The sequence below is a fragment of the Pelagimonas varians genome (genome assembly GCF_003208435.1).
In the GTDB taxonomy this organism is placed as follows: domain Bacteria; phylum Pseudomonadota; class Alphaproteobacteria; order Rhodobacterales; family Rhodobacteraceae; genus Pelagimonas; species Pelagimonas varians.
This window is the reverse complement of sequence record NZ_QKMF01000026.1, coordinates 1-46,584: the sequence shown is the minus strand read 5'-3', so window position 1 is coordinate 46,584 and position 46,584 is coordinate 1. Positions and strand designations below refer to the sequence as shown.

The 46,584-nt window shown below is 55.1% G+C and carries 31 protein-coding genes, 1 tRNA gene and 4 pseudogenes; 17 read left to right on the top strand and 19 right to left on the bottom strand.

Features of this window, described 5'->3' with window-relative positions; all coding sequences use genetic code 11:
• Positions 1–309: pseudogene (locus tag C8N36_RS22185) on the bottom strand (transposase); the annotation flags it as partial.
• Positions 310–1,045: 736 nt separating this feature from the next.
• Between C8N36_RS22185 and selD the strand changes: the two are divergent.
• On the top strand, positions 1,046–3,205 hold the full coding sequence (gene selD, locus C8N36_RS22175; protein WP_097806895.1) for a selenide, water dikinase SelD: 2,160 nt from the start codon (positions 1,046–1,048) through the stop codon (positions 3,203–3,205).
• Here the strand turns inward: selD and mnmH are convergent.
• Positions 3,187–4,245, bottom strand: coding sequence for a tRNA 2-selenouridine(34) synthase MnmH (mnmH, locus tag C8N36_RS22170; RefSeq protein WP_097806894.1), 1,059 nt, complete (start codon positions 4,243–4,245; stop codon positions 3,187–3,189). The genes selD and mnmH overlap by 19 nt on opposite strands.
• A gap of 147 nt (positions 4,246–4,392) precedes the next feature.
• Here mnmH and C8N36_RS22165 point away from each other — a divergent pair.
• A tRNA-Phe gene (locus tag C8N36_RS22165) sits at positions 4,393–4,467 on the top strand.
• A gap of 311 nt (positions 4,468–4,778) precedes the next feature.
• Here the strand turns inward: C8N36_RS22165 and C8N36_RS22160 are convergent.
• Both C8N36_RS22160 and C8N36_RS22155 read right to left on the bottom strand, forming a co-directional pair.
• Positions 4,779–5,504 carry a hypothetical protein gene (locus C8N36_RS22160; RefSeq protein WP_097806893.1) on the bottom strand — a complete coding sequence of 242 codons (726 nt, stop codon included), beginning with the start codon at positions 5,502–5,504 and terminating at the stop codon, positions 4,779–4,781.
• Between the two features lie 41 nt (positions 5,505–5,545).
• Positions 5,546–6,709, bottom strand: a complete 1,164-nt coding sequence (locus C8N36_RS22155) for a restriction endonuclease (RefSeq protein WP_170125958.1) — start codon at positions 6,707–6,709, stop codon at positions 5,546–5,548.
• A 451-nt stretch (positions 6,710–7,160) separates the two neighbouring features.
• Between C8N36_RS22155 and C8N36_RS22150 the strand changes: the two genes are divergently transcribed.
• On the top strand, positions 7,161–8,306 hold the full coding sequence (locus tag C8N36_RS22150) for an IS30 family transposase (RefSeq protein ID WP_370739172.1): 1,146 nt from the start codon (positions 7,161–7,163) through the stop codon (positions 8,304–8,306).
• A 294-nt stretch (positions 8,307–8,600) separates the two neighbouring features.
• On the opposite strand, the gene hisN is transcribed toward C8N36_RS22150, so the two are convergent.
• On the bottom strand, positions 8,601–9,413 hold the full coding sequence (gene hisN / locus C8N36_RS22145; protein WP_211318274.1) for a histidinol-phosphatase: 813 nt from the start codon (positions 9,411–9,413) through the stop codon (positions 8,601–8,603).
• A gap of 206 nt (positions 9,414–9,619) precedes the next feature.
• Here hisN and C8N36_RS22140 point away from each other — a divergent pair, with 206 nt between their 5' ends.
• The 5 genes from C8N36_RS22140 (at position 9,620) to C8N36_RS22120 (ending at position 14,778) form a co-directional block, all read left to right on the top strand.
• Positions 9,620–10,627, top strand: coding sequence for an ABC transporter substrate-binding protein (locus C8N36_RS22140; RefSeq protein WP_097806890.1), 1,008 nt, complete (start codon positions 9,620–9,622; stop codon positions 10,625–10,627).
• Positions 10,628–10,712: 85 nt separating this feature from the next.
• Positions 10,713–11,747, top strand: coding sequence for an ABC transporter ATP-binding protein (locus C8N36_RS22135; RefSeq protein WP_097806889.1), 1,035 nt, complete (start codon positions 10,713–10,715; stop codon positions 11,745–11,747).
• Between the two features lie 74 nt (positions 11,748–11,821).
• On the top strand, positions 11,822–13,438 hold the full coding sequence (locus C8N36_RS22130; RefSeq protein ID WP_245911029.1) for an ABC transporter permease subunit: 1,617 nt from the start codon (positions 11,822–11,824) through the stop codon (positions 13,436–13,438).
• A complete protein-coding gene (locus tag C8N36_RS22125; protein ID WP_097806887.1) occupies positions 13,438–14,187 on the top strand; it encodes a DeoR/GlpR family DNA-binding transcription regulator in 750 nt (249 codons plus the stop codon). Before C8N36_RS22130 ends, C8N36_RS22125 begins: the two co-directional genes overlap by 1 nt.
• A gap of 438 nt (positions 14,188–14,625) precedes the next feature.
• Positions 14,626–14,778 (top strand): hypothetical protein, encoded by a 153-nt coding sequence (locus C8N36_RS22120; protein WP_170125957.1) that lies wholly within the window; start codon positions 14,626–14,628, stop codon positions 14,776–14,778.
• Positions 14,779–15,056: 278 nt separating this feature from the next.
• Here the strand turns inward: C8N36_RS22120 and C8N36_RS22115 are convergent.
• Both C8N36_RS22115 and C8N36_RS22110 read right to left on the bottom strand, forming a co-directional pair.
• Positions 15,057–16,252 (bottom strand): annotated as a pseudogene (locus C8N36_RS22115) (IS91 family transposase).
• An 11-nt stretch (positions 16,253–16,263) separates the two neighbouring features.
• Positions 16,264–17,151: a tyrosine-type recombinase/integrase gene (locus C8N36_RS22110; protein ID WP_097806885.1), complete on the bottom strand. Its 888-nt coding sequence runs from the start codon at positions 17,149–17,151 to the stop codon at positions 16,264–16,266.
• 408 nt (positions 17,152–17,559) lie between these two features.
• Between C8N36_RS22110 and C8N36_RS22100 the strand changes: the two genes are divergently transcribed.
• Both C8N36_RS22100 and C8N36_RS24015 read left to right on the top strand, forming a co-directional pair.
• A complete protein-coding gene (locus tag C8N36_RS22100) occupies positions 17,560–18,195 on the top strand; it encodes a sulfotransferase family protein (RefSeq protein ID WP_097806883.1) in 636 nt (211 codons plus the stop codon).
• Positions 18,196–19,294: 1,099 nt separating this feature from the next.
• The gene (locus C8N36_RS24015; protein ID WP_146227694.1) at positions 19,295–19,990 is read left to right on the top strand and encodes a hypothetical protein; all 696 of its coding nucleotides are present in this window, start codon (positions 19,295–19,297) and stop codon (positions 19,988–19,990) included.
• 668 nt (positions 19,991–20,658) lie between these two features.
• On the opposite strand, the gene C8N36_RS24010 is transcribed toward C8N36_RS24015, so the two are convergent.
• From C8N36_RS24010 to C8N36_RS22070, 5 genes are all read right to left on the bottom strand, one after another.
• On the bottom strand, positions 20,659–21,078 hold the full coding sequence (locus C8N36_RS24010; protein WP_141468243.1) for a helix-turn-helix domain-containing protein: 420 nt from the start codon (positions 21,076–21,078) through the stop codon (positions 20,659–20,661).
• Positions 21,079–21,507: 429 nt separating this feature from the next.
• Positions 21,508–21,642, bottom strand: coding sequence for a hypothetical protein (locus C8N36_RS24720; protein WP_255253634.1), 135 nt, complete (start codon positions 21,640–21,642; stop codon positions 21,508–21,510).
• 69 nt (positions 21,643–21,711) lie between these two features.
• Positions 21,712–22,065 (bottom strand): SH3 domain-containing protein, encoded by a 354-nt coding sequence (locus tag C8N36_RS22080; RefSeq protein WP_097806879.1) that lies wholly within the window; start codon positions 22,063–22,065, stop codon positions 21,712–21,714.
• A gap of 41 nt (positions 22,066–22,106) precedes the next feature.
• Entirely contained in the window at positions 22,107–22,661 is a 555-nt protein-coding gene (locus tag C8N36_RS22075) for a discoidin domain-containing protein (RefSeq protein WP_097806878.1), read from the bottom strand.
• A 522-nt stretch (positions 22,662–23,183) separates the two neighbouring features.
• Entirely contained in the window at positions 23,184–23,930 is a 747-nt protein-coding gene (locus C8N36_RS22070) for a hypothetical protein (RefSeq protein ID WP_097806877.1), read from the bottom strand.
• An 86-nt stretch (positions 23,931–24,016) separates the two neighbouring features.
• Between C8N36_RS22070 and C8N36_RS22065 the strand changes: the two genes are divergently transcribed.
• Both C8N36_RS22065 and C8N36_RS22055 read left to right on the top strand, forming a co-directional pair.
• On the top strand, positions 24,017–25,111 hold the full coding sequence (locus tag C8N36_RS22065; RefSeq protein WP_245911028.1) for a tyrosine-type recombinase/integrase: 1,095 nt from the start codon (positions 24,017–24,019) through the stop codon (positions 25,109–25,111).
• Positions 25,112–25,239: 128 nt separating this feature from the next.
• A complete protein-coding gene (locus C8N36_RS22055) occupies positions 25,240–26,613 on the top strand; it encodes an IS30 family transposase (protein WP_170125956.1) in 1,374 nt (457 codons plus the stop codon).
• Positions 26,614–26,645: 32 nt separating this feature from the next.
• Here the strand turns inward: C8N36_RS22055 and C8N36_RS22050 are convergent.
• The 7 genes and pseudogenes from C8N36_RS22050 to C8N36_RS22020 form a co-directional block, all read right to left on the bottom strand.
• A pseudogene (locus C8N36_RS22050) lies at positions 26,646–26,854 on the bottom strand (integrase core domain-containing protein); the annotation flags it as partial.
• Positions 26,855–28,006: 1,152 nt separating this feature from the next.
• Positions 28,007–28,957, bottom strand: a complete 951-nt coding sequence (locus C8N36_RS22040) for an SdiA-regulated domain-containing protein (RefSeq protein ID WP_170125955.1) — start codon at positions 28,955–28,957, stop codon at positions 28,007–28,009.
• Positions 28,920–29,759: a hypothetical protein gene (locus tag C8N36_RS24005; RefSeq protein WP_170125954.1), complete on the bottom strand. Its 840-nt coding sequence runs from the start codon at positions 29,757–29,759 to the stop codon at positions 28,920–28,922. Before C8N36_RS24005 ends, C8N36_RS22040 begins: the two co-directional genes overlap by 38 nt.
• 11 nt (positions 29,760–29,770) lie before the next feature.
• The gene (locus C8N36_RS22035) at positions 29,771–30,748 is read right to left on the bottom strand and encodes a metallophosphoesterase family protein (RefSeq protein ID WP_097806875.1); all 978 of its coding nucleotides are present in this window, start codon (positions 30,746–30,748) and stop codon (positions 29,771–29,773) included.
• Positions 30,738–32,177, bottom strand: coding sequence for a hypothetical protein (locus tag C8N36_RS22030; protein ID WP_097806874.1), 1,440 nt, complete (start codon positions 32,175–32,177; stop codon positions 30,738–30,740). Before C8N36_RS22030 ends, C8N36_RS22035 begins: the two co-directional genes overlap by 11 nt.
• An 18-nt stretch (positions 32,178–32,195) precedes the next feature.
• Positions 32,196–32,846 (bottom strand): protein-tyrosine phosphatase family protein, encoded by a 651-nt coding sequence (locus C8N36_RS22025; RefSeq protein ID WP_097806873.1) that lies wholly within the window; start codon positions 32,844–32,846, stop codon positions 32,196–32,198.
• A gap of 74 nt (positions 32,847–32,920) precedes the next feature.
• On the bottom strand, positions 32,921–33,685 hold the full coding sequence (locus C8N36_RS22020) for a heparan-alpha-glucosaminide N-acetyltransferase (protein WP_097806872.1): 765 nt from the start codon (positions 33,683–33,685) through the stop codon (positions 32,921–32,923).
• A 563-nt stretch (positions 33,686–34,248) separates the two neighbouring features.
• Here C8N36_RS22020 and C8N36_RS22015 point away from each other — a divergent pair.
• The 5 genes and pseudogenes from C8N36_RS22015 to C8N36_RS21990 all read left to right on the top strand — a co-directional run.
• A pseudogene (locus tag C8N36_RS22015) lies at positions 34,249–35,267 on the top strand (IS110 family RNA-guided transposase).
• Positions 35,268–36,325: 1,058 nt separating this feature from the next.
• Positions 36,326–37,855, top strand: coding sequence for an ATP-binding cassette domain-containing protein (locus tag C8N36_RS22005; protein ID WP_097806871.1), 1,530 nt, complete (start codon positions 36,326–36,328; stop codon positions 37,853–37,855).
• Complete coding sequence (locus tag C8N36_RS22000) at positions 37,855–39,792, top strand: ATP-binding cassette domain-containing protein (RefSeq protein ID WP_170125953.1); 1,938 nt, start codon at positions 37,855–37,857, stop codon at positions 39,790–39,792. Before C8N36_RS22005 ends, C8N36_RS22000 begins: the two co-directional genes overlap by 1 nt.
• Entirely contained in the window at positions 39,785–41,086 is a 1,302-nt protein-coding gene (locus C8N36_RS21995) for an HlyD family type I secretion periplasmic adaptor subunit (protein WP_170125952.1), read from the top strand. The genes C8N36_RS22000 and C8N36_RS21995 overlap by 8 nt, the downstream gene beginning before the upstream one ends.
• Positions 41,087–41,097: 11 nt before the next feature.
• Positions 41,098–46,584: VCBS domain-containing protein (locus C8N36_RS21990; RefSeq protein WP_146227692.1), on the top strand; the 5,487-nt coding region annotated here is incomplete at its 3' end.

Below are 46,584 nucleotides of genomic sequence, written 5' to 3'. Positions count from 1 at the left end.
AGTTGGTCCAGTGTTCTTCTACAAACCTAAATCTCATTGCTTTAGGCCCGCAAAGAACTGGGTGGCCTTTTTTAGGATCTCCCTCTCCTCCTTAAAAAGCCGGTTCTCCCGTCGAAGCCGGTCATTCTCTTGAGCGAGGCTCATGTCCTCTTTCGACACCACATCGGTGTCTCTGTGCGCTGTGGTCCATTTGTTCAGCGTTGACATGCCGACCCCCAGATCGTCAGCTACTTCCCTGCGCGTTAGCCCGCTTGTCAGTGCAATACGCACCGCATCATGGCGCAATTCGTCCGTCCGTTTCAGTCCCATAGCCCGTCTCCTTTGCTGCAGTAAATGCTATCAAAGGAGCGGCAACAAAACCGCGACAGGTCCAGATTGGTTCGCAGTGTTCAGGTTCGGAGCTTGATCTCACCAGTGAAAACCTCATCTCATTGGTCAACACGTTTCACCTGTTTCTTGCCAGTTTGGCTGACACAGACTCTATCGACAGTGAACTTGCACCGCCAAGGCACCACCAAATTTCAGGCATGGTGTCTGACGCCAAACATGTGGCCATTACAATGCTGTACAGCATGAAATTGTTCGATCTTCCGTATTTGAGTAATTTGGGCTACGCGCCAGATGCTCAGGCTGGCAATAAGCAGGCTGGCCCTGCCGGACAGATCAGACCAGCCACTATATCGCGGCCAAGAGAGTTCCGCCTGCTTTTGTGACCGAACAGAGCATAGGAAGCCCGGCAGTCGCCCCCGCAACTCTATGTCCTCAGATCAATTTCGTGCGCCAAAAGACCCTCGCTTCAATCTTGATCAAAGCGAATGCGAGCTTCTGACTGGATCGACCGCTTATTGTTCGCTCGAATCGAGTTTCATCACGTCCCTAGTCTCTCAGGGCTAACAAAAGGTGGCATCGCGCCGAAGAAAGCATTCAAAGTAGCACTGGATGCAATACCTATGTGAGGACGCATTCACCCCACAGCAAATTGACCAACTGCCTCATGGGCGTCGATTGTCCACCATGGTAAGTCAGCTTGCAAAGGAGCGCTGACATGCAAAACAACCCCTTGCCGCTTTCCCGAGATCTGGTTTTGATTGGCGGAGGACATGCGCATGCTTTGGTCTTGCGGAAATGGGGGATGAACCCGCTGCCCGGCGCTCGGATAACCGTGATTAACCCTGAACCCACGGCACCATATTCGGGCATGCTACCGGGTTTTTTGGCCGGTCATTACCCACGCGACGCCTTGAATATTGATTTGGTGCGTCTGGCTCGTTTCGCTGGCGCGCGCGTCATATTGGGTGCCGTATCAGAAATAGATCCAAAGACTAAAACTATCATTGTGTCAGGAGATCCCCCTATCAATTATGATGTGGCATCCATCGACATCGGCATAACCAGCGCAATGCCCACCCTGCCCGGCTTTTCCCAACATGCCGTCCCTGCCAAACCATTGGATCAATTCTCTCGCGCATGGAGCGAATTCAAGACTCAATCCGGATGTGCCGATGTCGCAGTTATTGGCGGCGGCGTCGCGGGTGCCGAAATCGCAATGGCTTTTGCCTATGCCTTGCGACTGGCTGGACGTGACGCGAACGTCAGCCTCATCGATCGCCATTCGGTTCTGTCCACAATGCCCCCCAAAAGCAAAAAGACATTACTTGAAGCCTTGAAGGCCCAGTCCGTTCAAATTTATGAACACGCCCACATCACCAAGGTGACCGGTGACGGTGTTGTCCTGAGCGATGGACAGACCATTGCCGCACAGTTTGTTTGTGGGGCGGCAGGTGCAAAACCGCATGATTGGATTGCCTCCACGACGCTAGAACAGCAGCAAGGCTTTATAAATGTTGACGAGCACCTTTTGACCTCAGACCCAAATGTGTTTGCGGTTGGCGATTGCGCCCATATGGTCAAATCGCCTCGGCCCAAAGCTGGGGTTTTTGCGGTTAGGCAGGCCGACATCCTTTATGAAAATTTGCGTGTCCGGTTGAGTGAAAAGGGGAACCTGCAGGCTTACAGGCCTCAAAAGGATTATCTGAAACTGATATCACTTGGTGAAAAGTCAGCTTTAGGGGATCGTTTTGGCGTGTCATTCCAAGGGCCTGCCATATGGAAATGGAAAAACCGGATTGACCAAACGTTTATGGACAAGTTCCGGATTTTGCCAAAAATGTCGCAACCGAAACTGCCCGAGGAACGCGCCGCAGGAGCTGCCGAAGTATTGGGCGGAAAACCGTTATGTGGCGGTTGCGGTTCCAAGATTGGCCGAAATGCTTTGCAAGCTGCTTTGGCGCAGATCAACACCCCTGCGCGGCCAGATATTCAGTATCTAGCTGGCGACGATTCAGCCCTACTGATAACAGGCGGTGTCAATCAAGTGATAAGCACCGATCATCTGCGTGCCATGATCAACGATCCAGTTGCGATGACGCGGATCGCGGCAAATCATGCACTGGGCGATATTTGGGCCATGGGTGCCAGCCCGCAGGCCGCAACTGCAACGGTCATTTTACCGCGTATGTCGGCCATGCTTGCCGAAAGAACTCTGACCGAAATCATGCTCGCTGCGCAAACATTTTTCTCAAATGCCGGGGCCGCCATCGTCGGAGGCCACAGTTCACAAGGGGGCGAATTGACGATTGGCTTTACCGTCACCGGTTTATGCGAAAACAGACCGATTACTCTTTGCGCGGCCAAGCCCGGTGACACACTCATTTTAACAAAACCAATTGGCAGCGGCGTGATTATGGCCGCGGAAATGACCGGGGACGCACGCGGCGAATGGGTTGCGGGCGCGCTTGGGCATATGAGCGCTCCGCAAGGCCAAGCAGCTAAAATTTTGGCCGAAGCCAATGCAATGACAGATGTCACCGGATTTGGATTGGCGGGTCATCTGATGAACATCTGTCAAAAGTCAGCCGTCGGTGCCCGCCTTCGAGTGTCAGACGTCCCCTTGCTGCCCGGCTCTTTAGAGCTTTCGCAGACAGGCACGCGCTCAAGTTTGTTCCCTGAAAACCGACTCGTTTTGCCTGGTCTTGCATCAGACCCGCGGAGCGACCTTCTCTTTGACCCCCAAACCGCAGGCGGCTTGTTGACCGCCGTTTCAGGAAATCCGGCCGAACACATGGCACAGCTTAAATCAGCCGGGTTCGAGGCTGCAATCATCGGCGAGATCACGGCTGATGTCGGTCAGATATCCATAGAGTGAATGCGCTCGGAAATTTTTCCTGCCAACTCATTCAATGCTGGTTGCATCAGGTTAGCCGCATGAAAACTGTGCGCAATTTTGGGTGCCGCGCTGCGCATCGATTTTTCATATGCTGGATCATAGTGATCCTGCGCAAGTGACTGGCACAAGGCCAGCTTACTGTTTTCGGCAATCAAGTCAGCCCAGTGATCGACCAAAGTATGCCCGCGATGAACGCGCAGGGGCTGCAGGCTTTTCAGCAAACCTTCTGTGTCAGCAAGGATGTCCTCATAGGCCTGCGCCAAATAACGGGCCCGGGCCGGCAACGGTGCGGTTATCTCAAGCCATGGCGCTTTCTTCATCGCGTCCCACAAACTTGGCGGCAGGTTGAGAACACCGATTTTGCTGCTTTCTGCCTCAACCAAGATAGGCCGGGCGCGATCCATCGCATTTAGGGCAAGGGCCAAACGGCTCTCAAACGCCTTTTGGCTAGGCTGCCCCTCTTTCATGGCACCCAGCAACGACCCGCGATGTTGCGCCAATCCTTCAAGATCCAAAACCTGAACACCCTGTAGGCGGACCAAATGCAGCAATTCTGTTTTGGCAGTCCCTGTGTATCCTCCCAATTGCACTATTCGGAATGGCAATGGATCATCATACAAGGTTTGGGTGATCAGCCGCCGATACGTCCGGTACCCCCCCTCAACCACTTCCGCCCGCCAGCCGATCTCGCGTAACATCCAGGTGAACGACCCTGACCGCTGCCCCCCTCGCCAACAATAAACCATAGGACGCCACGCGCCTCCGTGGTGGCTCAATGCGTGTTCTATATGATTGGCAGCATTCCGAAAAACCAACGCAGCGCCCAGTTTGCGCGCCGTAAACGGGCTCTGCAGTTTGTAGATCGTCCCAACCTTGGCCCGTTCGGCGTTATTCAGGACCGGCAGGTTGATAGCGCCGGGAATATGGTCATCGGCAAACTCAGACGGGCTACGGACATCGATGACCGTGTCAAAACCGTGATCCAAGCACATTTTTAGTGATGAAAGAACGAGTGTCATGAGACATCATCTAACTGCCAAATTGGTGTTCCGAAAGGAAAAAGCTGAAGGATCGCCCTCAAGTTCATTTTTCTTCAAAAAGGCTCTAGACACCACCCCAAGCCTCGTTTAGACCGCCCCTCACCCGAAGGACAGTCCTTCACCCATGCCCGGGTAGCTCAGGGGTAGAGCAGTGGATTGAAAATCCTCGTGTCGGTGGTTCGATTCCGCCCCCGGGCACCATTTAAAACAACAAATACAATAGCTTAAATAATCTACTGTTTTGTCGTCTACTTGATTAGCGCAGTTTCACCCTAGCGCAGTCCTAGCACAGCCTTAGAATTACCTGTTAGCACAGTACGTTGTGAGCGCCGCGCCGTGCACCTAGCACAGTTCTAGCACAGTACGGTAGCAACGCTCCTTGCCGTGCTTATGGTGCTCCAAATGTGATTTTTCGTGGGTAAGCTGTTGGGATTGTTGGTGGAAATCTGTGGTTTTTGTGTTTTTTGTGGTTTGACTATTTACCCGGTGCTGAGGGCCCTTACGGCCTTAGATTACCAATCGGGCGCATCGTAAATCTTCGAACGTTTGATTTCCCCAAGAAACCCAGTCTCCCTCTGGATCTCGGTTTTGTCTTTCCGCCACCTTGACCGATCTCGGTTCGGGTCGGCCATGATTTGGGTAATCATCGTTTGGGGATCGACGTCGTACCAGAACAGCCCTCTTTCATCCAACGCCCCAAACAAAGCACAATACATTAGTCGAACCTCGCGTTCATGGGAAAACGCTCGGCGCTTCCTGAGAAGAGAGTGAAACAGGAGCTGCATGCTCACATCCGCATTCTTGTTCTTGTCGTAATAAGCCCTGATCTCGCTTGTTAGTTCGTATTTGACACGACCAACCCGGCAAAGGTCTGAAGCGTTGTCTGGTTTGGCTTGGCATAAGGCGCTGAGTAGGAGACGTGGAGTAGACCTGATGCGCAAGAAACGCTGATCTTGGTCGTTGGCGTAGATTCCCCACATCGCTTCGGCGTATTTTTCTTTGGTCCAACACTGTGCCACCATCTTTTCTCGGGTGGTGTTGTCGTATCTGACACCGTCGACCTCATGTCCGCACCTCATGAGGAAGTTCTCGAAGTTATCCTTCCAATTGGAGAACCGGCTCATTGCGTTCCGGCGGTCGCGAAATAGCGAAAACACGTGCTCCTGCTTCATGATTCTGTAGACTGGTTGATCCAGCTCACACTTGGCGTCGAAATTAATGAATTGATGTTCCTGCATTCTCTGTCTCAATCACTTAACCGCTAAATCTTTGTCGTTCTTCAAGAAAAGCTGAAAGTCCAAGCCTCCGTATCGAGCCACTTTCGATCTTCCAAATCAGGAAGATCTGCCCCACTATCAATCTGTTCCAGGATGCCTTTGATCATAGTTGGAATGCCGTAGCGAAACTTTGCAACATCGGACATCTCGATCAAACTATTTACGTTGAGCTTTGGATATCTATCTCGCAAATCGGATTGGCGCTCGAAAATCACTTTAACATCGCTTTGATCTATTCCGGAAGTCACCCATTCACCGCTGACCGCCCTTGGTGGGTGTAATCTAAGGTTGCTGGTTTGGTTGAGCTTTGGCTTGTCAGTCAACAATAGTTCGAGCACTGCTCGAATTATCGCGGCCCCATCCCAAACCTTAATCATCAATTCAGAAAACGATTGATGCGTCAGCAAAATGTTTATCGCTGTTAACACCCTTTTTTCTGCCCGGCGCTGTTTTCGCAAATCATCCCGTAGATCGGAAATTTTCTCCCTCGTTTCCAGATCAGCAGGAATAATCGCCTGGAATCTTTGGATTTCAGTGAGTAACGCTTCCGTTTCATACTGTTGAATGACTAACCGCCCTTCAGGAAAATCCTCAAGATCGTGTGCAAGCTCACGTATTGCAACAAGAAGCTCGCGATCATCCACCTGCAGTTTTCCGCATTTAGTTGTCCAAGTGCCAAGCAGGGGAGAAATCGGGGTCTTGGCGAACTGCCCATAGTGCTTGCTGGCTACGCTTTCATGGAATTTTAACTTCCTGACCAAATCTGACCAGCTAAGAACATGAACCTCAAAGAGGCCCAATTTTTGATTTTCCTCTGAAATAGACCGGGCATGCTTTTGCAATGTAGCGTCTGATTGAGCCGTTGAAACGAGTATGAATTCCTTGAGTTTTGGCTCGAAAGATTTTGCCTTCTCTACTTCTTCATCTAGTTCCTTCGTACTTACCGTTACAACAGGCCAGGTCGACTTTCTTTTACATTGGACCCCAATGGGCCACACCGCGCCATGGCGACCATAAATATCGACACCGTTTTGGCTCTGACCTAAGCGACCATGCCGCACCAATGATTTGTCGGACCATTCGAACTGAAAAATGTCCGCGCACAACTCTTCAAAGTGCTCCCAGCTCTTTGGGGGAGGTACGTCAAAATGTATCAGATTGCTCATATTTGTGCTTTTCCAGTATCGCCGGTCAGCATACGCGGGTGGAAATACAGTGCAATGTGCTTGCAAGAAAAACATCAAACCTAGCTCAGATGCTGCGCCAATACCCTGCAATCGGGATCTGACCTATTGGCGAATACGGTCTTCGGTCGCTATCTCAATGAAGTCGCCACAACTGCGCAGGACCCCACGGTAAGAGGTCCACTTGGTGTCACCAACGGTTCAACAGATTGCCCAGCAGAACGATGCGTTTCGGCGGGGTGACTCAACCGTGTAAGAAAGTGGAGTGACCACCGCTGGCATCAAGGAGTTGTTGAAACGACAGGTTCTTTCAGGTGTTCTAAACGCTTTGCCTGCGAGGCTTTAACTGTAGCGGTAATCCCCCCATTTTTAGTGGGGATGGATTCAGCCGGTCATCGCAACACACAGTGTAGATCTTTACATTTGAAGGACTGTGTTGATGCGGAAACATTTACCGATGGATGAACAGAAGAAGTCAGTGATTTGGCAGGAGTGGGAACGCGGGACACCGATGGCGAGTATTGCGCGCGTTATCGAGAAGCCACCGGCGACGGTTTTCTCATATTTGCAATATCATGGAGGTATTCGACCTCGGTTTAGGCAAAGACGCGCCCAAGCTCTGAGATTAGAAGAGCGCGAAGAGATCTTGCGTGGAATAGCGCATGGTCATAGCATTCGGTTTATTGCTGGAATCTTATGCCGCAGCCCTTCAACGGTAAGTCGTGAGATCAACAAAAACGGCGGTAGGAGGCGATATCGTGCTACCGTCGCCGACAAATCAGCTTGGCAACGCGGAAGGCGACCAAAGCCATTTTTGCTCGGTCAGAACCCGATGCTGAAAGATCTTGTTGATGCCAGGCTTTGCGATGACTGGTCACCTGAACAAATCTCTGGATGGCTCAGGCTCACGTACCCTGACGACGAAGGAATGCGCGTGTCGCACGAGACAATCTACAAAAGCCTGTTTGTGCAAACACGAGGCCTGTTGCGCAAAGAACTTCGTAACCATCTTAGAAGCAAACGCAAATTTCGACATGCCAAAGGTCACAAGCCAGGGTCAGGAAGCCAAATCGTCGATGGAATACCCATTCGCGAAAGGCCCGCGAGCGTAGAAGATCGTGCTGTCCCAGGACACTGGGAAGGAGACCTCATTTGCGGTTCAAAAAACAGCTATATCGCCACAATTGTGGAGCGTCAGACCCGATTTACGATCCTCGTAAAGCTAAGTGGAAAGAAGACAGACCACGTCGTTCCTGCGTTGGCCCGCCAAATGAGCAACCTACCCGATCACCTCAAACAAAGCCTGACCTGGGACAGGGGTACTGAGTTAGCTGCACATCAAAAATTTACTGTAGCAACGGACATCGATGTCTATTTTTGCGATCCAAGCAGCCCATGGCAACGCGGTACGAATGAAAATACCAACGGTCTCCTACGACAATACTTCCCAAAGGGTTCCTGTCTTGCGGGTTACTCTCAGAAAGACTTGGATGACGTCGCACGGCATTTGAATGGACGCCCACGAAAAACCTTGGGCTTCCAGTCACCATCTAATAGATTAGAGCAAGTGTTGCGATGACCGGCTGAATCCATCACCACTAATTTTAGGGGGGATTACCGAACTATCGGCGCTGACGTCAGACACTTTCGGTTCTTCCTGCCTGACGCGGAACACTAGTTTGACGTCCCGCGCAATGTTCGAGTTAGGATTGGACTCGCCGTGAGTTGCGCGAATGACGGTGGCAAATTTTCTAGAGGGAATATTGTCGAGAAATAGAGGTCCTCAACTATCGGATATTTCTCCGCAGCGCTTTCTTTTGGAACATCCAGCACAATCGGACCTCCTAGTTTTGCCTGCGATTGCCTGTGCAGGTTAAGGCTTACCGATTGTATCGTTCCTGCGCAGTGCCGTCAGCGCCTCTGCGTGCAGCGGGGCGCTGGCGGCCGCGATGATTTTCCCCTCGGACTTCAATGTTAACGGCCGACCCTCCCAGTCTGTGATAACGCCGCCGGCGCCTTCGATCACCGGGACGAGGGCCATGTAGTCATAGGGTTGCAGGCTCATCTCTAACAGCAGATCAACATGACCTGAAGCAAGCAGGCCATAGCCATAGCAATCGCCGCCAAAACGCCTCAGAGCAGCCCGTTTCGACAGGGTCTCAAACTGTGCCAATCCCGCAGCGTCAAAGCTGTCCGGACTGGTGGTATACAGGATCGCATCGGCAAGCTGCGTCTTCGCGCTGGTCTGACAGGGGGTGCCGTTCAGTAAGGTTGGCTTGCCACGCTGACCGACCCAGCGTTCTGCAGTAGGTGGGATCGAAATCACTCCCAGGTCGGGCCTGCCCTCGGTAAGGCAAGCGATCAGCGTGCCAAAGGTTGGCATGCCAGACAGGAAGCTTTTGGTGCCGTCTATTGGATCAATGACCCACAGACTGGAGGCCTCCAGCCGCGTGGCTTCCTGTTCCTCGCCAAGGATCCCATGCGATGGGAAAGCCTCGGTGATCTGGCGCCGCATTTCTTCTTCGATCGCCCGGTCTGCCTGCGTGACCGGCGAATCGTCCGCTTTGGCCTCAATATCCAGCGGCTTGCGGAAAAAGGTCATGGCCATGACGTCAGTCGCGTCAGCTAGGCTGTTCGCAAACTGGGTAAGCCGGTCCATTTCAGGAAGGGTTGTGAGCATCTGCATAGAATTTCCTCAAATGCGGGTTCTGGCAGGCCGTGATCGCCCGCTTCGAGAATTAATCGTAGACAAATGCCACAAAAACGCAAGACTACACAAATAACCCCAGACTCGCAACAAGAGCGGGGCAATCAGAACGGGTCTATTCAAGGGCCCGCAGCCTTCCGGATATAGGTCCGGGCCAACAGATATGGACCAACAAGGAGATCACTATGAAAACCTGGATTCAGACCACCGCGCTGTCGATGGCCACCCTCGGCTTTGCCGCGCCTAGCCTTGCCGATGACCTGACTGTCTACACCGCATTGGAAGAAGAAGAGATTGCGGCCTATGTCGAGGCTGCCCAAGCCGCCATGCCAGACACCGAGATCAACGTCTTGCGCCTGTCAACTGGCAAGCTCGGAGCGCGGCTGCTGGCCGAGGCCGGGAATCCACAGGCCGACGTGATTTGGGGCTGGGCTGTCAGCGCCATGATGGACCCACAGATCCTTGACATGCTGGAGCCCTATGCCGCCGAGGGTGTTGGCGTGCTGCCTGACACATTCCGGGACGAAAGCGGCAAGTGGTTCGCGCCAATCGGGTACATGGGGGCCTTCTGCGTGAACACAGCAAGGCTTGAGGAAAAGGGCCTGCCAATGCCGACAAGCTGGTCGGACCTTGAAAATCCTGCTTTCAAAGGCGAAGTGGTGATGCCTGACCCGAACTCTTCGGGCACTGGTTATCTTCATGTGAACGCGGTTCTGCAAGGCATGGGCGAAGACGCCGGCTGGGCCAAGCTCGAAGCTGTTGATCCCAACATGGCGCAGTATACATCTTCCGGATCCAAGCCGTGCAAAGCAGCCCGCGTCGGCGAATATACCGTCGGAATCTCGCTGGCCTTCACCGCGATGCAATCAATTGAGGAAGGCTATCCTCTGGCGATGGTCTTTCCTGAAGGTGGAGTTGGCTATGAGCTTGAGGCCTCGGGCCTGATGGCAAGCTCGGATAACAAAGAGGCCGCTCAGGCTTTCCTTGATTGGACCATGTCAGACGAAGCTATCGGGTTGTACCAGACCTATAAGGCCCTGATCACCGTACCAGGTGTTGACGTTTCCAAAGCCGCAGAGGCCGCTGGCCTACCTTCTGACATCTCCACAATCCTGGCGGATGTGGACTTTGTGAAGGCTTCGACCCAGCAGACCGCGGTGAAAGCACTGTGGAAAGAAAAGTTCGGCCGCTGAGCCAAACAGCGGGGCGGCCAAGGTCGTCCCGTTACTTTTAAGTTTGGTCGTGGACCACCCTCAGGCCAAGGAAAGCACATCTCCAATGTATCTGACCGTCCGTGATGCCACCAAAACCTACGGCACTTTTACTGCGCTCGATCGCGTATCCATCGAGATCGAGAAGGGCGAATTTGTCTGCCTGCTTGGCCCGTCTGGATGCGGCAAGACCACCCTGCTGCGGCTGATCGCGGGGCTGACCGACCTGGATGGCGGAGAAATCACGCTAGAGGGGGCAACCCTGTCCGACCTGCCCGCCCGCAAACGCGACTTTGGCATTGTTTTCCAATCCTATTCCCTATTCCCAAACATGAGTGTGGCCGAGAATATCGGGTACGGGTTGAAAATTCGCGGTATTTCCGCAAAGGAAATCGCGGCACGTGTGACCGAGCTTTTGGAACTCGTGAAGCTACCGAAAATGGCCGACAAACTGCCAGGCCAACTGTCCGGCGGCCAGCAGCAGCGGATTGCATTGGCGCGGGCGATTGCTGTTGATCCACGGGTCTTGCTGTTGGACGAACCGCTATCGGCCTTGGACGCCAAAGTCCGTGCGACATTGCGCGACGAAATCAGGCAGGTGCAGCGCTCGCTGGAGATTCCTACGCTCATGGTGACCCATGACCAAGAAGAGGCTCTGGCGCTTGCCGACAAGATTATCTGTATGAACCACGGTATCGTGGTGCAGGCCGGCACGCCCGAAGATCTGTACCACCGACCTGCAACGCGTTTTGTGGCGGAGTTCATGGGAAGCAGCAACCTTCTGGCAACCGAAGAGGTGGCGCGGCACTTTCCGGACCTTCTGGCGACCTATCCAGCTGATAAAAAGGCCTATATCGCCTGTATTCGCCCCGAGCAGATCGCGATAAAGCCAGCTGAAAATGGCGTGGCCACCGTGCAAAGCATCAGTTTTCTGGGCAATCTGCAACGGCTTGAGCTGGACTGCCCGGCCGGACCGCTGCTGGTTGAAACCCACGGCAGGTCTCCATGCCGCACGGGGGACAGCGTTGAGCTGAGCATCAGCACAGAGGCCTGTACCTGGGTCCTTGATGACGCGGAACAGCCCGAGACCACCCCGGCATGAGCAGCATTGGCCAGACTACCCGCCCCCCATTGCAGCGCTCCCCCTTGCGCCGCTCCCTTGACGCGGACCGGCTCTTGACGCTGGCCTGTGTTGGCTTGCCACTGATCGGGCTGATCCTGTTCTTTGCCTACCCGATGGTGATTGTCTTCCTGCGCTCTATCACCGTAGGAGACAGCTACGGAATCGGCAATTATACCGAGGTACTCGGCTCTGCCGGCTTTTGGCGGGCGACGCGGCATTCGCTGACGATGGGCGGCGCCACCACGGTTCTCAGCGTTTTCCTTGGTTTCATCATAGCACAGGGCCTCTATCGTTGCGCCTTCAGGGGAAAATGGCTGGTCCGCGGTATCATCGTACTGCCGCTGCTGGCGCCCTCACTGGTGCAGGCGCTTGGACTTATCTTTTTGTTGGGGCGCAATGGCGTCATCAGCCGGGCGCTTGGGGTAGAGATTGAGATATATGGCTTCTGGGGGCTGCTGATCGCCAACACGCTCTATGCGCTACCGCAGGCGGTGATGATCATCGGCGCCGCTTTGGTTCTGCTGGACGCGCGCACCTATGAGGCCGCCGAGGTCATGGGTGCGTCTCCCTGGCGGCAGTTCCGCGATCTGACCCTTCCTGCCGCGCGGTTTGGTATCCTGAATGCCGCCTTCGTCTGCTTCACCATAACCATCACCGATTTTGGCAATGCAGCCGTGATCGGTGGTGACTATTCTGTACTGGCAACGGAAATCTACAGTCAGGTTGTTGGCCAGAGAAACTTCAACATGGGAGCCGTGGTCGGTATCATGCTGCTGCTACCCACGGTGATTTCCTACAGCATCGAACGGCAGGCAATGAAGCGACAGCAGGCAGGACAGTCCACGGGACAGGTTGCCTACCAGCCCAGCTTTGCGCCGCTGCGCGATATTACTATGGCGGCGGTCTCGCTGGTGATCTGCGCTGGCATTGTCGCTGTGATCGGGATCGTGGTCTATGCCAGCTTTGTGACGCTTTGGCCCTACAACATGTCGCTCTCGCTCAAACACTACAACATCACTCTTGCAGGCGGGTACTCGTCTCTTTGGATGACAATCGTTGTGTCCCTGGCGGCAGCGGTCGGCGGGACCGTTGCGGTGTTCTTACTGGGTCTGGGGCTGCGCCGTTTGCCGCAAGCCATCGCCCAGCCGATCCAGATTCTCGCGGCGATGCCTGCCGCCGTGCCGGGCATGGTGCTTGGACTGGCCTATATCCTGACCTTCAATTCCACGGCGACACCGCTCTATCTACTGTATGGGACCGCAGCGCTGATAGCCATTGTCAACTTCTACCACTACCACACACAGGGGTTCCTGACCGTGATGACGGGCTTTCGCCAACTGCCTCCAGCACTTGAGGAAGCCGCCGGGAGCTTGGGTGCCGGGCTTGGCCGCACGGCGCGGGACATCGTTGCGCCTTTCATTGCACCGATGCTCGTTTCCGTCTTTTTCTTCCTCTTCATGCGCTCCATGGTGACCCTCTCGGCCGTGGTCTTCCTGACTACACCGAAACTGAGTGTCGCCGCCGTGACGATCATGCGGCTGGATGATGCCGGGCTAACGTCTCAGGCGGCGGCCTTCTCCACTTGCGTGATGGCAGTGGTCTGTGTAGCGGTCCTGTCCATGAAGGTAACGATTGCGCTGATGGGGCGTCGCAGCAAAGGGGCGGTCTGATGTGGGCAAAGGAGCGTCACCAGCGTATCTTGTCGATGCTCGCCGCCAATCAGCAGGTCAGCGCCAATGATCTGGCTGAGATGCTTGGCGTCTCGCGAGAAACCGTGCGCCGAGATTTGCTCGACCTCGAAGAGATCGGCAAGGTGGCGCGGGTACACGGCGGTGCCGTCCTGCCTGAAACCCGCACAGAGGACCCTTTTCGCCAGCGAATGACAACTCAGATCCGGGCAAAGACCGAGATCGCAAAGAAAGCCGTCGGCCTGATCCAGCCAGGTCAGACAATCATGGTAGATGCCGGATCGACCACCGCGGTCTTTGCCCGAGAGCTCGTCAAGGTCCCTGGTGTTTCAGTCATCACCAATTCGCTGGACATCGCCACAACGCTGCAAGCCGGTGGTATTGAAGTCATCCTGCTGGGCGGGCGGATCGCAGCAGATGTGCCAGCAACAGTGGGAGAACTGACCCTGTCGGAGATCCGCCGCTTTGAGGTCGAACTCTGCTTTTCGGCGCCTGTCGCATTGCATCCGGAAAAGGGGTCATATTTTTATGACCTGCAAGAGGCCGAAGTCTCGATCGCAATGGCCGCGCAGGCTGTGCGAACGGTTGTTCTGGCCGATCACGCCAAACTGGGCACTACCAACCGAGTTCGTGCCTGGGACCTGGAAGAGATCAAAACGCTGGTCACCAATCGTGCTGCCCCCAGAGCCCTACTCGACCAGTTTCAAATGGCCAACATCGAAGTCATCTAACCTTTTAGTATGGCAGCCACCATAGCTTGTGCTTGCGAGGATGGTGCGGGTCTTTGGCGGTCGAATGCAAACGTGGTGTCGCAGGGTGGCGACGGGCTGATCGCGAAGCCAGCGTAATCAGTACTGTGGATTACATTGAGCGCATCATGCATGGGGTGGTTAGGAATCTTTAGGCCAAATCAATGTCTGAAAAGTCCCACTTCTGTGCGGCCTACTACGATTGCCCACGTCTCTTCAGATCGACATAAGATGAGGCGGCGAGATGCCCCGTTAGCAACAACCGCTTTGGGCTTATTCTGTTGAAAAACTCTGCCACAGTAAAATCGCCTCCAAAATTTGGAACGCTGTTCTCGCGATAGCCCCCTTGGCAAACGTTGTTTGAAAATATGTATGTTAGCGGGACTATTTTCCGGCAATCCAGTTCCTTCAGGCGAAGCGGTGAGTTTTTCAACAGAATGGGCTGACACCGGTCACTGGGCAGCGGCGATCACGCGTGATTTCGATGCAGACGGGCTGCCGCGCTGCCGCAAGGCGGCTTTGATGAAGGTTTTTCGATGCGGGCCACTGCGCGAGGTTTCGGCGCGGGACTGACCTTGGCCCGCGTTGACAAACCTCTCAAGGAGGAAGCCGTGGGATGCTGAGTGTGACCTATGGGGAAAGTGCGAGGCTGCTGTAGGTTGTTTTGAGCCTTGGCGTATTTATCGATGGCATTCGAAGCGTTTCATAGGCCTTGGGTGGCATGATCTTGGCTTTGATAACGATGAACATTGGCGCGTTTTCAGCATATTGGATCGCTTGAGGCAGCACAATACTCCACCCTGAAGAAGTGCATGAGGGAGCAGGTATTTTGCATTTTGACGGACATCTCGTCATGCGGCGACCTTTCGTGGTGGCGCTCGGGTCTGTGGCTTTTGCCCCCGCCTGAAGGTCTCGATGATGCGCATTTGTCCGCCGCAATCGGGGCATGGTTCGCGGAGCGTAAGTGGGATGATCTCTGCGGTTGGCGGATCTTCGTTTTTGACCGGTTCTGCCCCAAGTAACGCGCGGGCTTTTGCGATGTTGGCCTTACGGTTTCCACTCGCCAGCAATCCGTAATGGCGGATGCGGTGGAACCCGTCCGGCAGGACATGGATCAGGAAGCGGCGGATGAACTCGGGTGTAGCCAGCCGTATCACCTTTAGGCGTTCTCCATTCTTGATACGATAGTCTTTCCATCGGAACGCAACCGTGTTGGCATCGGCGCTGACGATGCGGCTGTTGGAGATGGCGACGCGGTGCGTGTAACGGCTGAGATAAGCTAGCCCAGCCTCGGGGCCACCGAAGGGTGGTTTGGCATAAACGACCCATTCCTTTTTGCGCAACGGGGCGAGATATGCCGCAAAGGCCTGCGGTTCTGATAATGCAGCTAGATCACCAAAGAAGTTAAGTTCGCCTGCACGATGCAGAGCCAGCAGCCTTTCGAGGTGCCCAAGCGTCGAAACAGTCGGGATAAAACCCGCACGTGCAGAAAGAACCCCGGCTTGCATGCGACCCAACGGTTGCCGTCTTTCGACAGGCCCCCGCCGGGAACGATCATGTGGACGTGAGGGTGATGGGTGAGAGCCGATCCCCAAGTATGCAGCACGCTGGTCATACCTACCCGCGCACCAAGCCGTTTGGGATCAGCGGCAATGGTGGTCACCGCCTGGGCCGATGCGCGGAACAGCAGTCCGTAGATTGCCTTCTTGTTCCAATACGCGATCCGGGCAATCTCTGCTGGCAGTGTGAAGACCACATGGAAATACTCGATCGGCAGCAGGTCTTCAGCACGCGCCGCCATCCAGTCGCGCGCCGCCGGTCCTTGGCATTTGGGACAATGCCGGTTCTTGCAGGAGTTATAGGCGATATGCTGATGATTGCACTTAGTGCACGCCGCCACATGCCCGCCGAGCGCCTCGGTCCGGCAGGCTTCAATTGACGACATCACTTTGAGCTGGCTCAGGTTGATATGCCCGGCATTGGCCTGCCGGTACGCGGGGCCATAACTGCGGAAAATGTCAGCGATCTCCAGCGTCGGGCGGGACAATGCCGCGCCGATTACTCCAGGCTTCGTTTGAGGGTCTGGTCTTGCAGGCCAGCCAGCATCTCGTAAGGGCTGACGGTGTCTTTGATCGTCTTGGTGGCCACATGGGTGTACTGCGCCGTTGTCGTCAGCTTGGCATGGCCCAGTAGCACCTGAATGACGCGGACATCCGTATTGGCCTCCAACAGATGCGTGGCAAAGCTGTGCCTCAACGTGTGCAGTGTTGCAGGTTTGGAAATGCCCGCCATGTGCTTGGCCGAGGTAAATGCACGGTTCAATTGGCGCGACGAGATCGGGTTAATCTTGGGCTTTCCAGGGAACAGCCAGCCCTCCGGATGCGCTTCCTTCCAATACTCCCGCAACAGGTCGAGCAGACCCGGTGACAACATCACCTTGCGATCCTTGCCGCCTTTGCCCTGATCAACGTGGATCAGCATCCGGTTACTATCAATGTCACTGATCTTGAGGCTGCAAACCTCGGATGCGCGCAGGCCAGCACCATAGGAGATGCTGAGTGCAGCCCGGTACTTCAGCCCCGGTCCCGGCGTCGCCATCAACAGATCAGACACCTCTTGCACGCTGAACACCACCGGCAGCTTCTTCGGCTTGGTCTTGAACTGCATGAAGCACTTCATGTCCTCGCGCCCACAGGTGATGCCGAAAAAGAACCGCAGTGCCACAATGCGGGTGTTAAAGGTCGAAGGCGTCACCCCGGTATCAGTCAAATGCAACTGATACGCGCGCAGTTCCTCGGGCGTGGCAGTATCCGGTGAATGACCAAGGAACGCAGCGAAATCCTTAATCGCTCGGATATGCGACTTCTGGGCTTTATCACCCATCCCGCGAATGCGCATATCCTCCATCATCCGCGCACGCAGCGGGCTCATCTTTTCCTCTGTCATAAAATCCTCCTGTCATCAGAATGAGAAACCTCAATCGTCAGACAGGTCAGCCAGATCGCAAAATGCGGCCAGATCTGGTATCGCTCGAAACGCCAACCACAAGCGCCATTGCCGCGAGAGCGGCTTAGTCCTTGGGCTGACAGCGGAACTTCAAGTGCTTGCGTGTGGCACCCGGCCACCCATGGGGCACTGCAACGGCGGCTCTGCGCAGGGAGCGGAGTTTGCAAAGTCTGGGCGATTTCCCGACAGCGGTCCTTCGAGCCGAGTGCAGCGAGTGGCAAGTCGGAGCCCATTTTGACCGATGCTGCACGATGCATGAACGTCTGCAAAGAAAATAAGCTTTTTTGCATGGATATGATGCGCGGTGCGTTTAAGGTCAAATGACATTTAAAGGGGAGGAAAATAGGCATGGCATTGAAAGTAATTGGGTCTGGCTTTGGCCGGACAGGTACGAAGTCAATCAAGGAAGCGCTCGAAGTTTTGGGCTTTGGTCCCTGTCACCACATGTACGAAATTGTTGAGAATCTTGACCAGCTACCAAACTGGCAGGCGTTGGTCGGTGGGCAGGATCGCGATTGGAACGGCGTATATGAGGGATATTCCAGTCAGGTTGATTGGCCCGGCGCGCATTTCTGGCGGCAATCAATGACCGCGTTTCCAGATGCAAAGGTTCTACATTCTGTCCGTCCACCCGGAAAATGGTGGGCCAGCTTTGATAAGACTATTGGCAAACTGTTGGACGCGTATCCCTCCATGGACGTCCCTCCGCCTATTCGCGAATTGCTCGATATGAATCGCGATTTTATTGGCGAGCAAACGTTCGGCGGGAAGTTCCGAGATCGCGAAGCCGCAATCGCCGCTTTTGAGCAAAGAACACAGGATGTCCGCGCGACTGTGCCCGCTGAAAAGCTGTTAGTCTTTGATGTCGCACAAGGGTGGGAGCCACTATGCGCCTTTCTTGACGTTCCTGTACCCAATACTCCGTTTCCCCACCACAATCTGAGGGCAGACTTTTGGGAAGTTTTGGGTGGTGAACCGTCTTAGCGTGACAAACGACCCCGAATCTCAATTCAAGTCTGTTTGGTTGGAAAGCGGTCATTGGCGCAGCCGCAGCGAAAGCCCGTTTTGTCCGCAGTCCTTCCTTCTGGCCGTCAATAATGCTGCGCAGTGCGTCGAACGGCTGGCCTGATGAAGCTGCATTGCGGCGTTAGGCCTCCCAGCCAAAGGCCGGTTTGGGCCGCTCGCGACTCCCAAGCATTCCTATTAGGGGGCCGGAGCTAGCGACGTGGCACAACGAACGGCCAGTAGAAATATTGTACTCCGCCCAGTTCCGGGTCTTGTACGTCGTCCGTGTCCTGCACTTCGTGGATGTCATCCGCCACGCTTGGGTCGCAGCAGGAAGCCCATCACCCGATTTGTGCAACAAAGAAATTTCAAATGATTGAGCTGTTTCGCGCTTATAAAAAGAGACGAACGACTAACGCTTTGGGTATTGAATTCATTACCTAAACCGGCCAGTTTTTGACGACCTACAAACGTCAAATAGGAAACTGCCCAACTCGTGTCCACGCCAATGACTTTCCCGCTTAAATTCACGAAACCTCCGACCGACATACCGTCAAAAGCGCTGACGAGTGTTCCCTACTTTTTGGAGCGCTACTGTCCTACGGGTGGTCGCAAGCCACAGCCAGTGCTTGCTGGAAGAAGCGTCCTGTCACCGAAAATTGAGCTGAACGATTACAATTGCACCGCTGTTGTCGATTGGCTTGAAGTTTCTCTGGAAACACCCGGTGTCCACCAAGCGGTAAATGTTCACCGTTTCTTAAACAGTAAGCTGAAGGATCTCGGGTCAAACTGCACCTTGCACGTATCCGGTCCTGAGCGAAAATCTGGTTACCGTGGGAGCTATTTCATTGTACGGATTCAACAACCCAACCCGCGGGACGTGGTCCCTTTGTTTCAAAGTGCTATCTTATATTACAAAATAGAAGATACATGCGTCCGATGCCTACCTGTCTCGGGGATTGAGATATCCGTCGACTTCAAAGCCAGAGCAAACGGAAACTGGTCGCGGAGCGAACGCGACCTCAAGAGATGGCAAATACAAGACCTGCTCTTGAGACATCTACGCGTGGCCCCAAATTTGACAGAACTGCAGAAATGTTCCCCGAGGTTTTTCGGCTCAAAACACAAACAGGTTGAGTTTGTTGTACGTCAGACAATACCCAAGCTGGGTTCGAAACTTGCTTCTGCTGGAATTAGGGACAAAAGCGCTTCGGCCTTGATACTATCGGCCTACCATCCTCCACAATTAGACATGACCTACTATGTGGGGTCCAACCAGCAAAGCGTATTGTTGAGGATAATGGACAAAACCTCGGACCGGAGAGATCCGGGCAAATCCGTCGCTGGCAAATTGCCCGAAAATCACTGGCGGGCGAGAATAGAGGTTAGTCTGCTTGAAGAGAACGGTTTGTTCGGTATTCCGAGAGCGCTTGGCATCCATTCGCTCCAGGATTTATTTCGCTACAAGTTCCGAGAGATCAGAAAACTAATATTCGAGTTCTACCTTCCAACCTTTGAAGGGGATGGAACGGCAAAGTTCCATGAAATAGGAACCGGCGTTTTCGAGCTGGAAACATTTCGACGCGGAGGTGTCTACGGACTGGATAGGTTGCATAGATCACTCACATTAGCGGCAACACAAACCGAACTATTCGATGAAAATTCATATCATACTCAAAAACTTGGGAAGAAAGGGCGGCTTGTCTCCTACCCTAATCTAAACAGGAAGGTAGACAGAGCTCTCAAGGCTCTTGAAACGCAGTGGACAACCTAAACATCACTTTCTAGAAAACTGATGCTTTTGTTGCAGTCCGCTGGACTTACCGCGATTCTCTGGGAATGTTCCAAGCAGCTATAGCCAAGCCTGACCAAACACATTAGAAGGAGCTGCGCCGAAACGAAGCTTCACTGGCTGCATTGATCTAATTCAGCGCTGCCCCCAAACGACCGGGCAACTCATGTCACAACCCCTACGGTGCACGATGAGAAAGGCACTAAAGCCTGTGTCCGAACCTGGTCTAAACAGGAAGGTAGACATGACTCTCACAGCTCGCTTGAGACATTTTAAAAGCTCAAAACGGGGACGCCTGAAGCTCCGCTCAGGTGTAGCCAACCGCGGCCTCTAGGGCACGGATTTGCGAAACTTTTGTTGACGGAATCCCCTTATAGAGGGAACGTCCCATTTCCGCCTACCTGAGAGCGTTCAGCCATACAGGCTTAACTGATCCCAAAGTTGAACCCTTAGGACGGACAATCCCTTCAAGCCGATCCCTAATAACTTACTTATCTATCTATCTAAACACTAATCAGCAAAACAAATACAGGCAGGGCGATAGACAAGAAGGGCGGAAGTTTGCGTATTGGGCAGATCACACATTCATTTGCTACGCGGAAATCCATCGCCAAATCCAACATATGCAATCTGCCCGCTAGCCAACCTCTCTAGCTGCTCTTTCCTTTCGAGCCTTCTGCCTCAATCAACTTCAGAACCGGTTTCAGATACGTCCATAACGGTTCGATAGCATCAACAATCCCGCTGGCTTCGGCCGATCTCATTAAACCCAGCACTTTCATCTCCGTCTCGCTAAATGGCAGCCCAAGAACGTCCACCAACACTTCGCGTGTTCCCGGGTGATATTCTTCAATGGCGGTCATAAGGAAGGCTTGTGCGTCCATGTCCAAGGTTTTGGAAAAGGCCGGAATCCTGTTCAATGGAACCCTTGTAATGCCTTGTTTCATCATGCTGATGACATTGGCGTTATTCATCCCGATCCGGTCAGCGATCTCCCTTTGGGTCATGTCAGAAGCATCAATCGCCTCGGAAAGCATCTTTGCTGTTGGGCTCGTGGTCATTTCTATCACCTCGTGATTTTGTTTCGATGTGTTGTGATAGAGAATTGTGACACGTCCTTATCTAGGCGCGCCCAATCACCGCCGAACGAAGGGCAGACACGCGCCAGAGTCACCACAAGCCCCACTAGACCACCCCAACGGGTGCTTGCCTGGGGTGAGCTAAGGTTTTCAGCTGACCGCGCCTTGTGCCGCCCCTGGGGCCGCGCGAGTTCAGCCTGCCATCATGCAGCGGTCATTCACTTTGTCCGTGCCACTATAAGGATTGCAGCAGGATCTGGATTTGAAGCAAGGCACTCCGCCCATAGCAGGACAGCACGGTCCTAGGACTTCGTGTCAGGCGGACTGATGTGGAAAGATAGCGCAATGGCTGGCGGGCCCGCCTTTCCCGAGAGCTCGGGCACGCCCCACTCCATAATTCAGTTTGGCTACGGACATGCTTTACTCCCATTCCAAATGTTCGAAGACAGCCTGTGCGTTGAGGACACCCGTAAGGACACCAGACAAATAGCGCGACGCAATCGCGTTCATAGTCGCACCATCCAACAGCGCCTCTGCGACAATTAGCTCATTCAAATCCTATGGCCAGCGAGGACACCTAAGACCATCAACACCCTCTCCCTGCAAGCAAGGATCATGAACTGATCAACGGGCACTTCCTTCGGCCAGAAACCACCCCGCAACCCAACCGCTCACGCCCCGGTAATTAATCCGGCACCATACCCGCTTTCTTGCGGCTTCGCGTTCAGCAGGCGAAGCCGCTTCCCACTCAGCGTAGCTGAAACCACCTTGGCATCCGAGGTTCTCAATACCGTCTCCGCTCGGTGAAATTGTCCCGATGATGGCGGACCGCGCTGTAGGCTGTGAACGAATGTTAAGAACATCGCTTGAGGCGACACCAACAATTCGAAAATAGTCCGGCCCGGATGCATCTGCGCTGGCCGAAAGAGGTGAAAACAAAAGGGCAACAAGCGCCAAGCTTACAAAACGTCTTTCCATGAGAATGCTTCCACTGGTTTATTTTGAAAAACTGATCGAATTTATTGGAATTCCAGAGATCTTTCATACTCGAAATCCGGGATAATTAAGTTGATGCAGGTATCTTGATACTTTGCACCCGGATATACATCTACGATCCGGATTCTAAGTTCGTGGTACTCAATGGGACCCGGAAGATTTAACACCACTTCACTGGATGTATCTGGCAACACAGTTCGAATACGATCACCCCGGTCCGTCAAAACATCGATGGACCGAGCCCGCCCGTTGCTTCGGTAGGTATCGGTCGATTTGGCATAGCCATTGTGTATCAACAAACGACGGAACGGAATTCCGTCTTCTATCCTGACGTATATTTCCTGCCCTTCACCATTGCCTGCGACACCTTCGCACCAAGCAGTACGAAAATTGCCATCGAACAGGTTCTCTGGCCCATAGGTGTTGCCGGATTGAGGAGCTAGCACCGACGAGGCGCAATAGAGTTGGCTCCTTACCAGCTCAGTTGCCCCCATTTGCGCACAACTCTGTCCGGCAAAGACGGGCATGCCAAATAAAAGAAGAGCACCAAGCGTCATGTGTTTTGTAAGATTGATCATCTTAAACACCTCTGAACTTCAAAATCCACTCTCCTATCGAAACAACCACTGTCCAATGAATTCTAAACGCGCCTTCATGGTCATGTAATAACCGCATGCATGGGACATATTCCCCCATGATCTGCGTCAAAGGGAAAAGGAGTTTGTCGGACGGCAGTGTCTAAACAGCGGCTCCACCCACCAGCGACGCAGGCAGACTCTGTGCGCGTCTCCGTGCGCGGGTGCCTGCACGGCAGCGCAAAAATCGCCAAACGCAACCAGAACTCGAGCCACGCACTCTGGCGCACAATCTATCACTGGGGGAGCATTGAATACCCTACCCCTTAGAGAAAACGCCAAATTGGTACGGGTTTAATACGGGGTTAGAGCGGGGAAAACCGACAAACCGAGCATTTCTCGATCAAACACGCACCCTACCCTGTTCCGCCGAGCTATATCGCCGAGATCCTTCGTGTAAGGGTTTGGTCCGGCCAACTTGGCGATGCCAATGAACGTCCACTCAAAACGACCCTACACTTATGGTTAGTCTGTCGCTTTAAGTGCCGCCTTTGCCTGTGTATCCGTCGTCTTTGCCACGTCTGACTTTGCTTCAAACCTCTTGAGTGACCGTCCCACAGAACTCGCCGTCCAAAGATTATTACGCGTTGTGCGCAGCCCGGCTTCACTTGCTGCGTCGGCGAGCTGTGTCAGAGTGACTTCCCTGGTTTCATCCTGAAGCTTGTCGCGCAAGTCGGTCAATTCAAGCGCTTTCTCATTTGCAGCCTTTGATCGGACGGACTTTGAAATAGCCTTGGCTTTCTGCGTCTGACTTTGCCGGTCTTCAAGTGAACGCGGTTTGCGAGGCGTAGGGGCGCGGACGTATTTGATAGGGCTTTCAGTGACGCAAAGAAGCAACAGTTGATTTTGGGAGAAGCGCCCAAGCCGCATTCCTGTTTTCAAATCGATGAACTGATCTTTGAACACACGTAGCTCTTCCAGAAACTGACCCACTTCTGTTCCCGCGTAGTGTGCGAACAGTCGTCGAAAATCGTCAATAATGACGGTAGTGTCATTGTCTTGGGCAACCTTCAAAACGTGCTCAAGCTTGGGCAAGTCTTTCAAAGACCGATGCTGCCTTGCGTAATCGGCGACGAAAACAAACGCCTCAGGCTTGCCTTTCTCCGCAATGAAACTTTCCAAATTTGCGAGCTGTTGCCTGACGGCGGGATGATCTCTGATCGGGCCCTTTGGCTTCGGACCATGCGTGAGTAATAGATAAGCGATTGGCATTTTGGACCTTAACGTTGCAGCAACACAAACGCCGCCAATTGGAGTGTTACAGATAATCAGACCAGATGGAAAGGCACAGGTATCGCATGCTGATCCTGACGAACAGAAATCACAAGACTGGCGGAAAATACCCGAAGGACGATTTTCCCTCTCCTATAGTAGAAGGTCATCAATCAGCCCGAGAGAACAACATGCCCCGTCCGTCCAAAACCCTGTCCGATGCCTGCCAAAGTTGGCTCAAATCCTGTGAGCGCAACGAATTGGAGCGCTCGACAATGAAAGCCTATCGCAGCCATGCCCGGATCCACATTGAACCGAAGATCGGCGATCTCCTGCTCACCACTCTGTCCCGCGGAGACGTGCGTGATTTTATGGATGATCTTGTCGACAACGGAGTTTCCCTCGCGCAGGTCAAGAAAATCATGGTTAGCCTTCGCGCGATCCTGACAGAGGCTGTTGAGCGTGAATGGGCGTCTCACAACGTGGCTGCCGAGATCAAAGTCAAGCGCAGCGCCCGCAAAGACGGAAAGCGCGTGGTCGTCCCTACCAAACACGAGATCAGAAGCATCATCGAGAACGCCCCCGCCTCGCATCGCGCCATGTTCATCACCGCAATCTTCACTGGTATGCGAATTTCCGAATTGAGAGGGCTTGCCTGGGAGGCCGTAGATTTCGACCGAAAGGTGATCCGCGTCTGTCAGCGGGCTGACGAATACTGCGAGATCGGGCTGCCAAAAAGCCGGGCGGGCACACGAGAGATCCCAATGGCTCCGACCGTGTTTTCTGAGCTGTCCATTTGGCAGAAAAATGCACCTGAGAGCGCGTTGGGGCTCGTGTTTCCCAATTCTGTTGGAAAAGTGCAGAACTACTCCAACATTTACAACCGCGTCTTTAAGCCGATGTTGGTAGCCGAAGGAATTGTTGGAGAAAACGGCCAGGCAAAATTCGGCATTCATGCCCTGCGCCACGCGGCCGCGTCACTCTTCATTGAGCAAGCCTGGAATCCGAAGAAGATTCAAACGCTGCTCGGCCATGCATCAATTACGATGACAATGGACGTTTACGGGCACCTATTTGAGAACGCCGAAGAGGATGTATCCATGTTCGAGAAACTTGATCGCGAATTAATGGACGCGGGAGTATCCGAAACTCTGTGTATGGGGTTCAGCCCATGCGGTTGATACGGGTCATCCGTTGAAGATGGCCATCGCGTTCCGCACACCGCCCAAGGGCTGCATCCATCACACGGACCGCGGCAGCCAAGGCGGATTCAATCGGTCGTCGCAACGGTTTCAAGATGGAGACGGTTATGACGACACACAAACGAGCCTCAGATCAAAGTACGCGAAGAAAACTAAGTTCACCGGGAAGGCCGAAAGCGGCGCATCGAAAGCAACACGTAATGTTCTGGAAGCTGATCGGCAAAGGACTTTCCAGCGAAGATGCGGCGGTTCAGGTTGGCGCGTCTGCCCCGGTTGGCGGTCGTTGGTTTCGGGAGGCTGGAGGCATGCCACCATCGCAATATTCAAAGTCTTCGCCGCCACTAACGGGGCGGTACCTATCCTTCGCTGAGCGTGAGGAGATTTCTTTATACCGTGCGCAGGGTCTTGGCGTTTGTGTCATTGCGCGCAAAATAGGACGGGCGGCATCGACGATATCAAGGGAGTTGCGCCGTAATGCTGCAACACGCAGCGGCGGTTTTGAGTACCGCGCAACGACGGCGCAATGGCATGCAAACCGCGCGGCAAGGCGTCCTAAAGTTACAAAGCTGGCTCAGAACCCGATTTTGCGCCAGTATATCGAAGACCGGCTGTCTGGTAATGTGACAGGTCCAGACGGCGACATTGTACCTGGCCCTGATGTTGCTTGGACCAAACGTCGATCCGTGCGGCGTCAGCACCGTCGTTGGGCAACAGCTTGGTCGCCTGAACAAATTGCACGACGCTTGCCGCGAGACTATCCGGAAGATCCCTCAATGCGCATCAGCCCTGAAACCATTTATCAGGCCTTGTTTATTCAGGGACGTGGCGCACTGCGCCGCGAGCTCGTCACGTGCTTACGTTCAGGCCGCGCTTTACGGGTGCCACGGGCCCGCCGAAAAGGGAGTGGAAGAAGCTTTGTACCAGATGAAATCATGATCAGTGAACGTCCGGCTGAAGTTGCTGATCGCGCTGTGCCGGGCCACTGGGAAGGGGATTTAATCCTTGGCTTGAAAAGCTCCGCTATCGGGACGCTCGTTGAACGCAAAACCCGCTTCACCCTTCTATTGCACCTGCCACCGATGCCGGGTCACGGCGATGGCCCGCGCCGGAGAAACGGCCCCGCTCTTGAAGGGCATGGTGCCGAAGCTGTGCGAGATGCCATCGCCAAATCCATTCAACATTTGCCCGGCCATCTGCGCAAATCGCTAACCTGGGATCAGGGTGCTGAAATGGCGCAACATCATAAGCTCAAAGACCAGGCTGGGATCGATGTCTATTTTTGCGACCCAAGCAGCCCATGGCAACGCGGTACGAATGAAAATACCAACGGTCTCCTACGACAATACTTCCCAAAGGGTTCCTGTCTTGCGGGTTACTCTCAGAAAGACTTGGATGACGTCGCACGGCATTTGAATGGACGCCCACGAAAAACCTTGGGCTTCCAGTCACCATCTAATAGATTAGAGCAAGTGTTGCGATGACCGGCTGAATCCATCGGGTCCACTCGTAGAGTTTAAGCGGCTGTTGTCAGTTTCATAGCGGGTGTGACACCGTCGACGACCATGCCGGGTCGCTCGTTTCTATTGGTCCACAGCCATTCCGTCGCCTAGTCTTGTGCCTCATCTATGGTTTCGAAAATGTACTGCCCGCCCACTCACCACGAACCTTGCGTTTGTAGCGCTTGAAATACGCGTTCTGCTTTGGCTTGCCGGGTTTGATGTGTTCTAGCCGCAACATTCTCGTCAATTTATCAGTAACTTAGGTCAAAACTGACTGTCCCACCGAGCTTCAGGTGAATAATCTGGGTACAAGTTGCGCAAGTGAAACCCGTAGGTAGTTCACTAGAAGAACTTCACTGAATGCACGGTAGCAAATGAAGTTAGTGATATTAGGTTCATCAGTTAGCGAACAGGCTTTGAATCATGCCACCAAAAAAGTCATAGGCTACGCTGAGGTATTGTGCCGCGAATATATGACTGATCTAAGATTGAGTGATATTCGTCAGATCACCTGTCCGGGCAACCCGGCATCGGTGTCTATCGTCAGTTTTTTTGGGACCAAAGGCCAACCATGCACTAACTTTCAATTTGGACCACTCAGGCGGGGCTGCTCAAGTGTTTTGTTGGCTCGACCAACAATACGCCGATCTGATCGACCGCAAATCCGTTCTTCTGAAATTACTCGTCTGTCTTTGCCTGACGCGCAGCGTTTAAAGCACGCATGACAATCGCGTTACATCAACGATTTCGCCATTTGCTTTTGCCTGGCCGGCGCTACTTTAATTGTTGGTGGAAATAGGAATTTCAAATGCTCTTTGCGATATCTGTGGCGCTGTTCGCCGCCCTGACGACCGCCGCTTCAGCAGGGCCGATCAACTTTGCCAATGGTTGGCAGGAACAACGATTGCCCCTGTTAGGGTAGAACGACTACCGATTTGGAACCAATCTAACTTTGATCTCAGGTTGTCCGCCCAGAGCATTTCCTGTGTCTTCGACGCAGGCCGCAAAGGTGCAATCATCAGGGTGAAAGCCGCGATTTTCAATTTCACAGGATGCCCCATCTTACAGCTCTCCTTTAAGTGGAGCTTATACGGTAACTCAGCCACCCCAAAATGCCTGCATTGGCCGTGGGCATCGCTGCTGCGACCCAAGGCCATAACACTTCTGGAAACACATCTGTCAAAAAGTTCCACGGCCAGCCCAAGGGGATAAGAAAAATACCGGAGAGCGGGTCGCGCGCGGCACCAAAAAGCCCGAAAGTTCCGACCAAAAATAAGGCCAGCGCAACTATATAAAGCCCAATGAAAACCCAGAAAATAATCTTGAACGTCCTTTGCATCATCCTGTCACAACTCCGAGAGGATCTTCGCACAACTCATTGAATATCATACCGAAAAAGCGCGGAATCCTTACCGTTATCAGTGATAATAAACAGCTCAGTTCCATCAGCGCTAAGCGCAACGCCTTCAGGGTTGGATACATGTTGCAGACCGCTCTCAGACATCCAACTCAATGGATATCGATACACAGTCCCATCTTGCAAATCGCGGAAAAAGACGGCTTGATCTGTGTCGCTCAATATCCACTGGCCGTCTCGGCTCGGATCACTTGCGATCCCCGAGATATCCATTTTCCGGTCGTTTTTTCGGGGGCTGATCAGCCCGGCATCCCGTCCGAGCATCTCGATTGACAAGATTGTGGAAAGATCCGCAGAGATCGCGATTATCATTCGGGGCTCGCGCTCTTTGATGACATAGATGGTCCCAGTTTCAGGCGCGACAGTGATGCCTTCGAGCCCGTTCTTCTTCCAGTTAGTGTCAAAGTCCGAGAGCAACTTTGAGAAACCGCCCATCTCAGATAACGGATAGCGCGAGATTTCTGATAGATCGTTGAGATCAATGGAAGTGATTTCAGTTTTCTTTTCTGACACAACCAGAAGTCTCGCACGGGCGGTATCTTCGATCACGCCTTCAAGATCATGGACGCCTTTGCCCAGTGGAATGACTGTAACGACAGTACCTTTGACATCCAATCCCAAGACAAATGGATGATCGTCGCTGACAGTCCAAAAAGGCACAGTATGCCCTGTGGAAAGGCCTGAAGGTTCGGTAAGGCCTTCGCTCTTGTCGTATGCACCCAGTCGTTCTTCAAATGTCAGAGTAGGAACATCCTGCGCTACAACTTCAGTGGCCCCCCAGAGGAGTGCACAGCAAAAAAATGAAACGGACCTTAGGGTCATATGATCGTGCCGACACCAAGGACAAACTGACGCAAAGGGGGGAATGCCCCTATTCAAGATGCCAATCCAGAATACCAAGCGTTTCATCTGACTGCATGGCAGAAAGAAGCGCCACAAGGTTTCCACGCCCGTCCTGTGCATTCGTGGCCAGAGTAATCTCGGCCATCGATTTGAATTTTGGTTTGGTCACGGTGACCCAAACAAAGCCCTTTTCCGAGAGGCTTTTCTTGAGACCGTCGAGCGCCTGAGAGTAATTAAGGTCCTCGCGGAATTTGACCTCCAGGACAAGATCTTGGCGTCCGCCAAAAACCCAGAGCACTATCCATGCCGCAAGTGCCGCCGAAGCAGCCATGACCGGAAGATCAAGTCCAATTGTCAGACCGATTAATGACACAAGTATCAATTGAGCAGCGTTTGAGATGGACATCGTCTCCATCCTGAACCGAAACAGGCCCCCTACTCCAAAGACAACAAATCCAATGAGATACCCGTGGTGTACGACTAGAAAACCCACAAGCATGCCAATCAGCCCATATAGAAAAAGCGCACGCGGCACACGCCAGTTGCGTTTGCCTTGTACATGCTCCCGGTTTTGGGGATGAAAAGCCAAGAATGTGGTCAAGATGAGTGTTTCGACAACACCCAAACCAAATTGGATCATCTCTTTTACATTGAGGATTTGTGCCCAACCCTTGCCATCAATCGTTACCTCTGGCGGTAGGGTCAAGACGCCGTCAATGGGCTGTGACTGCGCAAGTGCCGGTAAGGTCGGGAAAATCACCAGAATGAAAATGATCAACGTCACACCAAAGCGCAATAGTGCTGTTGCGCCGCTGTTATCAGTCACATTGCCAAAAGGTTGCGCCAAATATCGTTTTTGAAGTGTCACTCTGTGCTCGCCTATTGTGCCTTGGACAGACTAATATTTGGCAGGTTTGCAAGATCAATCCGGTTCAAAACACCCTGCGGTGTCGTCAGCTTTGCAGGAAGGCTATTTGCGTTTGTTCTGCGTGTGTAATCGGCCCCCCCATAATGTGACAACCCCAGTGATCCGTCCGACGTGATGTCGATGACCGTGAAACCGCGAACGCTGCGGTTGTTTTGCCCGATTAAACGGCGTGGACCGGCACCAATGCAAGACTGGGATACATAAGCAATGCCGCTGGATGCGCCGGGGTAATACGCATGGTGATGCCCGCTGAGATGCATATCGACGCCAGTTTTAGCAAGAAGGGTCGTCACCTTGGGATCGGATATGATCTCGGTTTCTCGCCCTTGGGCAAAAGACCAGAGGGGAATGTGACTGAAAATGACGCGTGTCTCAGGTCCATCGTTCATAATCCGAGCGAGCCACTGATCCTGATCAAAACCGAGCGTGCCCAACGTTGTGATGTCAAGAGACGCAAAACGAACCCCTCCCAAATCGAAAGCGTAGTTGAACGGATAATTTTGGTCATCGACAAACGGCACTGCGGGTCGGCGTCCGCGCCATTCTGCGGCAAAAATTTCCCGTTCCCGTTCAAAGCCTCCATAGGCTGATGCATCGTGATTTCCGGGCGTAACAGCAAGCGGAATACCTGCCTTGCGTAAAGGGTTGCTGACCGCTTTGTGAAAACCTTTCCACATGGCGCGGATCTCTGCCGCATTCAGTTGCGGTCGGCGTTGCCCCGCGACCATATCCCCGGTTGCCAGAACCAAATCTGGTTCCAGGGCGATTATGGCGTCAATGGCACGTGTTACTCCTGATCCATATTCGGTGGATCCATATGATCCGTTCAGATCCGAAATAACCGCGACTTTATATGATTTAGCGCTGGCGAAGCCTGCGACACCGAACCAGAAGCAGACCGAAACAAGGACAGCAAGATTACGCGCCATCGCACGTCACATTGTCAGCCGTTACCTGTCTTGTTTCAAAGAACCTTTTGGGGTTGAGGTCAAATCTGAGATTTCCATTCTCGCAACTAGAGCGCAGGATATCCGTTGCCAGTTTTGTATTTTTCACAATCTGTGAAATCTGACTTTCGGTCAGCCCAAGGCTGCTTGCTGTCCACTGCCAGATTGGACCTTGCGCCTGAAGGTCACGATCCAGCGCCATCAATTTTCTATAGACTTCCGCGTCGAAATGGCGAAGCTTTTCTAACATCTGCGTGCTCTTTGCAAAGTTCGCATACTGGACACGCCCACCTGCGTCATTGTCGCTCAGATTGGTCCGGCGGAGTAGCTGCGCACCGGCAGGTACATCGCCGTCTTTGGGCGCATGATGTTTCGCACGTTTGTGCGTCAGCTCATCGGATTCCAGCCAATAGTAGTAGGGTGTGAAGTCGATGTTTCCGACTCGGTCCTGCTGGCTAAAGATAAAATCCAGTAGCACAATTTCCGAGATTTCGCGCATCCAGAACGCCATTTGTTGCGGTGAAACGTCTTTGCCAAGGTCCTTGTTGATCTGGCTGTTTTGGCGTCCCCTTTTTAGGCCGGCGTTGATGGCTTGATCCAACGGCGATGCGTCGCGTAAAGCAAGAAATGCAGGCGTTTCTTGAAAATCCAGGTTCTGGCCTTTGCCCCAGCCCGATTTCCGTGTGCCGTTGATCTCTGATCCATAGCGGTGTCCAGGGCTGTCGAGCAACACACCATAAATTTGTTTGCGATCCGCGGTAAAGATATCATCCGTGGGCTTATAGATCCCCGGGTTTTGCTCGGCCTCTACCACATAACGCCAACCTTCATGATTCATGCGTGCACCATGGTTGTGGCCCGACAAGGCCAAACCGGGCTGTGCCACCTCGCTGGCGTGGGTTTTCGCGTCTGTAGAACGCCAGACGGCGACGGGCACTTTCACCGTCGTACCAAAATAGCGAGAGAAGTGATAATACAGCAGGGGCGACGCCGAGAAGGTCCCGCTAGTTCCCGATTGGTTCATCGTGATTTTAAACTTAGCGAGCGTATCACCTGCTAGCGCGCTTGCAGATTTGCCTTCCTTGCAGGCGTTGCGCTCAAACTCGGATCGGTTGTTTGCATAGGGTCCGTTGCGCACGTCATAGATCATGGTGCCTGGGCTGGTACTCCAGGTTTTCGGGCAAAGGGCCACAGTGGGGGCATGCAAGTCGATGTCGCAATACGCTGCTTCGTCGGTCAGATCGTGCTTTGAATACTCACCGCCGGGAATTGATATGATGCGCACGCAGCGTTCCGTAAGCCCGTTCGGACTGGAAAAAAGGGTTTCTGCTCCCTTTACGGCATCAGATGCAAATGCTGGCGCCGTAAAGGCGACAAAACAGGCGATGGTGGCGCACAAGTTTTGTATCATATCCTCTCCTGATCTTTGTTATTTCGGGCAGATTGCAGCACGTTCTGCATCCGTGATGGAAAGGTTCGGATCGACTTTGAACTTAGCAAATTTGGCATCAATCCATTTGTCACACCCGCCCGAGCAAGGAGCGCCATTGCGGGTTTTGTCCCAGTATGCCTTAGCGCGTGTTTCGGACCAGCCGCAAAACTGTACAAGAGACATGGCAGACAAGGCACCAGATGCGTGGACACCCCACATGCAATGAACGAGAACCGGCCCTGAGGACGGTTTCTTGATGGCTTCATGCACAGCCTTTAACACGTTCGATGGCCGCGAGGACCGCGCGGATTGGTAGTCCAACGAGCCCGAGGCGCAGCTTGTCACTCCGTAGGAGGTGCTTTTGCCAAAGTCGGCGTAGAACGCTTTTGAAAATCCGGCTTCACACAGCGCGCCCCGCTGAGCTTGTGACAAACCAGTGCGTTTCTTGTCGCCCCCGGAAAATCCGGACCGGTAGAGAACACCGCTCAGAACTGGACGAAAGAAGGCTGTCCCTTCGGGAGCACCAGCACTGCTTCGTGCTGTCATTTCTGCCGAGGATGGTCCGCCATTTCTGGATGTCACGGACTCAGCGGCCGCGCTGCTAGCCATCAAAGCTGATGCCAAAATCAATGCTACAAAACGGTGCATTTTTCCTCCTCCGGGTGTTCCAAGATAAAGTTGACGCAAAGGCGCGTTGAAATCAACCAGCTTGTAAGCCCGCGTCAGAGATTGCTGAACAACCAGAGCAGCCCAATCAGGAACGGCTGATGTATGAGGTAAATCGCGAGGCTGTGACGACCGGACCATGCGAGCATCCATACGACTTGTCCTGGTGTCTGCCTGGCTTGCTTTGGTACGTGCCATACCCCAAAGCGTACGAAAATGCGTGCGATACAGATGCCAGCCAGAAATGGCGAAACCCATGGCAGCAGGGGTAAGAAGTCCAACGATGGGCGCCATCGTGTGGACAGGCCAATCCATGTCAATCCGGGATGGTTCAACACATCTGTTCGAAACACATCTGGCAAAAAGAAAGCGCATGCAGTTGCGAAAAAGACCGTAGGCATCGGTAACTTTAGAAAAATCAACCCCACCAAGCTCGAGACCGCAATGACATGCAGAACGCCAAAGTAGATGAATTGCTCAGGGACCGCAGCATAGGTGGTAAGCGTGATTGCAAGTGCCGCCGTGCTGACAATCACCAACCTTCGAAAGAAAGCGGCCCAGCGAATGCCAGAGCTATGCGCGAGGCTTAAGCTTACCCCTGCCAGCAGCAAAAATGATCCTGCGATAAAACGTGCAAAAAGTGCCCAGCCCCCGCTCATCGTTGTGCCCTCGTCAACATACCCAAACATCTCCAGATCGCGGGCAAAATGAAACACGATCATTCCCAACAGCGCGGTTGACCGAAGCACATCAAGTACAATCAAACGCTGTTGCGTCCGAAGGGAATTACCGCCTTCAGTTTGGACATTGGAAGATATCATCACAACAACTGCCTATTGGACTCATCGGGTCGAGTGTTTTTCGTCTGTTCAGTTTAGCTCCTTGCTATAGCATACCTGTCACATCCCGGACGGTCGTATGGCTGCTTGTTTAACATTTTCGGTTTGATTTTGTGCCAGTCTTTCATCGCTTGCAAGGGCGTCATACAGCCCAACGCTGATTGCGGCAGTCGCTCACTTTGACAGGCTGTGTTGCATAGATCGACTACAACTTGGAACCTGCCTTGCCCGAAACAGAATTCAGGTGGGGTGTTCAAAACTGATGCAGCCAAGTCCGGTCTCCCGATTGAGGCCGCAGGTGCCAATCTTGTTTTTTCCCTGGATGGGTCTTTTGATTTGCTCCGACAACAGCTTTACAGTGGCCGATTTGCGCCTCTATGCGACTACCTTGGATGTAGTCAGAGGTCTTCTGCCATGCCATCCACCCCTGACAAATAGCGCGACGCAATCGCGTTCACATTCGCGCCATCCAACAGCGCCCCTGCCACAATCAGCTCACTTAAATCCTGCGGCCAGCGAGGACACCTAAGACCATTAACGCGCTTATGCAAGTTACCACAATCGGCCTTGGTCTGGCCAAGAACGTTTTCCAGGTTCACGGGATTACTGAAGACGAAGAGGTAGCCTTCAACCGGCCTTTGAGACGAGCACAGTTGCTGCCGTTCTTCTCCAAGCTTGATCCCTGTCTCATTGGCATGGAGGCCTGTAGCAGTGCACATCATTGGGCGCGCGAGTTGACGGCGTTTGGCCATGAAGTCCGGCTAATCCCACCAATCTATGTCAAACCATACGTCAAACGCGGGAAGTCCGACGCCATTGATGCCGAAGCTATTTGTGAAACGGTGACACGTCCTACGATGCGATTTGTCGCCATCAAAACCGGTGAACAACAAGCCTTGTTGTCGCTCCATTGCGCCCGAAGTCTGCTTGTCCGCCAACGCACCCAGCTGATCAATAGTTTGCGCGGTATGGTCGCGGAGTTTGGCGTATACACCGCGAAGGGCCTCGCGCAGATCGTCGGCTTTGCGGAGGATATTTTGACCGGCGAAGTGCTGGACCTGCCCGATATTGCCCATGAGGTGATCCATAATCTGTGTGAGCATCTCATGGCGCTTCACACTCGAATCCGATGGTATGAAAATCGGCTCAAGCTGGTCGCTAAGGAAGATACGCGAGTTCGTTTGTTGCGCACCATACCGGGCGTCGGCGCAGTGACGGCCTCGGCAATTGTCGCCAGCATTGGTGATGGTCATCAGTTCCGCAATGGCCGTGAGTTTGCAGCATGGTTGGGTCTGACGCCTGCGAACAAATCCAGCGGCGGCAAAGAGAGGCTTGGACGGATTACTAAGATGGGTGACCAATACTTATGATCGTTGCTCGTCGTTGGCATGACGTCGCTCGTCCGACAGACCAAATCGCATCCGGAGCGCGCAAGCAAATGGCTGACATCACTGCTGGAACGCAAGCCAGCGCGTGTCGCAACCGTCGCTATGGCCAATAAACGGCAAGGATTGTCTAGGCGGTCCTCACCCGCAACGAACCGTACACCCCTCACACAGCCTGAGAGGAAAAAGAACAACGAGTTAGCAAGACCCGTGAGATGATGGTGCATAAGTCTGCCGCCAAAACCAAGACACCCCGCCGAATGGCTCGGGCATTATAGCCCGCAAAGCTGATAGGGACTTGGTTTGCGGAACCCTTCAGGGCCAGCGGTCAAAACCGCGCAAACAGGCCGGACACATGACTGCTTCTGACAAATGCACAAATCTGATCAAGAATGTCTTGCTATGCAGGAGACATCCACACATGCCATTCGCTGCATTTCGCACTAAGGTCTCTTAAGCGGGTCCAAGCGAACTTGTGCATTGCTGGCGCAGCATCGCTTCGCAGGTGCTGCAGGCTCACTGCAGCGGCGCAGTCAATGTCACCCGAGCGATCATTCAAAGCAACGATGAAAGGCGAAATTCGAACCGCGCTTTCGCTGCCTGATGCCAAAACCATCCCAATTCGGATGAACCAGACCCTTGCATCTGCAACGTTAGTGATCGTGAAAACCGCTTTATGATCCGAATTTCATCGCTGCAGTTCAGACCGGTTTGGCGAAGGATCTTCATAGCAGGCATCCGACGCTGTGGTCTTCCATTGCGATCCGGTTCGCACTGCTACGAAACGTCACCAACGGAAACCGTAGCAATACCATTGCCTTGATTGCGCGGGAATTAGAGTGTTTTGGGTCATCGCACTGTGTGGAGAAAATCGGGTTAGTCATTGTGTTCTGCACGTTACTTATGCGCCCACAAGCGACAAGATGAGCTTTGACACACCGAAGGCCACGGCAAGGCTCGCAGCCCTGTTGGATGCGCTGGAAAAACCTATCGGCCATCACCAGCCAGCCTGGCACAACGTCAGAAGCACTCGGTGGTTGAACCGAAGATCACTTAAGCCATGAGTCGAACCACCGTTGCCTATCGCTCCACATGCGGAAAACGCTCTTCTGAACAGGAGGCCGTGTGGCTGATCTTAATACACGGGACAGCGGAAATCTGTAGTTGATTTTTTCCATTCGAAAACTACAATCTTACACTCAGGGTTTTTCTCGCTAAGCGTTTACGAAAGAAAAGAATGGTTATCGACGCCTCACCTTCAGATGAGCGACTCCATCGCGCTCCTGTTTCGAAGCCAGGCTCGCGCGCTTTTGTGGGCCTTCTCTCCGTGGGAATCAATGCGCTGGCATTGGCGCTTCCTCTGGCGCTCCTTCAGGTCTACGACCGCATTCTTCCGAACCAGTCTGCCGGGTCCGCGATCGTCATTTTCTCGGCGGTTGTCGTGGCCTTGCTCCTTTCGGGAACGCTCCGTTACGTCCGGACCGGCATCTTTGCGCGATGGTCAGCGCTGGAAGAGCACAGGCTCTGGTCTCGAACAGCCCGGCAACTGATTCAGGGTCATCACAGCCGGGAGGAAGCTCTTCTCCTCGCCTCGGCGCCCGCCAAGGCGCGGGATGTGAATGTCGGTCAAACGCTGCTCGCGCGGTTTGATGCGCCTTTCTCCATCGTTTTCCTTGCTCTGATTGCGTATCTCGGAGGAATCGTTGTTGCCGCGCCCCTACTGGTCGCTGCGGTTTCGGTGATCGCGTTCCTCGTGGTGGCGCCGCGGAACAGATCGGCACTGGAGCAGGAACTGCTGACGGGCGCGCAATACGAGGCCGGTGTCACGGCGCTTGCGAATACGTCCTCGAACACGACGACCCTGGCCAGCCTTGGTTCAGCATTTTCCCGTTTGGCTAATGCGCGCACGGTTCTGGCGAAAGCAAACAGGACGACCCAGAACATCAGCAGCTTTCAGTTGGACCTGTTGCAGAGCGGAGCGCTGATATCGACCGTCGGTGTTGTCTGGTTGGGCGCCTCAGAGGTGCTCGCCGGGCAAATGACAACCGGCGGCCTTGCGGCCTGCACGTTGTTGGGCTCCCGGGCGGCATCCCAGCTTGTAGGCGTAGCGGCGACGGGCCTGCGCGCCCAGCCCGCGATTGTCGCGGCACAGAAATCGAAATCGATCCTTGAATCCAGTGGAGAGATCGGACGACAACCATCAAAAGGCACGGCAGAAATTCTGAACACGGCAGGCGGTGGAGTCTGGGTGCTCGACGCTTCGCCGCGTCAGACAGCGACCGAAAAGCTGGAAGCCATCATCGATCACATGCCGCGCAACCTGACAGACCCGGAAACCGTCCGGATCGTGGCAGCCCGTCCGCGGTTGTTAACCGGTCGCTTGATGGATAGCTTGTCCCGTCTGGATAGGGATCTTGAGGCGGAAGCGCTGAACCTGTCGCGCGACATCGGGCTGGACAGCCTCGTTAGCCGGCTTCCCCACGGGTATGATACGGAACTTGCGTCTTCCGGCCGACCACTGCCAGATGGCGGCACCAAGCGCGCCGCAATCGTCCAGGCATTTGCGGGCAGCCCCGGGCTGGTCATTCTCGAGGCGCCTGAAGCGTCCCTCGATGTCGATGCGGTGAAGAAGCTGTCGGAATTTCTCCTGTCCCGCTCGGACGCGGTCAAGATCCTGTTGCTGACGTCGTCGGAGGATCTCCGCGACGGCCTGAAAGATGCCACGCGCCTCGAGAACCCCGGAAACTGGATCGAGGGGATCGAATGATGTCTGATGCAACCGGCTTCCTCCAATCCGTCCTGAAGCATCTCGACGGGCGCCATTCCGGTCTGGCCATAGAAGCGGCATTCGGTGGTTTCTCGTCATCGCTTTCTGACATGGCACGGGCCAGCAACCTGATCGGGGTGGACGCTTCCATTCACAAGGGCGTTCCCGCATCCTGGAGCGACGGTCATGATGGCGCCCTGATCGCGAGAGACGGCACCAACTGGACCGCGCTCGTGCGACGGGATGGTGATCTTGTTTCGTTCCCAGAGAACGACGAAACGGGGCAGGTCCGCCCCCCCGCAGGTCCGCTCCTTTATCTTCGCATGCTTCCCGAAGCCGACGCCAGCAAGGTCACATTTGCCAATATCTCGTCTCGCGCGCGCGGCTCCTTCGTCCATGTGGCCTGGCAATCCCTGGTCATCAACCTTTGCGCTCTTGCCGTGCCCTTTTTCACCATGGCCGTCTACGACCGGGTGCTGGGAGGGGGGGCTGCCCATTCACTTCCGGCCCTGTTGTCAGGTGCAGTGATCGTTCTGATCACGATGCTGGCGATGCGGCGGGTGCGGTCCGGGCTTGCTGCCACGGAGTACGCATCGCTTTCGGGCAGGATCTCGACATTGCTTGCCGGCAAGGCACTCCGCTCGCCAATATCAAACACGGCAGGATCCTCAGGCAGTGCAATCGTGGCTAAGATCCGGCAGGGCGAGCGCGCCGCGGACCTGTTCGCCTCCGCGAATATCGCGGCGATCTATGATGCGCCTTTTATCCTGCTGACCTTTGCCGCCCTGGTGATCGTTGGCGGGGGCATGGCGATCATTCCCGCAATCTACCTGGTGCTGTTTTTCGGCTTCGGCCTGTTGATGAACGCAGGAACCGGCAGCAGGGACCCGTTTGCCGTCCGCCAATCCCAACGACGTACGCAGATGATCGGGGAGTTGGTCGATGCCAACGGCGCCATTCAACGCGCCGGATTGGGCGAGAAATGGCTTCAGCGATTCGATGCAACCATGCGGTCGAGCGCGCGGGACACGCACCGTTTCATGACGAAGACCGGGTCCCAGTCCGCAATCGCTACCACGCTCGGATCCGGCACCGCGCTCGTGACATTGGTCGTCGGAATCGATCTGGCCCTGAATGGTCATTTGTCGGCCGGTACGCTGATCGGGACCATGTTGCTGACCTGGCGCATCACTGGCCCCGCTCAATCGCTGTTCCTGGCAATACCGCGCCTCAAGGCGATCCGCAGCGGCTGGACCTCCCTTGAGGCCCAGCTCCGGGCACCCACGGTGGGCAAGGAGTCTCATCTTCAGATCGCGCTCGAACCGGAGGCTCCCGCTGTGGCCGCACAAGGGCTGTTCTACCGTTATGAAGCCGGTCAGCCACCTGCCGTTACCGGCGTTTCATTCGATGTGGCCCCCGGCAGTATCGTCGTCGTAATGGGGCCGAACGGGTCCGGCAAATCCACCTTGCTCCAGCTCATCGCAGGGGATCTCCGGCCACAATCCGGGCATTTGACGCTGAATGGTCGACAGATGTCTCAGTACGATCCCGACGAGATCGACGCACGATGCGCTTACATGGGGGGCGACAAAGGCGTCTGGCTGGAGCTGAGCAGTATCAAACCCGGTGTCGGGTTTTCCGCAGAAGCACATGTGGAACGCGCCGCGTGGAGCGTGATTACGGGGCATGACAGCAGGTTCTTCGTTCTCGATGACCCGCTCGCTGCGACTGGTAAGGACGCCGTGACCGAGATCGAGAATTTCATCAACGAAACGCGTGGCAAGGCGACGATTTTCCTCGCCACCCATGACACAGAACTCGCGGCGCTGGCCGATATAGCCATCGTGCTCGACGCAGGCAATGTCGTCTATTGCGGGCCGGTTCAGACAGAAACGCCAGAGGCGGATGCTTCGGCGAAGGAGAAGAACGATGGGTGAATATCGCGGAGATCAGTCTTTCGACCTTGACGATACGTCGACCTTCGTCTGGATGCGCTGGGCAGCCGTCGTCATTCTGCTCGGGCTGACCGCGCTGGTGATCTGGATGGTCTACACGCCGGTGGACGAGATCTCCAAGGCGCGCGGGGAAATTGAACCCATCGCCCAGGTGAAGCGAGTCGAAAGCCGGCATGGTGGTCAGTTGGCCGAGTTGCGGGTCACGCGCGGGCAGATGGTGGAAGCAGACGAGATCGTGGCGCTTTTGGATCAGGCGGAGGCGCAATCGGCGCTCCAGGCTGCCGAAGCGCGTATCGCGGGACTGTCCCTCGAGATCGAACGTCTCCTGGCGCTTGCAGAGGGGCGGGAGCCGGATTTCTCGGCCCATGCCGAGGAATTCAATGACCTCGTGGAACGCGAGACGGCTGCGCTTGCGGCAACGCGTGCCTTCATTCGCGCCGAACGCTCGGTGATCGTGTCCCAGATCGAAGAGAAGCGGGCCGAGATTGCAGCCATTGACGAGGAACGCCCCCAACTCATTCAACAGATCACTGTTGCCGAGGAGGAGCGCGCCGTTCAACAGGACCTGCTGGATCGGGGTCTGAGCGCGCGCGCGAAGCTTGCCGAACTGCGCGAGCAGGAAGCGCAGTATCGTTTTGACCTTGCCCAACTTGCCGGTCGCCGGACCATTGCCGAGGCTGAGGTTGCCGAGCTTCAGGCATCGCTGACCCAGGTGGAACTGGACGAGTTTGCCAAGGCAAGGAGCCGGATTGCAGAAGCGGACTCCCAGCGGCGCGCCTTGCAGGCTGAAGCCGCCGGTTTGCAAAGCCGCGTCTCAGAGACGGAGATCCGGTCGCCCATCGCCGGGGTGATACAAGCCATCCCCGACGATACGATCGGCGATGTCATCGATCCCGGCGGCATGGTCGTCACCATTGTCCCCGCGGATGGAGGCTATCGTTTTAGCGGTCGTTTGTCCCCGCGCGATGTCGGCTTCGTTTCGGTCGGGCAACCCGTTCGATTGAAGATAGACAGCTTCGATTACAGCCGCTTCGGCGCATTGCCCGGCACCGTCGAGGAAGTTTCGCCTACAACGGCAGTCGATGAGCGTGGAACAGCGTTTTACGAAGTCCTTGTGCAGCTGGACAGCGACCACTTCCGGAATGCCGAGGACGGTCTCACATTGATCGCGGGAATGACAGGTGAAGCCGATATCAAGACCGGTGCCAAGACCGTATTTCAGTATGTCTGGAAACCCATTTACACCAATCTCGACTTGGCATTGACCGAGCGGTGAGGAGAGACGCGATGTCCGATCAGAACCCGAGCAAGTCCCAAACTTCCCGTTCCGTCGCGGATCCCAGGGATGAGTTGTCCGAAGAGGTTTTTGCTTGGGTTGTGACCGATACGAGCGAGTTGCCAGAAGTTCAGATCGAAGGCTCCCATGCCGCGCCGGACGGTAGAGTGCAAAGCGGCGGCGGTTCCGGCAACCGCCAGTTGATGGTCTCAGCTTCGGCCCTGGCACGGCACATGGGCGTGGTTCTTTCCGAGGTGCATTCCGAGCCGGGTCGGCTGGGGGCGGAACCCGGCTCCGACTGGTTGGCCTCGTCCGGGCTCGCGCCACTGCCCCCGGCGCATTTCCAAGGCTCGGGCGCGGGCCATCCCGGTTTCACCCATGCCTTGCCCGGCATTGGTACTGGTCAGAATGTCGGACATGCGATCATTCCCATTGCGCCAACCGGTGGTGGCGGTCACGGATCGGGACAGGTGCCGAGCCATATCGTGACGGGCGGCCAGCCGAGCGGGCCTGCCATCGCCGGATTCATTCCCGGCGGCAAGGAAGGCCACCCCGTCCCGGTCCTGATCTCCGTTGTTAATGGAAACAACACGCCCGGAGGATCCACCGTGACCCTCGGTGGGTTGCCCCCCGGAACGACCATGAACCAGGGTCATGCAGGCCCGGGCGGGACCTGGATCCTCAATCCGGGCACCGATCTGAAGAACCTGACCATGACGCCCCCAACCGACTGGTTCGGATCCGGGCACCTTACGGCAACTGTCGTTGGTCCCAACGGCCACTCGGCACAGGTTCAGTTGCCGTTCAATGTGTTACCACAGCCCGACGCTGCCAGGATCTCGGGAACGGATACCGGGACAACATCCGAAGACCATATTCTGACGGTGTCCGGCGCGTTGACAATTGTGGATCCGGATCCGGGAGAGGCGCATTTTCACGCCTCTTCCTTGACTGGAAGTTTTGGTCACTTACAGATCGATCAATCAGGTCATTGGACCTACTCTCTCGACAACAATTCCCCCTCGGTCCAAGCGCTGGTCTCTGGTCAGAGCGAGCGTGAAACCTTCACGGTTCATAGCGTGGATGGAACGGGCCACCAACTGGTCGTGAACGTGATGGGCACCGATGATCGAGCAATCATCGCCGGTGCATCTCAGGGCGCGGTGACCGAGGACAAGCTGACCGCGGCGGGTGGCAAGCTGGATATCACCGATCCGGATGCGGGCCAGGCGCGCTTTGTGCCGCAGACCGGCGCGGCGGGTGCCCATGGCAGTTTCACCGTGCAGCCCGATGGCACCTGGAGCTATGCGCTCGACAATGGACAACCCGCGGTGCAGGCACTGAAGACCGGCGACCAGATCACCGATACGCTGACCGTCTCCACCGTCGACGGCACCACCAAGCAGATCACCGTCACCATCAACGGCACCGACGACAAGGCCGCGATTGCGGGCACCGCGGTGGGCGCGGTGACCGAGGACAAGCTGACCGCGGCGGGTGGCAAGCTGGATATCACCGATCCGGATGCGGGCCAGGCGCGCTTTGTGCCGCAGACCGGCGCGGCGGGTGCCCATGGCAGTTTCACCGTGCAGCCCGATGGCACCTGGAGCTATGCGCTCGACAATGGACAACCCGCGGTGCAGGCACTGAAGACCGGCGACCAGATCACCGATACGCTGACCGTCTCCACCGTCGACGGCACCACCAAGCAGATCACCGTCACCATCAACGGCACCGACGACAAGGCGGTGATCTCCGGTGTATCGACCGGCACGGTCAAGGAAGACGATCACACACATCATGTGCCGGGACTGCCCGTCACGATCAACACAGGTGGCCGGCTGACCGTCACCGACGCCGACAGCGGAGAAGACAATTTTGGTGCGGCGCAGCTCGTGCTGGGCACGCTCGGCGGGCATTTCGTTCTGGGGGCCAGCGGGACGTGGAGTTATGCGATCCGCAACGATCTGCCTGCGGTTCAGCAGCTCGGCGATGGCGAGACGGCGACGGACACCGCCACGATCCATTCTGCTGACGGCACGGCGCACCAGATCACGGTCACAATCCAAGGCACCAACGACGCGCCGGTCCTGACGGCGGCAACGGCCTCGGCGACGGAAGACGGACAGTCCGTGACGGGTCAGATGTCGGCCACGGATGTGGATACCGGCGATACGCTCAGCTTTGCCCCGGCCAACCCCGTGCCCGGCTTCACCCTGGGCACCGACGGCTCCTGGAGCTTCGATCCCACCGACGCGGCCTACCAGCACCTCGCCGCGGGCGCGACGCAACAGGTCACCATCCCCGTCACCGTCACCGACAAGACCGGCGCCACCGACACCGAAAATCTCGTCATCACCGTCACCGGCACCAATGACGGCCCGGCCGTCAGTGGCCCGGTTGCCCTGCCCGGCGGCACCGAGGACAAGCCGGTGCAGATCACCGCGGCGCAGCTCCTGGAACATGCCACCGACATCGATACCGGCGACACGCTGTCGGTCACCGGCCTCAGCGCGAGCCATGGCAGCATCTCCGGCGACGCGGCCACCGGTTTCACCTTCACACCGGACGCCAATTACAACGGACCTGTCGCCCTGAGCTATCAGGTCACGGATGGGCATGGTGGACCGGTTGCACAAACGGCCGCTCTGACACTGGCCGCGACCGGCGATGCGGCGGTGATCGGCGGTGTGGATACCGGAAGCGTGACCGAAGGAACCGCAGGTCAGGATATGTCACCTGATTATGCCCAACCCGGCATGGCTTATCTTAATAAGGCGACGCTGAAAGTCGACGGCCAGTTGACTATCATCGATCCTGACGCGGGAGAAGCCGAGTTTGACGGCAAAGGAATTGGGTTCAATTATCAAGGCCAGTTCGGTGATCTTCTTCTGAACCCTGATGGGTCCTGGCATTATAATGCGGACGCCGGTGGCTTGCGGTTTGTCGGTGGACGGCCCACTACGCGAGGCACTGCGATTGACCAGTTGGGCGACGGTGAGACGCTGACCGACACGATCACGGTACACTCCAAGGACGGTACCCCCCATGACATCGTGATCACGATCCATGGCAGCAATGACCGGCCCTATTGCTCGTCCGAGGTCGTGTTGCGCCCCGGCACCGAGGACACGCGCCAGACGCTTACCTCTGCGCAGTTGGTCGGGAACACGGTCGACGTGGATGCCAACGACGCCGGCAAGCTGGCCATTGCCAACCTGCATCCGGATCACGGTTCTATACTGGACAACAAGGACGGTACCTACATATTCACGCCAGAGAAGGACTACAACGGCACGGTCCACTTCACCTATGACGTCAAAGATGCCCATGGTGGGGTGACGCATACGGGGGCCACGACGAGTCTGGCCGCTGTCGGCGACGTCGCGGTGATCACAGGGACGGACACCGGCGCTGCCACCGAAGATCATGTGCAAGGTCGGATCGTTATCAATGGGCTGCTCTCGGTGAGCGATCCTGACGGCCCCTCGCAAGAGCATTTCCAATACAGCCAGTTCGGTGAAACGGCTGTCTCCGACCCGTTTGGCGGCAATCTTCACATCGATTCCGCGGGCGGTTGGAGCTATGTGACGTATAACAGCAATGCGGCCATTCAACAGTTGGCAGCAGGCGAGGATGGACACGCCACATATCGGGTTCGCTCGACAGACGGAACGACGCACCAGATTCATATAACCATACACGGGACGAATGATACCCCTGTTCTAAGTGCGGCAACGGCCTCGGCGACCGAAGATGGGAAAATTGCGTCTGGCCAAATGTCGGCGACCGATGTTGATCATGGTGACACTCAGGCCTACTCTCTGGGTCAGGCAGCGCCGGCGGGCTTCACTCTGAGCGCGGACGGTTCCTGGAGTTTTGACCCGACGGATGCAGCCTATCAGCACCTTACGGCCAACGCGACGCAGCAGATCACGGTCCCTGTGACAGTAACCGACAGTGCCGGTGAGACGGATACGCAGAACCTCGTGATCACGGTGACGGGGACAAATGACGGCCCCGTGGTGAGCGGTCCTGTGAGTTTGCCAGGCGGTACCGAGGACAAGCCGGTGCAGATCACCGCGGCGCAGCTCCTGGAACATGCCACCGACATCGATACCGGCGACACGCTGTCGGTCACCGGCCTCAGCGCGAGCCATGGCAGCATCTCCGGCGACGCGGCCACCGGTTTCACCTTCACACCGGACGCCAATTACAACGGACCTGTCGCCCTGAGCTACTCTGTCACGGACGGCCAAGGAGGGACCGCTTCGCAGACCGCGTCCCTCGCGTTGACCGCAACCGGCGATGCCGCCATCATCGGTGGCGTTGATACGGGGTCTGTGATTGAAAACGCTGCCGGCGTTAATATGTCCCCGGATTATGCACAGCCTGGAATAGCGCACCTTGTTCAGGCACCGCTGTATGTCGATGGACAACTAACAATCATCGATCCAGATGCGGGCGAAAATTCCTTTGATACGCATGGGGTTGGGTACAACTACAGCGGCAAATATGGCGACCTATTGCTGCAGGCGAACGGAGCATGGCATTACCTTGGCAATGCTGGCAACATTGGTAAAGGTGGTTTCGCAACGACGCATGGCACTGCAATTGATCAACTCGGCGAGAGTCAGACCCTTACGGATACGATCACTGTACACGCCAAAGACGGCACACCGCATGACATCGTGATTACGATTCATGGCAGCAATGATCGGCCGTATTGTTCCTCTGAGGTTGTCCTGCCTGGCGGGACAGAGGATACGCGACAAACGCTGACCACGGCGCAACTTTTACAGAACTCAGTTGATGTCGATAAAAATGATGCCGGTACGCTGAGCATTGCGAACCTGAGGTCGGACCACGGGTCCATTTTGGACAACGGCAACGGAACATTCACCTTCACGCCCGAGCATGATTACAACGGGGCGGTGCATTTTAACTATGATGTGAAAGATGCGCACAGTGGCGTGACACATACAGGCGCGTCAACCACGCTTGCGGCTGTCAAAGATTCAGCCGTGATCACTGGTACGGATACGGGTTCGGCGACAGAGGATCATGTCGCAGGAAGAATCGTCATCAATGGCATGCTGTCTGTGAGCGATCCAGATGGCGCGGCTCAGGAGCACTTCCAATATAGCCAGTTTGGCGAGCACGCTGTTTCAGACCCGTTCGGCGGCAATCTGCACATCACTTCCGCTGGCAGCTGGAGCTATGTGGTAAACAACAGCAACTCGCAAATTCAACAACTGGCAGAGGGTCAAGTTGGGCATGCAACGTACCGTGTTGCGTCTGTCGACGGCACAACCCATCAGATCGAGGTTACGATCACGGGCACGAATGACGCGCCTGTTCTGAGCGCTGCGTCGGCGTCTGCGACGGAGGATGGGACGCAAATGTCCGGTCAGATGTCTGCGACGGATGTGGATACGGGCGACAGCCAGAGCTACTCACTGGTGCAGGCGGCACCCGCGGGTTTTGCGATGGGGCCG

Excerpts from the sequence above, each read along its gene's own strand:
- mnmH (WP_097806894.1), bottom strand. The coding sequence starts at position 4,245 with ATGACACTCGTTCTTTCATCACTAAAAATGTGCTTGGATCACGGTTTT.
- hisN (WP_211318274.1), bottom strand. The coding sequence starts at position 9,413 with ATGCAGATGCTCACAACCCTTCCTGAAATGGACCGGCTTACCCAGTTT.
- C8N36_RS22005 (WP_097806871.1), top strand. The coding sequence starts at position 36,326 with ATGGTTATCGACGCCTCACCTTCAGATGAGCGACTCCATCGCGCTCCT.
- C8N36_RS22020 (WP_097806872.1), bottom strand. The coding sequence starts at position 33,685 with ATGATATCTTCCAATGTCCAAACTGAAGGCGGTAATTCCCTTCGGACG.
- C8N36_RS22110 (WP_097806885.1), bottom strand. The coding sequence starts at position 17,151 with ATGACAGAGGAAAAGATGAGCCCGCTGCGTGCGCGGATGATGGAGGAT.
- C8N36_RS22140 (WP_097806890.1), top strand. The coding sequence starts at position 9,620 with ATGAAAACCTGGATTCAGACCACCGCGCTGTCGATGGCCACCCTCGGC.
- C8N36_RS22065 (WP_245911028.1), top strand. The coding sequence starts at position 24,017 with ATGCTGATCCTGACGAACAGAAATCACAAGACTGGCGGAAAATACCCG.
- C8N36_RS22155 (WP_170125958.1), bottom strand. The coding sequence starts at position 6,709 with ATGAGCAATCTGATACATTTTGACGTACCTCCCCCAAAGAGCTGGGAG.
- C8N36_RS22035 (WP_097806875.1), bottom strand. The coding sequence starts at position 30,748 with ATGGCGCGTAATCTTGCTGTCCTTGTTTCGGTCTGCTTCTGGTTCGGT.
- C8N36_RS22080 (WP_097806879.1), bottom strand. The coding sequence starts at position 22,065 with ATGGAAAGACGTTTTGTAAGCTTGGCGCTTGTTGCCCTTTTGTTTTCA.
- C8N36_RS21995 (WP_170125952.1), top strand. The coding sequence starts at position 39,785 with ATGGGTGAATATCGCGGAGATCAGTCTTTCGACCTTGACGATACGTCG.
- C8N36_RS22055 (WP_170125956.1), top strand. The coding sequence starts at position 25,240 with ATGACGACACACAAACGAGCCTCAGATCAAAGTACGCGAAGAAAACTA.
- C8N36_RS22160 (WP_097806893.1), bottom strand. The coding sequence starts at position 5,504 with ATGCAGGAACATCAATTCATTAATTTCGACGCCAAGTGTGAGCTGGAT.
- C8N36_RS22100 (WP_097806883.1), top strand. The coding sequence starts at position 17,560 with ATGGCATTGAAAGTAATTGGGTCTGGCTTTGGCCGGACAGGTACGAAG.
- C8N36_RS22125 (WP_097806887.1), top strand. The coding sequence starts at position 13,438 with ATGTGGGCAAAGGAGCGTCACCAGCGTATCTTGTCGATGCTCGCCGCC.
- C8N36_RS22000 (WP_170125953.1), top strand. The coding sequence starts at position 37,855 with ATGTCTGATGCAACCGGCTTCCTCCAATCCGTCCTGAAGCATCTCGAC.
- C8N36_RS22040 (WP_170125955.1), bottom strand. The coding sequence starts at position 28,957 with ATGAAACGCTTGGTATTCTGGATTGGCATCTTGAATAGGGGCATTCCC.
- C8N36_RS22135 (WP_097806889.1), top strand. The coding sequence starts at position 10,713 with ATGTATCTGACCGTCCGTGATGCCACCAAAACCTACGGCACTTTTACT.
- C8N36_RS22030 (WP_097806874.1), bottom strand. The coding sequence starts at position 32,177 with ATGATACAAAACTTGTGCGCCACCATCGCCTGTTTTGTCGCCTTTACG.
- C8N36_RS22070 (WP_097806877.1), bottom strand. The coding sequence starts at position 23,930 with ATGCCAATCGCTTATCTATTACTCACGCATGGTCCGAAGCCAAAGGGC.
- C8N36_RS22025 (WP_097806873.1), bottom strand. The coding sequence starts at position 32,846 with ATGCACCGTTTTGTAGCATTGATTTTGGCATCAGCTTTGATGGCTAGC.
- selD (WP_097806895.1), top strand. The coding sequence starts at position 1,046 with ATGCAAAACAACCCCTTGCCGCTTTCCCGAGATCTGGTTTTGATTGGC.
- C8N36_RS22075 (WP_097806878.1), bottom strand. The coding sequence starts at position 22,661 with ATGATCAATCTTACAAAACACATGACGCTTGGTGCTCTTCTTTTATTT.